Genomic DNA, 57,671 nt, shown 5'->3' on the forward strand with positions numbered 1-57,671 from the left:
CCATTTCTTGCTGACGTAGCGGTGCGAGGCCGGCAGCAATGCCATTTCGAGATCGGGCAGCTCGGGCATCGCGTCCGCCGGACCCATATAGGCCCAGATCATCTCGCCCCATTCGCGCACCGGATAGGATTTGATGCGGATGAGATCCTTGGCGTTGAGATCGGGATAGGAGGTCGGCATGTCGACGCAAGCGCCGTCGGTGTCGAATTTCCAGCCGTGATAGACGCAGCGGATGCCGCATTCCTCGTTTCGTCCGAGCCAGAGATTGGCGCCGCGATGCGGGCAGTATTGGTCGATGACGCCGACCACGCCTCTGCTGTCGCGGAAGGCGAGCAGCTCCTCGCCGAGCACGGTGATCTTCTTCGGCTCGCCGTCGGGCTCGGGGAGCTCTTCGGACAGCAGGACGGGAATCCAGAAGCGGCGCAACAGCTCGCCCATGCCCGTTCCGGGGCCGGACTCGGTCAGAAACGTGTTGTCCTCGGCGCGGAGCATGGACGGTCCTCCGGGGCCTCGTTGTGTTTTTTGGTAAGGTTGACGCAAGGCCCGGACGAGGTCAACGCGGACGGGCGGGGGTTGCCCGATGGATTTAGGTTCCCGCCTTCCCGCACTGCCAAGGGCGTCGCAACACGCTGAAATTGAAAAAGGTTTCGCTTGCAGGTCGCTCAAGAGGTGTGTTCCGGCACGGACGACAGATCAGGCTGATCGATCTGCACGGGAGCATATTGTGTCTGACTGTTGCGCTCGGGTGACGGCATTCAATGCAATCTGCCGCTAAAGTCAGCATCAACCTGTAATTGTTCCAATCGATTCCTCGGGAGGGTTTCATGAAGGCCTTGATCAAGTCGATCGTGACAGCGACCGTAGCTTCTCTTGCGTTCGCCGGCGCCGCCGCTGCGGCCGATCTTGCCGCGCGTCCTTACACCAAGGCTCCGCCGCCGGTGGCTGCCGCAATCTACGATTGGTCCGGTATTTATGTCGGCGGTGCGGCCGGCGGCATCTGGAATACGACCAACGGCGACTTCTATAACTTCCCCGGCTTCGGCTGGCGCACGGACAGCCACAGCGACTGGACCGCGGGCGGCTTTGCCGGCATCCAGAAGCAGTGGAACCACGTCGTGTTCGGCGTCGAGGGCGGCTGGAACGCAGTCGGGAACGGCTGGGGAAGCACCATCGCCAACGGCATCGCCGGTCCCTGCGGTTTCGTGGCCGGAATCCAGTCCTGTCAGGCGCGCATCCGCGACATCGGCTATATCGGTGGCCGGCTCGGCTGGGCCTGGGATCGCTGGATGGTGTACGGCCAGGGCGGCTTCGCCCGCGCCCACATCGAGAGCCAGGGCCTGATCAACGCAACCGGCCTCGCCTTCTCGCCCGCCAGCGCCGATCACAATGGCTGGTACGCCGGCGCCGGCTTCGACTATGCGGTGCTCGACTACCTGATCCTCGGCGTGGACTACAAGCACTACGAGTTCGACACCGTCCAGCATAACTGCGCCGGCTGCTTCGCCGACAACCGCAACGTCAATGCCAAGGCCGACTCCGTGATGGGCCGTATCAGCTTCAAGTTCAATCCGTGGCCGGGGGCGGTGGTCGCCAGGTACTGATCAAAGCTTGAGACTCTGAAAGCTCAAGAGCCCGGGTCCATCCCGGGCTCTTTTGTTTTGCGCCGGCGCCGTTCGGCCGTCACACCGGCCGCTCCCCCTTCACCGTGACGCGCGTGCCGGAGCGCGTGTGGGGCCAGTAGTCCCACATGGCGCGGTGCTGGGTGCAGCGGTTGTCCCAGAAGGCGATGGCGTTCTCGGTCCAGCGGAAGCGGCACTGGAACAGCGGATTCTCGGCGTGCTGGTAGAGATAGGCCAGCATCGCGTCGCTCTCGTCGCGCGGAATGCCGTTGATGTGGCGGGTGAAGCCGCGGTTGACGTAGAGCGCCTTCTTGCCCGTGACCGGATGCGTGCGCACAACGGGGTGCTCGGCATGCGGATAGGACGGACGATCGGCGACGCCGTAGTTCGCGTAAAGGCCGCGATAGATCGGCTCGCCGTCATGCAGCGCGGTGAGGCCGTCGAGATAGATCTTCATGCGATCCGACAGCGCCTCATAAGCCGCGTACATGTTGGCGAACAGCGTGTCGCCGCCGCGCGGCGGGCACTGCTTGATGTAGAGGATCGAGCCCATCGGCGGCTCGAGATCGCAGGAGACGTCGGAATGCCAGCCCTCGCCGTTGGCGCGCGGCGAGTTCTTGTCGGCATAGATCTTCATCAGCGCCGGGTCTTCGTCCTCGTGCGGGGCGGCAGGATGGACATGCAGCTCGCCGAACTTGCGGCCGAAGGCGAGATGCTGTTTTGGCGTGATGTGCTGGTCGAGGAAGAAAATGACGAGATTTTCGGCAAGCGCACGGTGAATCTCGTCCATCTGCCTGTTGGACCGCGCATCGCCATCGACGAGCGCGCCGATGTCGACGCCGGAGATTTCCGCGCCGATGATCGGCGTGAGCTTCTCGACCGCGATGGTTTCGTAAGGCGCGCCGTCGTCCGCCGTGTGGCGATAGCGCGGGCCTTGCTTGCCGGCGAGTGAGCTCATGGATGCGTCTCCCGATCGTTCTTGATTGGGAGCCATCGTACCAATGTAGGGCGGGTTAGCGAAGCGTAACCCGCCGGTTCGCTTCCGCAAAAAATAAGGCGGATTACGCTTGCGCTAATCCGCCCTACGCTTCCGATATGTAAGAAACGCCTACTCCGCCGCGGTCACCGGCACCTTGGCGCCCTGGCCGTAGCGCTGGTCGATGTAGTCGATCACCAGCGCCTTGAAATCGGCAGAGATGGTCGGACCGCGCAATGTGCGGAACTTCTTGCCGTCGACGAAGACGGGCGCGGCCGGCGCTTCGCCGGTGCCGGGCAAGGAGATGCCGATATTGGCGTGCTTGGATTCGCCGGGGCCGTTGACGATGCAGCCCATCACGGCGACGTTGAGCTCCTCGACGCCGGGATATTTGCTCTTCCAGTTCGGCATCTCGTCGCGGATGAAGTCCTGGATCGAGCGCGCCAGCTCCTGGAACGTGGTCGAGGTGGTGCGGCCGCAACCGGGGCACGCTGCAACCAGCGGCACGAAAGTGCGGAAACCCATGGTCTGCAACAGCTCCTGGCCGACCTGCACCTCGCGGGTGCGGTCGCCGCCGGGCTCCGGCGTCAGCGAGATGCGGATGGTGTCGCCGATGCCCTGCTGCAAGAGGATGCCGAGCGCGGCCGAGGACGCCACGATGCCCTTCGAGCCCATGCCGGCCTCGGTGAGGCCGAGATGGATGGCGTAATCGGAACGCGAAGCGAGATCCTGATAGACCGCGATGAGGTCCTGCACCGCCGAGACCTTGGCGGAGAGGATGATGCGGTCCTTGGGCATGCCGAGCTCCTCGGCGCGCGCGGCCGAGAGCAGCGCGGACTGCACCATCGCTTCGCGCGTCACCGCGCGCACGTCGCGCGGATTGGCGGAGGCGGCGTTCTCGTCCATCAGCTTGGTCAAGAGCTCCTGGTCGAGCGAGCCCCAATTGGCACCGATTCGCACCGGCTTGTTGTTCTTGTTCGCGATCTCGATGATGTCGGCGAACTGGGTGTCGCGCTTGTCCTTGAAGCCGACATTGCCGGGATTGATGCGGTACTTGGCGAGCGCCTCGGCACAGGCCGGATAGGCCGCGAGCAGCTTGTGGCCGATATAGTGGAAGTCGCCGATCAGGGGCGTGCTGATGCCGCGCTTGGCGAGGCCGTCGCGGATATGCGGAACGGCGGCAGCGGCCTCCTCGCGGTCCACGGTAATGCGGACCATTTCGGAGCCGGCGCGCGCGAGCGCTGCAACCTGGGCGATGGTGCCGTCGATGTCGGCCGTGTCGGTGTTGGTCATCGACTGCACGACGATCGGCGCGCCGCCACCGACGGCAACGTTGCCCACCTTCACCTGGGTGGTCTTGTGCCGGGGCGCGGGGCCCGCGAGGTCGGAATCGATGGTGTTTTCGAGCTTGTTCATGGGGTCCAAATATCAGGTTTTGGTGACGTTCAGCAATGCATCAGCTGGCGCCGCAGCACTTTGGCTCGGACGGTTAACCAGGAAAAGTCCAGCAATTACAAGGACGGCAGCCGCCCCAAAGGCCAGACTCAGGGTGTCGTGCATGATGAAATAGCTACCCACCACGCCAAACAAAGGGGTGATGAAGGTAAAAGCCGACAATTTGCTGGCCGAGTAGGCCTTCACCAGTGCGAACCAAAGCGTGAACGTGGTTCCAACCACCCAGATCGCCTGGAACGCCAGCAGGCAAATCGTGAGCGGGGACGGCGTATGAGTGATGGATTCCCCCGATAGCAGGGCGGCCGTCCCCAGGATCGGGATCGAGGTCGCGACCTGATAGCCCAGTGCCTTCTCGGGCGCGGCGAAGCGCAGCCGCGTGCCCTTGGCGACTAGCGTGGTCGCGGCCCAGAGCGATGCGCCGCCGACGATCATGAGATCGCCGAGCAGAACGTGGGAATCGACATTGGCCTGGGGAACGCCGATCGCGAGCGCGACCCCCGCAAAGCTCACAGCGAGACCCAGCCATTGCGTGCCGCCAAGGCGCTCGCCCAGCATCTGATAAGAGCCGAGCGCGACGAAGAATGGCGCGGTGTAGAGGAACACGACCGCGCGGGAGGCGGTGGTGAGCCGCAGGCCCTGGAAGATCAGCACGAACTCGATGCCGAACATCAATCCGGCGATCAGGCCGGGTTTCCATGTGCCGTCATTCTCGAAGAATTTGACGCCGCGAAACGTGCCGATGAGGAACAGCACCGGGAGCGCGCCGATCGAACGGATCATCGCCTGGAGCATCGGGGGAACGTCCGGCAGGACCAGCTTCACCGCGATCTGGTTGAAGCCCCAGGTCAGGCACAGCATCAGCATCAGGGCGACGGCGCCGGCACTGAGAGGGCGCGCGGCGGAGGGGATGGTTTGAGGTGCGGACATGTCTTCCTGGGACCGGCGTTAGCGCCGTTGTTGTTTTAAGAGACTTTCTGGCAATGGGTGCAGATGCCCGTGATCTCGACCACGGACAATTTCGGCGCGAAGCCTGACGCACGCGCCGCGGCGTTGAGATCTCCAGCAAAGGACCCGGACGGGATCTCGCCGACCAGGCCGCAGCGCTCGCAGATCAGGAACGCCACCGCCGAGGTCGCGTCGTGGTCGTGGGCGGCGCAGGCGAGATAGGCGTTGCGGCTCTCGATGCGGTGCACGAGACCGTTTGCCATCAAGAAATCGAGGGCACGGTAGACCGTGATCGGCGCCGGGCGTGGCATCGACTTGGCCAGTTCGTCGATCACCTCATAAGCCCCGAGCGGGCGATGGCTGGCGAGCAGCGCCCCCAGCACCTGGCGGCGGATCGGCGTGAATTTCTGCGCGCGAGCCTCGCAAACCGCCTCCGCATGCGTCAGCGCGTCCGCGGTGCAGCGGCCGTGATCATGATCGGGCGTCGGAAATACCGGCTTTGCGAGGGTCATCCGGCCTGCCTTCTAACATTTCGGCCGGGGAACCCAAAGCGCGACCGCCGCCGCGGCGGTCAGCCATGCTTTTGCCGCGGGACAGCGTCGCGGCGCCCCGCCATGAAAAATTCATAAGCTTGCTTATTATATTCCGAGCTTATTGGAGACCAAGCTTATGACCCGCGGGTCTGTCGACCAAAATTTCCTCTTCACGCTCGGCGAGCTCTACCGCCTGTTGCGCGTCTATGCCGACAAGGAGGCCTCGCGCTTCGGCATCACTCGCGCCCAATGGGCGGTGCTGGCCAAGGTCGAGCGCAGCGAGGGCATGAAACAGTCGGAACTCGCCGAATTGCTGGAGATGCAGCCGATCACGCTGACGCGGCTGATCGACAAGCTCTGCCACAACGACTGGATCGAGCGCCGCAGCGACGCCTCGGACCGCCGCGTCAAGCGTCTTTACCTCAAGAAGGCCGGCCGTGCGCTGCTCGGCAAGATGAGCGGCCTCAAATCCGAGCTGACCGCCAACGCGCTCGACGGCATCAGCCCGGCCGATGCCCACCGTCTCCTCACCCAACTCGAAACCATCAAAGAAAACGTGCGGAGCGCGATCCAGGCATCAGGCGCGGAGCAAGCACGTAAGGAGCAGCGCTATGGCTGATCAGGTTCTCAAGTTCCAGCCCGAGCAGAAGCTCGACAGCGGCAAGCCGACCAAGAAGGCCGGCACCGACCCGCGCCGGCGTATCACCGCCGGCCTGCGCCGCTATCGCCGCTTCCTGCTGATGGTGGTGCTTCCCATCGTCGCCGTGATCGCCGGCCTGACCTTCTACCTGAATGGCGGCCGTTATGTCGGCACCGACGATGCCTATGTCGGCGCGCAGAAGGTGCTGGTGACGCCCGATATCTCCGGCAAGATCCAGAAGGTGGTCGTGAAGGAAGGTCAGCTCGTCAAGCAGGGCGACGTGCTGTTCGAGATCGACCCCGTGCCGTTCCAGCTCGCCGTCGACGAGGCCAAGGCGCAGCTGATGCAGGCCAAGACGACCTATGACAATTTGCGCGCCAACATCAAGATCTACGGCGACATGCTCGATCTCGCCCAGAAGGGCGTCGACCTGAAGCAGCGCGACGTCGAACGCAAGCAGGCGCTGGTGAAGAACAGTTTCGGCTCACAACTCGACCTCGACAACGCGTCGAACGCGCTGGTCACCTCGGGCTCGATCGCGCAATATGTCAGGCAGCAGATCTCGACGGCCAAGACCCAGCTGCTCGGCGATCCCGACCTGCCGCTGGAGAAATTCCCGCCCTACGCCCAGGCCAAGTCCAAGCTCGAAAACGCCGAACGCAATCTCGACCACGCCGTGGTGCGCGCCTCGATGGGCGGCATCGCGACTCAGGTCGAGCAGATCCAGCTCGGCCGCTATGTGGCCGCCGGCACGCCGGTGTTCACCATCATCGACGTTGCCCATCCCTGGGTCGATGCCAATCCGAAGGAGAGCGACCTCACCTACGTGACCGAAGGGCAGCCCGTTACGTTGGAAGTCGACGCATTCCCGAACCACGTCTTCAAGGGCAAGATCGGCTCGCTCTCGCCAGGCACGGGCGCGCAATTCGCGATCCTGCCGCCGCAGAACGCCACCGGCAATTTCGTCAAGGTGGTGCAGCGCGTGCCGATCCGCATCTATTTCGACGAGACCGACAAGGACGTGAAGAAGCTGAAAGCCGGCATGAGCGTCTACGCCACCATCGACACCGGGCACAAGCGCTCGCTCGCCGGACTGTTCGGTCTGTCGGCGACCGCGAGCCAAGACAAAGATCAGGATTGATCCGATGTCCGGCCCCAATGCCAACCTGATGGTTCCCGGCCTGCGCCGGAATATGGTGACGATCTGCGCCATGACCGCGACCATCATGCAGGCGCTGGACACCACCATCGCCAACGTCGCCTTGCCCTACATGCAGGGCACGCTGTCGGCCTCGCAGGACCAGATCAACTGGGTGCTGACCTCCTACATCGTCGCGGCTGCGATCATGACCGCGCCGGTCGGCTGGATCGCCAATCGGTTCGGCCGCAAGCGCATCTTCATCATCTGCTCGGCGGGCTTCACCATGGCCTCGGTGCTTTGCGGCCTTGCCCAGGACATCAACCAGATGGTGCTGTTCCGTCTGCTGCAGGGTGTGTTCGGCGCCGCGCTGGTGCCGTTATCGCAATCGGTCATGCTGGACTATTACACGCTGCAGGAACGCGCCAAGGCGATGTCGATCTGGGGCATGGGCGTGATGATGGGCCCGATCATGGGGCCATCGCTGGGCGCGTGGCTGACCGAGACCTATTCCTGGCACTGGGTGTTCTTCGTCAACCTGCCGTTCGGCGCGATCACGGTGATCGGGCTCATCATCTTCATGGACGAGACCAGGAAGGACCTGAGCCTCAGATTCGACTGGTTCGGCTTCGCCGCGCTGGCGGTCGCGATCGGGGCGCTGCAGCTCGCGCTCGACCGCGGCGAGCAATTGGGCTGGCTCGAATCCAACGAGATCATCGCCGAGTTCGTCGTCTCGGCCGTCGCCTTCTATTTCTTCCTCGCGCACTCCTTCACGACCTCGACGCCTTTCATCCGCTTCGCGCTGTTTCGGGATCGCAACTTCGTCACCGGCTGCGTATTCATGATCGTCATGGGGCTCGTGCTGTTCTCGACCATGGCGCTGGCCTCGCCCTACATGCAGAACGTGATCGGCTATCCCATCATCACCGCCGGCCTCTTGCTGGCGAGCCGCGGCTTCGGCACCTTCTTCGCCATGATGCTGGTCGGCCGCATGATGCGTTACTTCGAGGCGCGGACCCTGATCATCTCGGGCCTGACGCTGACCGCGGGCTCGTTGTTCCAGATGACCGGCTGGACCGATTTGACCCAGGTGCCGGAGATCGTGACCGTCAGCGTCATCCAGGGCTTCGGCTTCGGCCTGGTGTTCGTGCCGCTCTCGACCGTGGCGTTCCTAACGCTCTCCAACGATCTTCGCACCGACGGCACCGCGATGCTGACGCTGATGCGCAACGTCGCAAGCTCGGTCGGCATCTCCGTCGTCATCGCCCAGCTGACGCAGGGGACGCGGCGGACCTATGCGATCCTGTCCGAGCACATCAACCCGTTCAACCAGGCGCTGCAGATGCCTGATGTCAGCCGCATGATCGATCTCACCACCAACGCCGGGCGCGCCATGGCGGACAGGATGGTCAGCGTGCAGGCGCAGATCATCGCGTTTTCGCACGACTACCAGCTCGTGATGTTCTTCATCCTCTGCACCATCCCGCTGGCGCTGCTGATCGGTTCGACCAAGGCCACGCTGCGCAAACAGGCGGCGGGGCCGGAACATGCGGTGATGGAGTAGGCCAAGCTCGCACTACCTTCGTCATTGCGAGCGTAGCGAAGCAATCCAGAATCTTTCCGCAGTGACGGTCTGGATTGCTTCGTCGCAAGTGCTCCTCGCAATGACGATGCGGATGCAGGGCGCCAGGCAATCGCAACTCCCCTACAACAACTCCTCGCAGCCGAGATCCTCGACCGCCATCATCACACGCTCCAGATTGTTCCACCAGATCCCCGGTGGGAGGTCGATAGCCCATTGCCAGACCGGTTTGGTGATGTGCCAGAGCACCGACCAGCGATAGTCCTGGTCGAGCGCGCCGCGCGTGTAGCCGGCGACGCCCTGGGCGAGCAGCGTCTCGTAGTAGCGATTAAGGAGCGCCCGCTCGAGCGCCTGCCGGCGCTCCGGATACCATTGGATCGCCATCATGTAGGCGAGATCGTGGGTCGGCACATTGATGCCCCACAGGTCGAAATCGAACATGCGCACGGTACCGGCGACGCCGGCGCGGGGCAGCAGGAAATTCCAGGTATGCGCATCACCGTGGACGATGCTGACGTGGCGGTGCGAATGATAGCGCTGCGACAGCCGGGCCGACTGCTCGATGAGACGGCGATAGAGAATGCGCCGTTCCTCGCTCAGGCGATCGCCGATCTCATCGGCGAAACGATCGTAATGACCGGCGAAGGTCTCCATGCGCGCGGCGCTATCCTCGATGCTCGACCAGGTGCCGACGGTCTCGCCGAGGTCGGGATGATTCCACCATGCCGCGTGCATGCGCGCCAGCGTTGTGACGATCGCCATCGACTGCTCTCGCGATGGTGGCAGCGTCGGTACAGTCGCCAGTTCATGGCTGTCAGTGAGATCTTCGAGCAGGAGATGCCAGCTCCCGCTCTCCGCGTCGAAACGTCCGTCGAAGCAGCGCGGCACGATTCCCGGCGGCATGTTCGGCCCGAGCTGCGTGTAAAAGGCGACTTCGTGCTCGCCGCGATCTGCAAGAGTCCCCACGAAGGCGGCATGCGCCATCTTCAGAATCAGCGATTGCGGGGCGCCGGTGGACTCGCCGACATAGCGCAGGCCGAGGCGGATGATGCGCGACACGACGGTGTCGCGCTGATGCAGCACCTTCACCTCGCGCACGGCGCCGGCGTCCAGCGCGCCGGCCCTGCGCAGCGCGGCCGTCAGTCGGGAGGGCTCGACGACGTCAGGCAATTGTGGAGGTGTCATGAAATTCACGATGCCCCTGTCCCTGGCCATACTGCACGATCGCAGCCCCGCGCGCCAGCGGCCGAACTGACGCCTGATTTCACGCCGCGGCGGTCGAGTCGCGCACGGTGCGGACGACGACCGATCGCAGCGATTCCAGATTGGCCGCCATGCCCGCGATGGCCTGCCTGACCTCCGCGGCACGCTCGTTCACCGAAGCGGCGTCACGGCTGACATTGGCGATCTTGGCCGAGACCTCCTTGGCAGCGGATGCCGATTCGGAGATCGACCGGGCGATCTCCCGCGTCGCGGCGTCCTGCTCTTCCATCGCGGCCGCAACCGAGGTCGCCACGCCGTCGATCTCGGCGATATGGCCGCCCATGGTCTCGACGGCATCGACGGCGGCCTCGGTCGAGGCCTGGATCTCCGCGATCAGGCGTCCAATCTCCTCGGTCGATTTCGCGGTCTGGTCGGACAGGGATTTCACTTCGGCAGCGACGACCGCAAAACCGCGACCGGCCTCGCCGGCGCGCGCCGCCTCGATCGTGGCGTTGAGCGCGAGCAGATTGGTCTGGCCGGCGATGCCGCCGATGAGGTCGGAGACCTCCGCAATCTTCTTCACCGACCCTGCCAGCGCCTGGATGGTCGAACGCGCCTGCTCGCGGCCCGCGACCGCGGACTTGGTGACAGCAGAGGTGCGCCCGACCTGCGTTGCGATCTCCCGGATCGAGGCGCTCAGCTCTTCGGCGGCGGCCGAAACGGTCTGCGAACTGCCGAGCGCCTGGGTGGAGGCTGCGGCGACCGCCTGCGATTCCGAGGACAGGGATCGCGCGATCTCGGACAGGCTCGAGGCAGCGCGCTCGACACCTTGCGTCGCCGCACTGGCGGTGTCGACCGAGCGGCCGGTCTCGCGCTCGACGGTCTCGGCCATCTGGTGCAGCGCACCGCGCTTTGCAAGTGCCGCCTCCTGCTCTTGCCGCAACTGCTCCTCGCGCAGGCGCGAATTCTCGATCGCTCCCTGCTTGAACACCTCTAGCGCGCCAGCCATCGAGCCGACCTCGTCCTGACGATGCGCGAATGGAATATCGGCGGCGAGATCGCCTCTGGCGAGCTTCTGCATCGTGTCCGTCATGCGGACGATCGGGCGCACCACGCCGAGCGCAACGCCGAGCAGGCCCGCGGCAATGAAGGCGAGCACGGCTGCTGAGACGCCGAGCAGAATAAGGAGCATTGCGCTGTCGCGGTCGGCGGCCAGCTTCTCCATATCGGCATTCTGCTTGTTGGCGCTGTCGACGATGCTGTCGATGACGGTGCGATGCGCAGTGTAGGCGTCCTTGAGCTGTGCATAGGCGCGTTCGGCACTGGCCATATCCTTGGCCTTGAGCGCCGGCAGGAGCTGATCGGACAATAGCTTCCAGAACTTCTGCACCTCGGCGTCGGACCTGGACACCAAAGCCGTCTTCAGGTCGGCCGAGAGGCTGGAGGCAGTCCAATAGGCCTTGCGCTCGTCGTAATCCTTGCGGAGCTGGACCAGGCGCTCGCCATGGGCCGCCAACTGGTCCGGCTCGCGCATGGCGAGGGTGGCTTCGAGATAGGCCTCGATGACATATTCCGGAGGCGGCAGGATATCGGCGATGAGGTCATTGCCGAGCTTGATATCGGAATAGAGCGGCCCGCCGACCTTCAGCTCGCGCAGGGCATAGAGGCTGGTCGAGACGACCGCCGTGAAGCCGATGGCCAGAACGATGCCAAACGCTATGATCGCCGATGTCAGCGAAAGACGAATCTTCATGAAACAATCCGATAGCCCGCGCCAAATAAGACGAAGATTATAGGACTGTGGTAAACACGGACTTTATTCGCGCGGAAATTGCATCCCGCGCGCCCCCCCCGGGGAAATACGGGAGCACTGCCGGCGACCTGACGTCGCCGGCATGCCTTGCCTCACACGTCGAAGAACACCGTCTCGCCGTCGCCCTGCAGGCGCAGGTCGAGGCGATAGACCGGCTTGCCGGCCTCGCGCACCGCGATCAGCGTGGCGCGGCGGTCGGCCGGCACCAGCGACAGCACGGGATCGGCGGCATTGCCGGCCTCGTCACTGAAATAGATGCGGGTGTAGAGATGCCGGAGCATGCCGCGCGCGAACACCGCCAGAACGATGTGCGGCGCCTGCGGCTTGCCATCGGGATCGGGAACCGTGCCCGGCTTGATGGTGTCGAAGGAATAATTGCCGTCCTTGTCGGTGCCGCAGCGGGCAAAGCCACGGAAGCTCGCGTTCGGCAGCGCGCGCTTGTCCTGCGGATCGGCGTAGCGGCCCTGCGCATCCGCCTGCCAGATCTCCAGCATGGCGTCGGGCACGACTGCACCGTCGCCGTCGAGCACCCGGCCCTCGATGCGGACGCGGTCGCCGGAGACATCGGGCGTCAGCGTCGAGTTGGTGAAGGCATCATTCCAGGCGTACTCGCCTGTCGGCGTCAGGCCGTATTTGAAGAAAGGGCCGACCGTCTGCGACGGCGTGATCCCCTCGGGCTTCGCAGAATTCTGCACGTTAGTGGGTCTCCATGGGGGTGGCGTTCTTGCCGCGCAGCACGATGTCGAAGCGGTAGCACAGCGCCCATTCGGGCTTGGTATTCTCCAGGTCGAACGAGGAGACCATGCGCATCCGCGCCTTCTCGTCCGGCACCGAGTTGAAGATCGGATCGAACGGGAACAGCGGATCGCCCGGGAAGTACATCTGCGTCACCAGGCGCGAGACGAAGGAATGACCGAACACCGAGAGATGGATGTGGGCGGGACGCCAGGCATTGTGGTGATTGCCCCACGGATAGGCACCGGGCTTGATGCTGACGAAGCGATAATAGCCTGATGCATCGCTCACGGTGCGGCCCGCACCGGTGAAGTTCGGATCGAGCGGCGCCGGATGCTGGTCGCGGACATGGACGTAGCGGCCGCAGGCATTGGCCTGCCAGATCTCGACCAGCGTGTTGGCCACGCCACGGCCGTCCTCGTCACGGACATGGCCGTGCACGATGATGCGCTCGCCGAGCGGCTCGCCCGTGTGCTGGGTGGTGAGGTCGTTGTCGCCCTCGCGCACGGTTTCGTGGCCGTACACGGGCCCGGTGAGTTCCGACAGGGTGTGGCGCATCGGGATCAAGGGCTTGTTCGGCGCGCGCTTGATCGAGCTCTTGTACTCGGGCGACAGCGGCAGCGGATGCGCCTTGTTGCTGTCGGTGGGATAGATGAATGTCATTGGCGAACTCCTCCCCGGCCATTTTCGGTGGCCGGACACCTTTGCGCCAATCATTATAGAATATAACTAATTTAGGGAAGCCGCTTTCGCGCCCTCCCCTCACTGTGGCCGGTCTGTCCTATTTGATGGGCGCGCGCGGCAGCACGGCCTCGCCGGCCTCGAGCCGGTAGGTGTGGTCGAGCGAATACCAGGTCGCCGAAACGTCGCGCGCGGTCGGATGCGGCGTCTCGTGGCGCACGAACTTGCCGATCAGCGCCTGCGTCACGCCGAACTGCACGTCGCTGTCGATATGAGGATCGTTGGGATCGTAGACCTGCGAGATCAGCACCTTGAAGCCGGGCTTGCAGATCAAAGCGTGCAGATGCGCCGGACGATAGGGATGCCGGCCCTGCGCCTCGAGCAGACGGCCGACGACGCCGTCGGTCGGAATCGGATAGCCGATCATCATCACCGAGCGGAAGGAAAAGCGCCCGTCGGCATCGGTGGTGAACTTGCCGCGCAGGTTCATGTTGGCCTGCTCGGGATCCTGGTTCTCGTAAAGCCCGACCGGCGAGGCGTGCCAGACATCGACCTCCGCCCCGACCACCGGACGGCCGTCCTTGTCGACGACGCGGGCGCTGACGAACAGCGGCGCGCCGGGGGTTTCGGAGCGGACGATCGACCCATCGTTCTCCACCCGCGGCGAGTTCAAACGCCAGAACGGGCCGAGCAGCGATTGATCGGTTTCCGTATTGCCCTGGTCGCCGTTGTTGAGCAGGCAGACCAGCGACGAGACGCCGAGCGAGCCCGCCATCAGCACCACTTCGTTATGCGTGTCGGTGGTCAGCTTTCCGAGCTCGGCAATGATAGAGGTGGCGTCGCGGAATTCCTTCTCGGTCAGCCTGACGTCACGGACGAAGCCGTGCAAATGCTTGACCAGCGAGACCATGATCTGCTGCATCCGCGGATCGGACGTCCGCTCCATCACCGCCAGAGCGGCGGCCGTGACGTCCTGCTCGCGCGCGATGATCATGGTGTTCTCCCAACCACCGGACTCTTCGCCTCTCCCCGCAAGCGGGGAGAGGGAGAGAAGAGAACTCAGTTCACCTTCTCGATCGCGACAGCCACGCCCTGGCCGACACCGACGCACATGGTGGCGAGCGCGAGCTTGCCGCCGCGCTTCTCCATGCCGTGCACGGCGGTGAGCGCGAGGCGCGCGCCGCTCATGCCGAGCGGATGGCCGAGCGCGATGGCGCCGCCATGCGGATTGACGAAATCGGCATCGTCGGCGACGCCGAGCTGGCGCATGCAGGCGATGCCCTGCGAGGCGAAGGCTTCGTTCAGCTCGATCAGGTCGAAATCGGTGATCTTCTTGCCGAGCCGCTCCATCAGCTTGCGGGTGGCCGGTACCGGGCCGATGCCCATGATGCGCGGCGGCACGCCGGCCGAAGCGAGACCGAGAATGCGCGCGCGCGGCGTCAGGCCGTGCTTCTTCACAGCGGCTTCGGACGCCAGGATCATCGCGGCCGCGCCGTCATTGACGCCGGAGGCGTTGCCGGCGGTGACCGTGCCGGGGTTGCGCACGATCGGCTTCAACTTGGCGAGACCTTCGAGCGTGGTCTCGGGGCGCGGATGCTCGTCTTTCTCGACCGTGATGGGACCGGCCTTGCCGCCGGGAATGGTGATCGGCGTGATCTCCTCGGCGAAATAGCCCGATGCGATCGCCTTGCCGGCGCGCTGCTGCGAGCGGATGGCGAAGGCATCCTGGTCGGCGCGCGAGACCTGGAATTCCTCGGCGACGTTCTCGCCGGTCTCCGGCATCGCGTCGACGCCATACTGCGCCTTCAGCAGCGGATTGATGAAGCGCCAGCCGATGGTGGTGTCGAAGATCTCGGCGGAGCGCGAGAACGCTTCCTGCGCCTTGCCCATCACGAAGGGCGCGCGGGTCATGGATTCGACGCCGCCGGCAATCGCCAGCTCGACCTCGCCGGAGCGGATGGCGCGGCCCGCAGCGCCGACCGCGTCGAGGCCGGAGGCGCAGAGCCGGTTGAGGGTCTGGCCGGGCACCGAATCCGGCAGGCCTGCGAGCAGCAGGGCCATGCGCGCGACATTGCGATTGTCCTCGCCGGCCTGGTTGGCGCAGCCGAAGAAGACTTCGTCGACCTGCGCCCAGTCCAGATTGGGATGCTTGGCCATCAGCGCCTTGATCGGGGCGGCCGCGAGGTCGTCGGCACGCACCTTGGCGAGCGAGCCGCCGAAACGGCCGATCGGGGTCCGTACGGCATCGCAGATAAAGACGTCACGCATCGTTGTTCTCCCTGGCTGCCGCGGTCCGGCCCAAATTCTTCAATGTCGGCGGAGTTTTAGGAGGGCGTCACCGGCAGGTCAATTGACCGATACACGCGTGTTCCGAGGGGGTGCACGCCGGCCACGCATGCCGCAATGCGGACAACGTGGAAAACCTCGGCGATCAGGCTAAACCGATAGGAGCTGGAGGCGAAATTTTGTAGATTGCGCGGCCCATGACGATGCAACAGCCGATCCCCGCGCCGCCCCCCGACGAGGTCCCCGCTCAGCCCGCGGAAGCCGCTGCGCGCGTCACGCCGATGATGGAACAGTATCTGGAGATCAAGGCGGCACATCAGGGCCTCCTGCTGTTCTACCGGATGGGCGACTTCTACGAGCTGTTCTTCGAGGACGCCGAGATCGCGTCCAAGACGCTCGGCATCGTCCTGACCAAGCGCGGCAAGCATCAGGGTGCCGATATCCCGATGTGCGGCGTGCCGGTCGAGCGCTCCGAGGACTATCTGCACCGCCTGATCAGCGCCGGCCACCGGGTCGCGGTGTGCGAGCAGACCGAGGACCCTGCGGCCGCGAAGGCACGCGGCAACAAGAGCGTCGTGCGCCGCGGCGTGGTGCGGCTGGTCACGCCGGGCACGCTGACCGAGGACACGCTGCTGGATGCGCGCGCCAACAACTATCTGCTGGCGATCGCACGTGCCCGCTCCTCCGCCGGCGGCGACCGTTTCGGGCTTGCCTGGATCGACATCTCCACGGCTGAGTTCACCGTCACCGAAGTTTCGGGTGGCGAGCTCGCCGCAACGCTGGCGCGCATCAACCCGAACGAGGCCATCATCACCGACGCGCTCTATGGCGACAACGAACTCGCGCAGACCTTGCGCGAGCTCCCGGCGGTGACGCCGGTCACCCGCGACGTCTTCGACGGCGCCACCGCGGAGAAGCGGCTCTGCGACTATTTTGCGGTCGCGACCATGGACGGGCTGACGCAGCTGTCGCGGCTGGAGGCCAGTGCTGCAGCCGCCGCCGTCACCTATGTCGACCGCACCCAGGTCGGCAAGCATCCGCCGCTGTCACCGCCCTCGCGCGAAGCCTCCGGCGCGACCATGGCGATCGATCCCGCCACCCGCGCCAATCTGGAGCTGACGCGAACGCTCGCGGGCGAGCGTCGCGGCTCGCTGCTCGATGCGATCGATAGCACGGTAACCTCGGCCGGCTCGCGCCTGCTGGCACAACGGCTCGCCGCGCCTTTGACGGACCCAGCGGCGATCGCGCGGCGGCTCGATGCCGTCAGCGCCTTCGTGGCGGATTCGGCTACGCGCGAAGACATCCGGAGCATTTTGCGCGGCGCGCCCGACATGTCGCGGGCGCTCGCCCGTCTCTCGGTCGGCCGCGGCGGCCCGCGCGACCTCGCGGGCCTGCGCGACGGCATCCTCGCCGCCGACCAGGTGCTGGCGCGGCTCGGCGAACTCGACCAGCCGCCGCAGGAGATCGCCGCGGTGATGGCGGCGCTGAAGCGGCCATCGCGCGAGCTCGCGGCCGAATTCGCCCGCGCGCTCGACGAACAACTGCCGCTGATCAAGCGCGACGGCGGTTTCGTTCGCCAAGGCTACGAGCCGGCGCTCGACGAGGCGCGAAACCTGCGCGACGCCTCGCGCCTGGTCGTGGCCTCAATGCAGGCGCGCTACGCCGACGACACCGGCGTCAAGGCGCTCAAGATCCGGCACAACAACGTGCTCGGCTATTTCGTCGAGGTGACCGCGCAGCACGGCGACAAGCTGATGTCCGCGCCGCTCAACGCGACCTTCATCCACCGCCAGACGCTGGCGGGCCAGGTGCGCTTCACGACTTCGGAGCTCGCCGAGATCGAAGCCAAGATCGCCAATGCCGGCGACCGCGCGCTCAACCTCGAGCTCGAGATCTTCGAGCGGCTCTGTGCCAAAGCGATCGAGATCAGCGATGATCTGCGGGCCGCTGCGCAAGGCTTTGCGCTGCTCGATGTTGCGACCTCGCTGGCCAAGCTCGCGGTCGATGAGAATTATGTCCGCCCGGAGGTCGACGGCTCGCTCGGCTTTGCAATCGAGGCCGGCCGTCATCCCGTGGTCGAGCAGGCCCTGAAGCGCAATGGCGAGCCGTTCATCGCCAATTCCTGCGACCTCTCGCCGAGCCCAGCGCAAAAATCCGGCCAGCTCTGGCTGCTGACCGGCCCGAACATGGCGGGTAAATCGACCTTCCTGCGCCAGAACGCGCTGATTGCCCTGCTCGCGCAGATCGGCAGCTTCGTGCCCGCCGCGCGCGCGCGGATCGGCATCATCGACCGCCTGTTCTCGCGCGTCGGCGCCGCCGACGATCTCGCCCGCGGCCGCTCCACCTTCATGGTGGAGATGGTCGAGACCGCGGCGATCCTGAACCAGGCCGGCGAACGTTCGCTCGTCATCCTGGATGAGATCGGCCGCGGCACCGCGACCTTCGACGGCCTCTCCATTGCCTGGGCCGCGATCGAGCATCTGCACGAGAGCAATCGCTGCCGCACGCTGTTCGCAACGCATTATCACGAGCTCACTGCGCTCTCGGCAAAACTGCCGCGCATGTTCAATGCGACGGTGCGGGTCAAGGAATGGCAGGGCAATGTCGTGTTCTTGCACGAGGTGCTGCCGGGCTCGGCGGACCGTTCCTACGGCATCCAGGTGGCAAAACTCGCCGGCCTGCCGCCGGCCGTGATCACGCGCGCGAAATCGGTGCTGGCAAAACTCGAAGCTCAGGACCGCTGCCAGACCGCGCGTGCGCTGGCCGACGATCTGCCGCTGTTCGCGGTGCCCTCACGCGCCGCCGCCGACGCTGCGCCGCCGAGCGAGGCCGAGCTGCTGATCGAGGCGGTGAAGGCGTTGCATCCCGACGAGATGTCGCCGCGCGAAGCGCTGGATGCGCTCTATGCGCTGAAGGCGAAACTGCCGAAGCAGTGACGGGTGCTGCAGGGTGGGAAGGCGCAAAGCGCCGTGCCCACGATCTCTCTGTAACCGCTGAAGAACGTGGGCACGCTTCGCTTTGCCCACCCTACGATTCCTGCGCGCTTGCTACGCCCTCGCCGCCATAGCCGCTGCTTCCGCGGCAGCGCGCTGCATGCTGGTCGACATCTCGTTCGTCACCGTGCTCTGCTCTTCGATCGCGGCGGCGGTCGAGGTGACATATTCGCTGACGTTGTTGATCGCCTGCTTGATCGAGCTCAGCGCGCTGACGACATCGCCGGAAATGCCGTTGAGGCTGCCGATCTCCTGGCCGATCTTGTCGGTGGCCTGTTTCGCCTGGTTGGCGAGGCTCTTCACTTCGGACGCCACCACGGCAAAACCACGACCGGCTTCACCGGCGCGGGCGGATTCGATCGTGGCGTTCAGCGCCAGCAGGTTGATCTGGCCGGTGATGCTGTTGATCATCTCGACGATCCCGCTCATCGCCTGCGCGGCTTCGGTCAGACGTTGCGCCTGGGCATCGGCGGCGGCGACTTGATCCACGGCGCTCATCGCGGTCTCGCGCGACTTTGTCATTGCCTCGGAGATCTCGCGCACCGAAGCGTTGAGTTCCTCCGAACCGGCCGCGACGGATTCCATCATGCCGCGGACACGCTCGTTGCCCATGCGGACCAGCACCTGCTTGGTGGTGTCGGTGGCATATTTCACGACCTTGAACGGCTTGCCGTTGAGGTCGAAGATCGGATTGTAGGAGGCCTGGATATAGACTTCCTTGCCGCCCTTGCCGATGCGCTTGTATTCCCCGGCCTGATACTGACCGCGGTTGAGCGCGGCCCAGAACTCGCGATAGGCCGCGCCGTCGCGCTCACTGGGCTCCACGAACATGCTGTGATGCTTGCCCTTGATCTCGGCCAGCGAATAGCCGAGCGCGGTCAGGAAGTTGGCATTCGCGGTGTTGACCGTACCGTCCATGTTGAACTCGATCACGGCCTGCGCTTTGTCGATCGCCGCGATCTGACCGGCGAGATCGGCATTCTTCAGCTTCTCCGCAGTGATGTCGGTCGCGAACTTGACGACGCCGTAGGGTTTTCCGCTTTCGTCGAGCAGCGGATTGTAGGAAGCGAGGATCCAGACCTCCTTGCCGCCCTTGCCGATCCGTTTGAACTCTCCCGCCTGGTAGTCGCCGCGGTTGAGCGCGGCCCAGAATTCCCGATAGGCCGCGCCGTTGCGGTCAGCTTCTGCGACGAACAGGCTGTGGTGCTTGCCCTCGATCTCGGCAAGCGAATAGCCGAGCGCGTTGCAGAAATTCTCGTTGGCCGTGACGATGGTGCCATCGAGCTTGAACTCGATGACGGCCTGGGCGCGGCTGATGGCGGCGATCTTCGAAGCATCCGTCATGCTCCGGATTTTCTTCGCAGTGATGTCGGTCGCAATCTTGGCGACCATCACCGTCTTGCCGTCGCCGTCGAGCACCGGATTGTAGGACGCTTCGATCCAGACCTCGCGGCCGCCTTTCGCGATCCGTTTGAACTCCCGCGCCTGATACTCGCCGCGGTTCAATGCAGCCCAGAACGCCTTGTACTCGGCACTGTCGCGCTGGTCGGCCGGCACGAACATGGAATGATGCTTGCCCTGGATTTCGCCAAGCTGATAGCCGAGGGCGTCGAGAAAATTCTTGTTGGCCGTGATGATCGTGCCATCCAGATTGAATTCGATCATCGCCTGAGAGCGGCCGATAGCATCGAGCCGCGCTTGTGCATCAACCTGGGATTTGCGACCGAACATCAAAGAATCTCCATCTCGAAATTAGGTGGACAGCTCGTGGGGGAAGTGAACGTCGCGGCGACACAGCCGTACTCAAATCGACAATTCCCGCGAGTCCCCTGCACTCGGATGCAATCGGGACGGGTTCCGCGCTGACAACAGCGGAAGCGGGTACGCTCGGTTATTCGTAGATGAAAAGCGCGAAGAAAGTTCTAATGGACCTGTCGTAAACAGGCAGGAGCCGGCACCGCGGGACGCCTGCCGAGGGCGGCGCCAATCACGGGCGCAATTTGAAATGACACATGTCATTCAATGGCTTGTTCGAACGCGACACGATCTGCCGGCATCCCGGAACGGACTTTGCGCAGCGCGTTGTCGCGCTGATCCGTAGTCTCACGGTGACCGCGGCTTCATCGCGCGCCGGCCGATCCACCACAGCGTCAGATTCCACACCACGCAGGTTGCAAGCGCAAGACAAAGGCCTACCGGCGATCCAAATTCCACGACCGCAACGTGCATCACCGCGATCGCCATGCCGAATCCGAGTAGCCCCCAGGCTGAGTTGGAGAGCACGGCGGCGGTCGGCGGTCCGCCGATACGCGGATGCAGGATCACCATCATGCTGGAGAACACCACCGGATACAGCGCGATGACGCCGCTGATCCGCGGCCCGACCCAACCCGAGGTCGAGACGACGATGGCGACGAGAGTCGCGACGAGCGAGGCTCGCATCGGAATGTCGTACCAGCGGCGCGTCACCAGCGGCATCTTCACGTGGCGATAGCCTGACAGCAGCGGGATGCAAATACCGAACGCGACGAAATTCGCGGCGAGCCCGGCGATCAGGGTCCAGTCGAACATGCGGATGACCGAGGCCAGCGCGATCCAGAGCGCGACGGCGCTGCCGCAACTCACGACCAGACTATGCCGCTGCGCCAGCACGACATAGGTGAGAGCCATGAAGATCGTCGCGGCGTTGACCGGAAGGCTCGACAATGCGCCCTGGGCGATGAAGGCAGCGTCATGGTCAATGGCGAGGAAGACGTAGGAAGGACCGGCGGAGACCGGCAAGGTCGCGACCAGCGCGCCGATCACGGGGCCCGCGCGCTCGGTGATGAAGGACGCCGACACGACGAACGCCGCGGCGATCGCCATGCGCAGGAGGAGGAAGAGGATGAAGTGGAGATCGAGGGGCATTCTGTCTGTCATTCCGGGGCGCGCAAAGCGCGAGCCCGGAATCCGTAACCCCAGGCCATAGTGGTGAAGAGCTGGAGCAACGGCCGTCGAAATCACGACAGCCTGGGGTTATGGTTCCCGGACTCGCGCCAAGCGGCGCGCACCGGGACGACCCCGAATATCGGGTTACGACCTTCGCCTCACATCCTTTGCATGGACACCGAAACCTTCGGGCCGTTCTTGATGGTCTGGTAGACCACGCAATAGCGTTCGGTGAGCTTGAGCAGGAGGTCGAGCTTGTCCTGCGGTGCGTCGGTATCGACCTCGAAGCGGAGGCGTATCTCGGCGAAGCCGACTGGGGTTTCCTTGTCGATGCCGAGTGTGCCGCGGAAATCGAGATCGCCCTCGGCGTAGACGTTGCCGCTTCTGAGCGGCACCTCGATCGCTGTCGCGACCGATTTCAGCGTGACGCCGGCGCAGGCGACCAGCGCCTCGAGCAGCATGTCGCCGGAGCAGAGTTCGAGACCGGAGCCACCGGTCCCGGGATGCAGCCCGGCCATCGCGATGGCCCGGCCGGTCTCGACCTTGCAGGCGATGCCTTCACTGTCGGTCGAGCCCTTGGCCTTCAGCGTGATCAGCGCGGCCTTTGGATCGGTCTTGTAGCGCTCCTTGATCGGGGCCTGCATCTGGCGCAGCTCTGCGGCATCCATCGTGTTTTCTCCCTGACGTCCCGATGAGCGGTATAGGAGGCGATCGGTTTCGTGTCAGCCCATGATTGGTGGAAGCTGTCATGAGCAGCCGAGGGCGCAAGAGAGAAATTCGAATATATTCAGTATGTTACATCGGTCGATGTGATCGGCATTGGGGCCGACAGGCCTGCGCGGCCGAACTCGCCCCTCGTCCGTCCACGAATGTCTCGTGACAGCGCCTGCCACCTCTTATATCCGGTGAGACATGGACACCGTTGCGACTGAGCACAAACCAGAGGTGGATGATCGCTTCGACACTGCGCGGATCACCGCCGCGGTCGATGCGCTTGCCGAAAAGCATCAGGGACGCGAGGACGCGTTCCGCACCGCCATGGCGCAATTGCTCAAGACCGAGCTGATCGCGGCGCGCGCCGCGGCCCAGGCGATCCTGCTCAAGGACCGCCACGGCCGCCGCTGTGCCGAGCGGCTGTGCCACGTCCAGGACGAGATCATCCGCATCCTCTATTCGGCCGCGACCCGTCATCTCTACCGCTCCCCGATCCCGAGTGGCGCCGAGCGCATGGCGGTGGTGGCGACCGGCGGCTATGGCCGCGGCCTGATGGCCCCGGAGTCCGACATCGATCTCCTGTTCATCCTGCCCTACAAGCAGACCGCCTGGGGCGAGCAGGTCGCCGAGGCCATTCTCTACTGCCTCTGGGACATGGGCCTGAAGGTCGGCCACGCCACCCGCTCGGTCGATGAATCGATCCGCCAGGCGCGCGGCGACATGACCATCCGCACCGCCATCCTGGAGACACGCTTCCTCACCGGCGACAAGCCGCTCTATGACGAGCTGGTCGAGCGCTTCGACAAGGAGGTGGTGCAGGGTACCGCCTCCGAGTTCGTCACGGCCAAGCTCGCCGAACGCGAGGAACGCCACCGCCGCGGCGGGCAGTCGCGCTATCTGGTCGAGCCCAACGTCAAGGACGGCAAGGGCGCGCTGCGCGACCTGCACACGCTGTTCTGGATCGCCAAATACGTCTATCGGGTCCGCGATACCGACGAGCTGGTCGAGCGCGGGGTGTTCGATGCGCAGGAGTACCGCAGCTTCCGGCGCTGCGCCGATTTCCTCTGGTCGGTGCGATGCAATCTGCATTTCTACTGCAATCGCGCCGAAGAGCGTCTCTCCTTCGACCTCCAGCGCGAGATCGCCGTCAGGCTCGGCTATACCTCGCATCCCGGCATGCAGGACGTCGAGCGCTTCATGAAGCACTACTTCCTGGTCGCCAAGGAAGTCGGCAATCTCACAGCGATCCTGTGCGCCAAGCTCGAGGACCAGCAGGCCAAGCCGGCGCCGGTGCTGAGCCGGGTGATGGCACGGCTGCGCCCGACCGCCGCGAAACGGCGCGTCCCCGAGAGCGACGACTTCATCGTCGACAACAACCGCATCAACGTCGCCGCGCCCGACGTCTTCAAGCACGATCCGGTCAATCTGATCCGCATCTTCCGCCTGGCGCAGAAGAACAATCTCGCCTTCCATCCGGATGCGATGCGCGACGTGACGCGCTCGCTCGGCCTGATCAACGCGCAGATGCGCGAAAATCCAGAGGCCAACCGGCTGTTCATGGAGATCCTGACCTCCGACAATGCCGAGATCGTGCTGCGGCGGATGAACGAGACCGGCGTGCTCGGCCATTTCATCCGCGCTTTCGGCAAGATCGTCTCGATGATGCAGTTCAACATGTATCATCACTACACCGTCGACGAGCACCTGATCCGCTGCGTCGGCTTCCTCCAGGACATCGAGCGCGGCGGCATCGAGGAGTTCGCGCTCGCCAGCGACCTGATGCGCAAGATCCGGCCCGAACATCGCGCGGTGATCTACATCACGACGCTGCTGCACGACATCGCCAAGGGGCGGCCGGAGGATCACTCGATCGCAGGCGCCAAGGTCGCGCGACGGCTCTGTCCGCGGCTCGGCTTCAGCGCGGCGGATACCGAGCTCGTGGCCTGGCTGATCGAGGAGCATCTGACGATGTCGACGGTCGCGCAATCGCGCGATCTCTCGGACCGCAAGACCATCGAGAATTTTGCCGCCGTAGTGCAGTCGGTCGAGCAGATGAAGCTGCTGACAATCCTGACCACCGCCGACATCCGCGGCGTCGGCCCGGGCGTGTGGAACGGCTGGAAAGCGCAGCTCCTGCGCTCGCTCTATTATGAGACCGAGCCGGTGCTGACCGGCGGCTTCTCGGAGGTCGACCGGGGAAAACGTCTCACCGCCGCCTACGCCGAATTCCGCAATGCTTTCGCCGAGTGGCCGCCGGACGAGCTCGATGCCTATATCGGCCGGCACTACCCGGCCTACTGGCTCAAGGTCGAGCTGCCGCGAAAGATCCGCCACGCCCGCTTCGTGCGGTCGAGCGAACAGGCCGGCCACAAGCTCGCGATCAATGTCGGATTCGACGAGGTGCGCGGCGTCACCGAGCTGACGATCTTCGCCGCCGACCATCCCTGGCTGCTGTCGATCATCGCGGGTGCCTGCGCTTCGGCGGGCGCCAACATCGTCGACGCCCAGATCTACACCACGACCGACGGGCGCGCGCTGGATACGATCTCGATCTCGCGAGAATACGACCGCGACGAGGACGAGGGAAGGCGCGCCACCCGCATCGGCGAGATGATCGAGGACGTGCTGGAAGGCAAGCTGCGCCTGCCCGAAGTGGTGGCGCGTCGCACGGTGCGCAGCAAGGCAAAGCCGTTCGTGATCGAGCCGGAAGTGACCATCAACAACCAATGGTCCGATCGCTACACCGTGATCGAGGTCTCCGGCCTCGACCGCCCCGGCCTGCTCTACGAGCTGACCACGGCGATCTCCAAGCTCAACCTCAACATCGCTTCGGCCCATGTCGCGACCTTCGGCGAGCGCGCCCGCGACGTGTTCTACGTCACCGATTTGCTCGGCGCGCAGATCAACGCCCCGACCCGTCAGGCTGCGATCAAGAGCGCGCTGACGCATGTGATGGCCGGCGACAAGGCGGTCCAGCCGGCGGCGTAGAGATCCTAAACCTCCACGCCCTCGTGCCTGAGCAGCCAGCGCTTGCGCTCCAGCCCACCACCGTACTTCACCAGCGAGCCATCCGCGCCGATCAGGCGATGGCACGGCAACACCACGCTGATCGGGTTCGAGCCGTTGGCGTGGCCGACCGCCCTGATAGCCTTGGGCATCCCGATCTTTGCGGCGAGCGCGCCGTAGCTCATCGTGGTGCCGGCCGGAATCTTCGCCAGCGCCATCCAGACCTTTTGCTGGAACGGCGTTCCGGCAACGCGCCATTCGATACGCGCGAGCTGGCCGAGATCGCCCTCGAAGTAAGCCGACAGCGCAGCCTTCATCGCCGTCGGCGCAGCCTGATCGATCAGATCCACCGCGCCGTGATGCAGGCGCAGGAGCTCGCGCATGCGGTGCTCGTAGTCGTCCCAATCGAGCGCGCGCAGCGCACCGTCGACATCGGTGACGAGCAGCGCGATCCCGATCGGCGTCGACAGCCGATCGAGGCCGAAGCGTTCAGGCATCCTGGTTGATCGGGCGGGCATTGCGGCACCATCACCTTGAAACACGCCATCGCACTTGCCATGCAGGCCATGCTAACGTCCACCCGAAAGCTGACGCTTTTGGGGGGCTCAACTTGATTCTCATCGCCAATGTCCTGGTGGCGCTGGTCGCCGCGCTGCACACCTATTTCCTGATCCTGGAAATGTTTCTCTGGGACAAGCCGTTGGGCTTGAAGACATTTCGCAATACGCCTGAAAAGGCCGAGATCACCAAGGTGCTTGCCGGCAATCAGGGTCTCTACAATGGCTTCCTCGCCGCCGGCCTCATCTGGGGTCTGGTGCATGGCAATCCGGCCGTCGCGTTTCAGATCAAGGTGTTCTTCCTGCTCTGCGTGGTCGTGGCCGGTGCGTATGGTGCGGCGACCGTCAGCACGCGCATCCTGATCGTGCAGGCGCTGCCGGCCGCGGTCGCACTGGCCGCCTTGTTCCTGGCCTGAGACCTTGGTCTGAAACGCCACGGCGCCGCGCCGCGATCCTTGCGCGGCGGCGGACGTTCCTCCACAATCTTCGACAGCGATGGCGACCGTTGCAATCAACGGAAAAAGACCATCGACTGATAATTCCGTCAGGAGGAACAACCCAATATGACCAATCGCAGAGCCTTCCTAGCTGCCACGACGGCGCTCGCCGTCACCTTCTCCGCCGGCCAGGCCCTCGCACAGAAGAAATACGACACAGGTGCGAGCGACACCGAGATCAAGATCGGCCAGACCGTGCCGTTCTCCGGCCCCTATTCGGTCTACGCCAACATCGGCAAGACCCAGGCCGCCTATTTCAAGATGATCAACGACCAGGGCGGCATCAACGGCCGCAAGATCAACCTGATCCAGTATGACGACGCGTATTCGCCGCCGAAGACGGTCGAGCAGGTGCGCAAGCTGGTCGAAGGCGATGAGGTCCTCTTCACCTTCCAGCTGATCGGCACGGCCGCGAACGCCGCCGTGCAAAAATATCTCAACGGCAAGAAGGTGCCGCAGCTGCTCGCCTCGACCGGTGCCGAGCGCTTCAACGATCCGAAGAACTATCCCTGGAGCATGGCGTACAATCCCAACTACGTATCCGAGGGACGGATCTACGCGAAGTACATTCTCAAGGAGCATCCGAACGCCAAGATCGGCGTGCTCTACCAGAACGACGACATGGGCCGCGACTATCTCGCCGGCCTCAAGAGCGGCCTCGGCGACAAGGCCGCCAACATGATCGTCGGCGAGGTGTCCTACGAGGTCACCGATCCGACAGTGGATTCACAGGTGGTCAAGCTGAAGTCGATGGGTGTCGACGTGTTCTTCGATGCCTCGACGCCGAAATTCGCGGCACAGGCGATCAAGAAGCTCGCCGACCTCGGCTGGACGCCGGTGCACATCCTCGACATCAATGCGAGCCCGATCTCGGCCACGCTGAAGCCGGCCGGCCTCGACATTTCCAAGGGCATCATCTCGACCCAGTATGGCAAGGAGCCCGGCGACCCGCAGTGGAAGGACGATCCCGGCGTAAAGGCATTCTTCGCGTTCATGGACAAATATTTCCCCGAAGGCGACAAGCTCAACACCGTCAACACCTACGCGTATTCGGTGGCGGAGTTGCTGGTTCAGGTGCTGAAACAGTGCGGCGACGACCTGACGCGCGAGAACGTCATGAAGCAGGCCGCCAGCATCAAGAACTTCACTCCCAGCCTGGCGCTGCCTGGCATCAAGATCAACACCGGCGCCGACGACTACCGCGTCAACAAGCAGATGCAGATGATGAAGTTCAACGGCGAGCGCTGGGAACTGTTCGGCCCCATCATCGAGGGCTCGAGCCCGGCGGGTTAGTCGAACAGCTCTGAAATGCCATCGGCGGCCTGCGGGCCGCCGATTTGTCTGAGACGTCTATTTCGGCACCTCGCCGAAATTCTTGCCCACCGGCAGCACCGCGTGGCGGATCAGGCGGGAATCCTCCACCGCGGCCTGGCGATGCTTCACCGCCTCGCGATAGACGGGATCGCGGATCATCTCGACGAAGGCGGCGACATCAGGATATTCGGCGATGAAGCAGTGGTCCCAGCGCTCGTCCTGCGGACCGATCAGCATCAGCTCGAACCGGCCCTGCCAGATGATGCGGCCGCCGAGGCGCTCGAACACCGGCCCGCTCTCGCGACCGTAGGCCGCATAGGCTTCGGCGCCGCTGGCCTTGCGGCCGTCGGGATAGGCCGCCTCCTTTCGCAAGCGCACCAGATTGAGCATGTGAATCGGACCCGGGCGATCGTTCTCCCGGAATTGCGCGAAGATCTCCTTGGTCGGATCGATGTGGCCCATGCGAACTCCCTTTGTTTTATGGCCGCGATCCTAGCGCTGCCGCCCCATGAGCGGAACTGCGGCCTCGGAATGCCGCATCTCCTAATCAGACGTTAAGCACGGGGTAACCGGGCCTTAAACAGCGACCGCTAGCGTGCGGCGGGGCGGGTGACCGGGCGTTTTGCGTATGGGGTCGGCAAAGAAAAAGGGTGGGCGGAAGGAGCCGCTGTTCGGCTTGCCCGCGGCGCTCGCCGATCTGCGCCTGACAGCGGCAGACCGCATTCCCGGCGGCGGCGACGACAAGCCGAAAAAGTCCTCCGGTAAGCGCAAGAGCGATCCGCCCGACGACGAGCCGCCGCGCGAGCGCAAGGCGCCGGCAAGCCGCAGCGGTGCCAAGCGCCGGTCGAAATCATCCATCGGCGCCGGCCTCGGCCGCCTCGTCTATTGGGGCGCGGTGCTGAGCTTGTGGGGCGTCATCGCCGTGATCGGCGTCGTGATCTGGGTCGGCGCCCATCTGCCGCCGATCCAGTCGCTGGAGATTCCCAAACGCCCGCCGACGATCCAGATCGTCGGCATCGACGGCACCCTGCTGGCGCAGCGCGGCGAGATGGCCGGCGCCAACGTGTCACTGAAGGATTTGCCGCCCTATCTGCCCAAGGCCTTCATTGCGATCGAAGACCGCCGCTTCTATTCGCATTTCGGCATCGACCCGGTCGGCATCCTGCGCGCCCTCGTCACCAACGTGCTTCACCGCGGCGTCTCGCAGGGCGGCTCGACCTTGACGCAGCAGCTTGCGAAAAACCTGTTCCTGACCCAGGAGCGCACCATGCAGCGCAAGCTGCAGGAGGCGGAGCTCGCGATCTGGCTCGAACGCAAGCACTCCAAGAACGAGATCCTGGAGCTCTATCTCAACCGCGTCTATTTCGGCTCCGGCGCCTACGGCGTGGAAGCGGCTGCGCAGAAATATTTTGGCAAGTCGGCGAAGAACGTAACCATCGCGGAAGCCGCGATGCTGGCCGGCCTCGTCAAATCGCCCTCGCGGCTCGCGCCGAACCGCAATCCGGAAGGCGCGGAGGCGCGGGCGCAGGTCGTGCTCGCGGCGATGGCGGACGCCAAATTCATCACCGAGGCACAGGCGCAGGCCTCGATCGGCCATCCATCCTATGTCGTGAAGCCGGTCGGCGCCGGCACCGTCAACTACGTCGCCGACTGGATCGGCGAGGTGCTGGACGATCTGGTGGGACAGATCGACGACAGCATCAAGGTCGAGACCACGATCGATCCGAAACTCCAGGCCGTGGCGGAAACCGCCGTGATCGACGAGCTCGCGGCCAAGAGCGTGAAGTTCAATGTCAGCCAGGGCGCGCTGGTGGCGATGACGCCCGACGGCGCCGTGCGCGCCATGGTGGGCGGGCGGAACTATTCCGAGAGCCAGTACAACCGCGCGGTCACGGCCAAGCGCCAGCCGGGCTCCTCGTTCAAGCCGTTCGTCTATCTGACGGCGATGGAGCAAGGCCTCACCCCCGACACCGTCCGGCAGGACGCGCCGATCGAGGTCAAGGGCTGGAAGCCTGAGAACTACACGCATGAATATTTCGGCCCCGTGACGCTGACGCAGGCGCTGGCGATGTCGCTCAACACCGTCGCCATCCGCCTCGGCCTCGAGGTCGGACCGAAGAACGTGGTTCGCACCGCGCACAGGCTCGGCATCTCCTCGAAGCTCGAGCCCAACGCCTCGATCGCGCTCGGCACCTCGGAAGTCTCGGTGGTCGAGCTGGTCGGTGCCTATGCGCCGTTCGCCAATGGCGGCTTCGCAGCGACCCCGCATGTGGTGACGCGGATCAAGACGCTCGACGGCAAGCTGCTCTACATGCGTCAACCGGACGAGCATAATCAGGTGGTCGAACCGCGCTATGTCGGCATGATGAACACGATGATGCGCGAGACGCTGATCTCGGGCACCGCCAAGAAGGCCGAGATTCCCGGCTGGCAGGCGGCCGGCAAGACCGGCACCAGCCAGGATTATCGCGACGCCTGGTTCATCGGCTACACCTCCAACCTCGTCACCGGCGTCTGGCTCGGCAATGACGACAACTCGCCGACCAGGAAGGCGACCGGCGGCGGCCTGCCGGTGGAGGTCTGGACCCGCTTCATGCGCGCGGCGCACGAAGGCGTGCAGGTCGCCGCCTTGCCGAACCTGCAGAGCAATTGGGGACCATCGAACCTGGCGCAGATCTCATCGCAGATCTCGCCGCCGACGCAGCTGGCGCCCACGCCTGGCTATGCGCCCGGCCCCGCTCCTGCGCCGGTCAGCAATGGCGGCTATCGTGCGCCACCGCCGACACGCGCCAATGTACGGCCGGAAGCAGCTGCGGGACTTGATGGCTGGCTGATGGACCGGTTGTTCGGCGGGAATCGTTAGGCGTCAGAATAAGAACGCGAAAACAACCCCATGCACAGTAGCCGGAGGTTGCGGCGGGATGCGCGGTGGACGTTTGGAGGTCGTTGATCTGGCTGACGGATCGGCGGCCGTGACGCAAAGCGCGCCATGCTTGCCTCAAACTCCGCTGTCATTGCCCGCGAAAGCGGGCAATTCAGTACGCCGCGGCGTCTCGGATTAACGACAACTGTCTCTGGAATACCGGGTCGCCCGGTCAAGCCGGGCGACGACACTGTGTGTTGGGCGAGCAGCGCGCCCTAATCCTCGACCCCATAGCGGTGCAGATCATTGCCGCAGGTGTCGAGCCACTTCTTGGCGCGCTCCATCGAGGGGCAGATCTTGCCGCAGACGCGCCAGAACCGGGCCGAGTGGTTCATCTCGACCAGATGCGCCACTTCATGCGCGGCGAGATAGTCGAGCACGAAGGGCGGCGCGAGGATCAGGCGCCAGGAGAACGACAGCGAGCCGGCCGAGGTGCACGAGCCCCAGCGGCTGGACTGATCGCGGATCGAGAGCCGCTTCACCTTGACGCCGAGCTCGGCGGCATGGGTCTCCGCCGAACGCTGCAGGTCGCGGCGCGCTTCGCGCTTGAGGAAGTCGCCGACGCGGCGATCGACATGCTCGAGCCCGCCGGCGACGCAGAGAATTTTCTCGCCGCTATCGCGCGTCTCGGTCCACACCGTGCCGCGCTGTCCGGCGCGATGCACGATGCGATGAGGGACGCCGCGCAGCGGTATCACTGTGCCAGGCTGGAACGGCGCGGCCTTCGGCAAACGACCAAGACGCGCGGCAATCCACGCGCCGTGACGCTGCGCGAAGTCCTTGGCGTCGGCGAGCGTGCCGCGCGGCGGCATGGTGAGGATGGCTTCGCGGTCGCTTGGATGAATTCTGAGCGTGTATCGGCGCGCGCGTCTGTGCCGGCGCAATCGGATGGCAAAAAACTGCGATCCGTGGGTGATGACGAGGGTCTTCGGTTCGTGGGGCCGACGATAAAGGAGTGCGCGAGTGGCCATGTCTGTCAGTCCGGGGGGCAGGAGAGCGCCCGGATTCTGCCATAACCGCCGCCATGGAAAGCGCTCGGCGCAAAAACAAATCATTTGCCCAATATACAGCGGTCAGGCGTCCGGGAGACCCTACAGACTGGGGTTGGAACCGGCTTTTTTCGCCCCCGCTGGACGCATGCGACACCCCCAAGGGGTGAGGATAGACTCACTCCTAGAGAGCTACCTAAATACCGCGAATCTGGAGGGAACTCCCCCTGCCGAAGGCTCCGCCCGGGGGCGAAATCTTCGACGGGAAAGCCGAAATGCGAGCACTATTCAGCCGCGCGCGCCTGCAGTGAGCTCGGATTGGCCGCCGAAACCATGAAGTCATGGATGCGTGGCACGATCTCCGACTTGAAGCGCGAGCCGTTGAACACGCCGTAATGTCCAACGCCCTTCTGCACGTAATGAACGCGGCGATGATCGGGGATTGCACTGCATAGCGCGTGCGTCGCTTCGGTCTGACCGAGCCCCGAGATGTCGTCGTTCTCGCCTTCCACCGTCATCAAGGCAACGCGCGTCACCTTGCTGGGATCGACGCGTGTTCCGCGATGGGTCATCTCGCCCTTCGGAAGCGAGTGCTTCACGAATACCGTATCGACCGTCTGCAGGTAATATTCGGCCGAGAGATCCATCACCGCGAGATATTCATCGTAGAATTCGCGATGCTTGTCGACGAGGTCACCGTCGCCCTTCACCAGATTGGCGAACAGCTGCTTGTGAGCATCCATGTGCCGGTCCAGGTTCATGCTGATGAACCCGTTGAGCTGCAGGAAGCCCGGATAGACGTCGCGCATCATGCCCGGATGCGGGAAGGGCACCTTGGTAATGACGTGATTGCGGAACCAGTCGATGCCGCGCTCCTGCGCGAGGTTGTTCACCGCAGTCGGATTGCGGCGCGTGTCGATCGGACCGCCCATCAGCGTCATCGAGGTCGGCACGAAGGGATCGCGCCGCGCTTCCATGACCGAGACGGCCGCGACGACGGGCACGGAGGGTTGGCACACCGCCATCACGTGGGTGTTGCCGCCGAGGACATGCAGCATCTCGATGACGTAATCGATGTAATCGTCGAGATCGAAGCGGCCTTCGCTCAAAGGCACCATCCGGGCATCGGCCCAATCGGTGATGTAGACCTCGTGCGCCGGCAGGAACGCTTCGACCGTGCCGCGCAGCAGCGTCGCGTAGTGGCCGGACATCGGCGCGACGATCAGCACACGCGGCTGCGGGCTGCGCAACGGGCGCGCGAACTTGCGATCGAAATAGAGCAGCCGGCAGAACGGCTTTTCCCACACCGAACGAACCTCGACGGGAACCCGGATGCCGTTGACCTCGGTATCGTCGAGGCCCCATTCCGGCTTGCCGTAGCGGCGCGTGGTGCGCTCGAACAATTCGCAGGCCGCGGCGACCGACTTGCCGACCTCGGTGCGCGCCCAGGGATTGAGGGGATTCTGAAACAGGAGCTTGGTCGCGTCGGTGACCGCGCGTGCCGGATTGAGAGAGGCGTGCGCCATCTCGTACATCCAGTACATCGGCGTGGTCAGAACCGGGCTGCCTTCTGCTGCCAGGGGCGGTGCGCCGCCAAACTCACCAATAGGCATCGCTATATTCCTCTTCGCATCGCAGCATACTGCCGAATGCGTAATATTGCGTCAATGCATGGTTCCGTACATCTACGTAGCCAGGACGGCCAAATCAGCGGGAATCCACGAGAAAGTGACGTTATTCGCCGCTCGACAGCAGCGAGCCGTGCATCTTGGCGCTGCGCAACAGGGCAAGGAATGCCCAAAACGAAGCAGCCAGGAGGCAGGCGTTGATCGCCAACGCCTCCAGCATGAGATCGGTCCTGAAGCTGTTCTCGATCAGCAGCGCGCGCATCCCCTCGAACACGTAAGTCGGCGGCAGCGCCCAGGCGACGTATTGCAGCCAGCCCGGCAGCACGCTGACCGGATAGTAGATGCAGGCAAGCGGCATGATCGCGAACATCAACGTCCAGACGATGCTCTCGGCGCCAAGGCCGTTTCGCAACACCAGGCCCGAGACGAAGATGCCGACCGACCAGCTGGTGAAGATCAGGTTGCAGAAGAACGCGATCAGCGGCAGGCCGAGGCTGTAGACATTGAAATGAAAGAAGATCAGCGCAAGCAGCGTCATCGGGATGATACCGATCGCGAGCCGGATCAGGCTCATGACGGTCAGCGAGAGCAGAAACTCGATCGGCTTCAACGGGCTCATCATGAGGTTGCCGAGATTGCGCGCCCACATCTCCTCCAGGAAGGAGATGGAGAAGCCGAGCTGGCCGCGAAACAGGATGTCCCAGAGGATGACGGCGCCGATCAACGTGCCGCCGGCGCGCGCAAAGAAGCTGGCGTTTTGCGCGATGTAGTACTGGATGAAGCCCCAGGTGATGACCTGGAGCGCCGGCCAGTACAACAGCTCGAGCAGCCGCGGCCAGGACGACAACAGCAGGTACCAGTAGCGCAGGATCATCGCGCCAATGCGGTGGCCGGAGATGCCGCCAGTTAAAGAGATCTCAGTCATGATCGCTCCGCTGGCTGCCCAAGCCGTCATTGCGAAGAGCTCTTGCGACGAAGCAATCCAGAATCTTTCCGCGGGCAGACTCTGAATTGCTTCGCTGCGCTCGCAATGACGAGGGAAGCATCACGAGTCCTCTCATCTTGCCCCCTCCTTCGCCCCATTGCTCCGCCCGCGCGCGACATCGAGGAACACTTCTTCCAGCGTGGTGCGGTTGTAGCGGGCCATGATGGCGTCGGGCGTGTCGTCGTCCTCGACGCGGCCACGCTTCATGATGATGACGCGGTCGCACAGACGTTCGACCTCGAGCATGTTGTGCGAGGCCAGGAGGATGGTGGCGTTGTTGTCCTTGCGGTAGCGCTCCAGATGCGCCCGCACCCAGTCGGCCGTATCGGGATCGAGCGAGGCGGTCGGCTCGTCCAGCAAGAGCAGCTCGGGTTGGTTGATCAGCGCCTTCGCCAGCGCGACGCGGGTCTTCTGGCCGGCGGAGAGCTTGCCGTTGGCACGGTCGATGAAATCGTTCAGATCAAGCTCGGCAGCCAGTTTTGAGATGCGGTCGGCAAGGTCCTTCACGGCGTAGAGCTTGCCGAAAATGGTGAGGTTCTGCCGCACCGTGAGCCGCATCGGCATGTCGACATAGGGGCTCTCGAAATTCATCCGCCCCAGCACCTCGGCGCTTTGCTCCGGCATGGCGTGGCCGAGCACGCGGACGCGGCCGGAGGTCGGCAGCACCAAGCCCATGATCATCGCGATGGTGGTGGTCTTGCCAGCGCCGTTGCCGCCCAAGAGTCCGGTGATGCTGCCGCGCGGAAGCGAAAAGGAGATGCCGTCCACCGCACGGGTCTGCTTGTAGACCTTGACGAGGCGATCGACCGCGATGGCCGCGGACGAAATGCCATCCGCGACAGTCGGCCGGCTTGAAGCATTGTCATTCCCGGTCATGCTAGAGGCGTTCTTCTGCCATTGCGCGGTGGAGCGCAAGACTTGATTGACTTGAAGCCGACAGCTCGCAACCAGACCGGATGCGGGCCCGCGTGTTTGTGATCGGACACGCGCACCGCTAGATTGGCCTGCCATGACCGAGACCTCAGCCTCCGACTTCCGCCCGTCGCAACGACACATCCGCCTGGATACGATCCTGCGGCTGCGCTGGCTCGCGGTGCTGGGCCAGTTAGCTGCGATCTTCGTCGTGGCGCAGGGGCTCGAATTCGACGTCGAGATCGTGCCTTGCGTCAGCATCATCGGCCTATCGGCCGTGCTCAACCTTGTGCTCCAGACCGCGGTGAACCCGATGCGGCGGCTGGAGCCGATCCAGGCGGCCGGACTGCTGGCGCTGAACATCGTGGAACTGGCCGCGCTGCTGTTCTTCACTGGCGGATTGCAGAACCCGTTCTCGTTCCTGTTCCTGGCGCCGGTCCTGATCGCCGCGACCGCGTTGCCGGCGCGGCTGACCTTCGGCCTCGGCATCCTGGCCGTGGCCTGCGCCTCGATCCTGTTCTTCGTTCATTTCCCGCTGCCGTGGGATGCGGAAGATCCCGTCGTGCTGCCGCCGATCTATCTGGTCGGCGTCTGGCTTTCGATCGTGCTCGCGATCGGCGTCACCAGCCTCTATTCGTTCCAGGTGACCGAGGAGGCGCGCAAGCTTGCCGACGCGCTCGCGGCCACCGAGCTGGTGCTGACGCGCGAGCAGCACCTGACCCAGATCGACGGCCTCGCCGCGGCCGCCGCGCACGAGCTCGGCACGCCGCTCGCCACCATCTTCCTGATCGCGCGCGAGCTGGAGAAGACGGTGAAGGACCCGAGTTTCGCCGGCGACCTCAAGACCTTGCGCGAACAGACGCAGCGTTGCCGCGACATATTGAGCAAGATCACCCAGCTCTCCTCGACGGGCGCGCCATTCGACCGCATGAAGCTGTCCGAGCTGATCGAGGAGGTGGTGGCGCCGCACCGCGATTTCGGCGTCGAGATCAAGGTGCGGATCGCGGTGACCGCCGCAGCCGAGCCGGTCGGCTCGCGCAATCCGGCGGTGCTCTACGGGGTCGGCAACATCGTCGAGAATGCCGTCGACTTCGCGCGCACTACCGTGGAAGTGAATGCATGGTGGAACAACGACACCATCGAGATCGTGATCTCCGACGACGGCCCCGGCATACCGCCCGACCTCATGAAACGGATCGGCGAGCCTTATCTGTCGCGGCGACGAACCCAGGATTCCGGCGGAGGCCTGGGGCTCGGGGTGTTCATCGCCCGAACGCTTCTCGAACGCACCGGCGCCAAGGTCTCGTTTACCAACAGGACGTTTCCGGAACACGGCGCCGTGGTGCAGATCGCGTGGCCGCGCGAGCGATTTGAGGCTATCGAGAGCCTCGAGGAAACAATAGGATAGGCGCGACCTTGCGTCGCACGTGAGGCCCGATCGACTATTGGCGGCCTTGGCACCGCCGGATTGCGACGCCATATATAGATGTGCTGGAGAGAGGACAAAACCTTGAACGCCATCGCTGAGCTGAACGAACAGACCGACCGCTCGCTTCTCATCGTGGAAGACGACAAGCCGTTTCTGGAGCGCCTGTCGCGCGCGATGGAGACACGCGGCTTTGCGGTGACGTCCTGTGACACGGTTTCGGATGGCCTTGCGCAAATCGGCAAGTCAGCGCCTGCTTTCGCCGTGGTCGATCTCAGGCTCGGTGACGGCAACGGTCTCGACGTCGTCTCCGCGCTGAAGAAGAAGCGCCCCGAAGCGCGCGCGATCGTGCTCACTGGCTATGGCAACATCGCCACCGCCGTCACGGCGGTGAAGATGGGCGCGGTCGATTATCTCTCGAAGCCCGCGGATGCCGACGACGTCGTCGCCGCGCTGCTGTCGACCAATGCTGAAAAATCCGAGTTGCCGGCGAACCCGATGTCCGCCGACCGCGTGCGCTGGGAACACATCCAGCGAATCTACGAAATGTGCAACCGCAACGTCTCGGAAACGGCGCGAAGGCTCAACATGCACCGCCGCACGCTGCAGCGGATTCTCGCCAAGCGCGCGCCGCGGTAGTTTCGGCAATCCACTATTTCTCACCGTTACAGTGGCCGCTTCTTCAGCGGCCCTCGACGGGCGACGGCCCGGCTGCATCGCGGCCGTGCATCCTTCGCGGCTCGTTGCGCGAGCACCTCAGATGACATGATACAGATCACGTAGGGCGGGCAAAGGCGCGCAGCGCCGTGCCCACCTCGTCATTGCGAGCGTAGCGAAGCAATCCAGAATCTCTCCGCGGAGGCAGTCTGGATTGCTTCGTCGCAAGGGCTCCTCGCAATGACGGTTGAGCAAAGCGACCGCCGCTAATCCCAAAAATCCGCGTGCCCTTGCGGGTCGACCAGGCGGTTGATGCGCAGCGCTGCGGCCATCGCAAACCGCACCGTCATCTGCTTGCGCGTCGCCGCAGCGATCTTGTGCTCGGGCGCTTCGCAATGCATGTGCGCACCATAGGCGTCTGCGATGATCAGGCCGGTATCTTCAGGAAAGATCTCGCAGGGCAGGTCCTGTGTGAAGGCGAAGAACAGCCGGTCGCAATGGGCGCGGTATTCGTGCCATTTCTGGTCGGCGCGCAGATCTTCCACCGATGATTTGATCTCGACGATCCAGATTTCGCCGCGCTCGTTCAACGCCACGAGATCGGCACGCCGGCCCGACGGCAGCGGCAATTCGCTGAGGCAGGAAAAGCCGAGCGAACGCAACAGCCGCGCCGTACCGCGCGCGACCGCGAGCGCCGTTTCGGATTGGCGGCGGTCGGGTGGTGGAACGAGGGTGATGCGGGCGGTGTTGTCCATGACGGGAGATTAGCCGATTCCATCCACTCCGTCATTCCGGGGCACGCCACTTGGCGCGAGCCCGGAATCCATAGCCACAGGGAGGGGTGTGGGACGAAGCGGGTAACTCCGAGTCATCGTCAAACCTGATCCTGTGGTTATGGGTCCGGGGCTCGCGACTTCGTCGCGCCCCGGGACGACAGCCAGGAGGCGGAACCTCCCCTTCCCCAATCACTTATCACGCAGCCGCCGCACCCCTCGGCGGGAGCATCGAGGCTGCGCGCGCATGATCGACGATCTCTGGTACAAGAACGCCATCATCTATTGCCTGTCGGTCGGCACCTATATGGATGCCAACGGCGACGGAATCGGCGATTTCAAGGGGCTGCAACGTCGGCTCGACTATCTGCACGGTCTCGGCATCACCACGATCTGGCTGATGCCGTTCCAGACCTCGCCGGGCCGCGACGACGGTTACGACGTCGCCGATTACTACAGCGTCGACCCCCGTTACGGCACGCTCGGCGATTTCGTCGAGTTCACCCATGGCTGCAAGCAGCGCGGCATCCGCGTCATCATCGACCTCGTCGTCAACCACACCTCCGACCAGCATCCCTGGTTCAAGGAGGCTCGCCGCGACAAGAACTCACCCTATCGCGACTGGTATGTCTGGTCGGACAAGAAGCCTGCCAACGCCAACAAGGGCATGGTGTTTCCCGGCGTGCAGAAATCGACCTGGACGCGCGACAAGGAAGCCGGCGCCTACTACTTCCACCGCTTTTACGATTTCCAGCCCGACCTCAACACGTCCAATCCGCGCGTGCAGGCCGAGATCCTGAAGATCATGGGCTTCTGGATCCAGCTCGGCGTCTCCGGCTTCCGCATGGACGCTGTACCCTTCGTGATTGCGACCAAGGGCGCGAAGGTGAAAAAGCCGGTCGAGCAGTACGACATGCTGCGCACCTTCCGCGAATTCCTGCAATGGCGGGAAGGCGATGCCATCATCCTTGCCGAAGCCAATGTGCTGCCCGACACCGACATGGAATATTTCGGCAAGGACGCCGACCGCATGCACATGATGTTCAACTTCCAGGCCAACCAGCATCTGTTCTATGCGCTGGCGTCGAGCGACTCGCGCCCGCTGGCGAAGGCGCTGAAGGCAACCAAGCCGCGCCCGGCCTCGGCGCAATGGGGCCTGTTCCTGCGCAATCATGACGAGCTGGACCTCGGACGACTCACCAAGGCGCAGCGCGACACCGTGTTCAAATGCTTCGGTCCCGACAAGGACATGCAGCTCTACGATCGTGGCATCCGCCGCCGCCTTGCACCGATGCTCGGTGGCGACCGCCGGCGGCTCGAGCTCGCCTACAGCCTGATGTGCACGCTGCCGGGGACGCCTGTGATCCGCTATGGTGACGAGATCGCGATGGGCGACGATCTCTCGCTGCCCGAACGCAACTGCGCACGGACGCCGATGCAATGGTCGACCGAGCCGCATGGCGGCTTCACCAAGAGCGACAGGCCGGCGATCCCCGTGATTGACGAGGGGCCCTACGGCTATCCGCACGTCAACGTCGCCAAGCAGCGGCGCGATCCCAACTCCATGCTGAACTGGACCGAACGCATCATCCGCATGCGCAAGGAGGTGCCGGAAGTCGGCTGGGGCGACTTCACCGTGATCCCGACGCGCGATCCCGCCGTGTTCATCATCCGCTATGACTGGCGCAACAATTCGGTGCTGTTCGTGCATAATCTCGACGAGAAGCCGCGCGAGATCGCGTTCTCGGCGGGCCTGCCGGGCGACGCCGGCGCGCATCTGATCAATCTGCTCGCGGAAGACCACAGCCACGCCGACAAACGCGGTCAGCACCGCGTGGTGATGGAGCCGTACGGGTACCGGTGGTACCGGGTGGGAGGGCTGGATTATCTGCTGAAGCGGAGTGATGTGGATGGGGCGAGGGTGAAGGGAAAGAAGCATCCGGGATGACTGCCGAGACGCTCTCCTTCACTCCGCTGCTTCAGCGATCGTCATTGCGAGCGCAGCCAAGTGGCGGCAGTCTGGATTGCTTCGCTGCGCTCGCAATGACGGGGGAACAGTGTCGGCCACCTCTTCGCCCTTGCAGGGAGGGCGGCTAGGCAGGCACCACCACCACGCCCTCGTTGCCGCGCAGATCCAGCACGCCCTCCAGCCGCTCGCCCTCGCGATCCAGAAAGGTCGACAGCAGGATCTCGCTGCCGAAACGGATCGCGCTGGTGGTCACCGCAATCGGCTCGGGACCGAGATTGAGTACGATGACGACCGCCCTGCCCTGGGCTTCGCGGCGATAGACCAGCAGATCGCCCTGCGCGGCGACCGGATGATAGTCGCCTGACACCAGCGGCGGACAGGTCTTGCGCAACGCGATCAGGCGCTTGTAGAGGCTCAGGATCGAGCGCATGTCGGCGTTGAGATTGACGACGTTCTCGCGGACATGATCTTCCGGCAGCGGCAACCACGGCTTGGCCTCCGAGAAGCCGGCGAACCGCGAGCCGTCCCACTGCATCGGCGTGCGGCAGCCGTCACGCCCGACGCCGATGCCGGGCACGTTCTTCTCGAAGGGATCGCGGACATCGTCCGGCGCGATCGCGAGCTGATGCATGCCGATCTCGTCGCCGTAATAGAGCGTCGGCGTGCCGCGCAAGGTCAGCAGCAGCATGGCGGCGACTCGGGCCTGCTCGGGCCCGACGCGGCTCGCCACGCGCGGGCGATCGTGATTGCCGAGCACCCAGTTCGGCCAGGCGCCCCTGGGGAGCGCCTTTTCGTAGTCCTCGATGATCTTCTCGATCGAACGCGCGCTCCAGAATGTCGAGAGCAGCGCGAAATTGAACGGCATCTGCGCGCCGGTGAGATCGTTGCCGTAATAGGCCATCAGGCGATGCAGCGGCAGATAGATCTCCCCGATCAGCACGCGCGCATCGTAGGAATCCGTGACGCGCCGCATCTCGGCGATGACATCGTGCACTTCGGGTTGGTCGGTGGAATATTGAGTGAGGATCTTTTCGTTCGGCGGCCGGCCCTCGACGTAATGCGGATTGGGCGGGTTGTCGCGGAATTCGGCATCCTTGATCAGGTGCCAGATCACGTCGACGCGAAAGCCGTCGACGCCCTTCTCCAGCCAGAACCGCATCACGTCGTAGATCGCGGCGCGCACCTGCGGATTGCGCCAGTTGAGGTCCGGCTGCTGGGTGAGAAAGGCGTGATAATAATACTGCCCGGTGGCCTCGTCGAAAGCCCACGCGCTGCCGCCAAATTCGGACAGCCAGTTGTTCGGCACACCGCCGCCGGGCGCGGGATCGCGCCAGATGTACCAGTCGCGTTTGGCATTGTCGCGCGAGGAGCGGCTCTCGATGAACCAGGGGTGCTGGTCGGAGGTGTGGTTGGGCACCAGATCGAGGATCAGCTTCAATCCGTTTTCATGCGCCGCCGCCAGCAGCGCATCGAAATCCGCCATGGTGCCGAACAGCGGCTCGATGCCTGTATAGTCGGAGATGTCGTAGCCGAAATCGGCCATCGGCGAAGGGAAGATGGGTGACAGCCAGATCGCATCGACGCCGAGCGATTTCACATAAGGCAGCCGTCTAAGGATGCCGGCGAGATCGCCGACGCCGTCGCCGTTCGAGTCCTGAAAGGAGCGTGGATAGATCTGGTAGAAGATTCCGTCGCGCCACCAGTTTTCGCCGCTCTGAGCCATGCCGGACACCTTCCAAAGACTGCCTCTCGCGCGGGAGAACGCAGAAGCACCGCCCCGGTTCAGATTGGCGAGCCAATTGGGACGGCCGTGTGACCTGTTCCCCGGCCTCTCGCGCGAATCTTTTGCTTGGCGACATGGCAAAAATCGGCATTGTGGCGCCCATGACCGAGCAAAATGAAACTCAAGCCAAGGCCGGCGCGATCATCGTCCCGGTGACGCTGTTCGAGCAGAACTGCACCATCATCTGGGACGAGCCTTCGAAGAAGGCCGTGGTGATCGATCCCGGCGGGGACGTGCCGAAAATCCTGGAGGCCATCAAGCAGACCGGCGTCACCGTGGAGAAGATCTGGCTGACCCACGGCCACATCGACCACGTCGGTGGCGCGGCCGATCTGCGCGACGCGCTGAAGGTGCCGATCGAGGGCCCGCACCTCGCCGACAAATTCCTGCTCGACGCCGTCGTGGAGAGCGGCGCGCGCTTCGGCATGACGGGGTTGCGCAATTTCGCGCCCGACCGCTGGCTCGAGGAAGGCGACAGCGTGTCGATCGGCGGATTGACCTTCGACATCCTGCATTGCCCCGGTCACTCGCCGGGCAGCGTGGTGTTCTTCAACGGCGATTTGCGCTTTGCCCATGTCGGCGACGTGCTGTTCGCGGGCTCGGTCGGGCGCACCGACCTGCCCGGCGGCAGTCACGCCACGCTGATCAACTCGATCAAGACCAAGCTGCTGCCGCTCGGCGACGATGTCGGCTTCATCTGCGGCCACGGCGCCGGCTCGAGCATCGGCCAGGAGCGGATGACCAACCCGTTCATCACCGGCGAGATGTGAGGGTTTATTCGGCGGCGTCTGCCAGCGCCGCCGTCTCGCTCAGGTTACGCTCGCCCCATTCGCGGATGGCCGCCACCACAGGCACGAAACTCTTGCCCTTGCGGGTGAGGCGATATTCGACCTTGGGCGGGACCTCGCCGAAATCCTTGCGATCGATCAGACCGCTCGCGGTCAGCGCCTTCAACTCGCGGCTGAGCACGCGCGGGGTGATCTCGGCGCTGCCGGTCGCGCCGCGCAATAGGCCGCTGCGGATCTCGCCATAGCGGCGCGGGCCGTCCTTCAAGTCCCAGACGATGCGCAGCTTGTACTTGCCGCTGATCATCTTCTGGAACGCTGCGACCGGGCAGGCACGTGCGGAAGCTCTTGCCATGTCGTCTCCTCCCGGGAAGGAAGGATAGGAGCAGCGTTGAAAAAGTCCATACTATCAATTTTGTCCGTACTTGCAGGACGGCGCACAGGCCGCAGATGATGGTGCACATGACGAACAGGGAGCGTCACATGAAGCACTTCATGATCAAGTACCAGTTCAAGAACGGCGCGGCGGAAGAGTGGCACCGCGAGATCGGCCGCTTCATCAAGGCGATCGACGCCGATCCGGAATTGAAGGGGCGGATCGGCTATCGCGTCCTGAAGAACCGCGACGACAAAAACTATTTCCACCTCGCCAGCGTCGCCGACGAGGACGCGCAGAAGACGCTGCAATCCCGCGACTTCTTCAAGCACTATTCCGCGATGACCCGGCAAGTCTCCGGCGGCGAAGTCACGGCGACGCCGATCGAGATGATCGACACGACGGCTTGAACCTACTTCATCAAGCCGGCGGCGGTCAGCGCGCGGGTGATGATCTGGCCGAGATCGAAGCCGCGAGGCTCGCGGTTCGGCTCGGCCTTGTCTTCTGCGACCTTCGTCCGGATCGTGCGGGCGAGATGCGGCGCGGGCGTCGGCTTTGCCTCCGCCTTCTTCGCATCCTGGATCCACCCCGTGAGGCCGAAGAACTTCGCGATGTGGTAGGACGACGAAATGCCGGCCTCGATCAGAAACGCGCCTTCGACGCCGTAGCGCTGGTCATTGTCGGCAAGTCCAAGCGGCGTGCCATGGGCCATGCCTGTGATGGCGTAGGACTCGACCAGCGTCTCGCCGTCCTTGTTCCACCAGGCCTGGCGCGGATAGCCGTCGACATTGGTCTCGGCCATCGGCGTCGCCGGCAGATCATGCAGATCGAGCCACTGCTTGACGATCTCGTTAGCGTTGCCGGGGTTGACGGTGCGATCGGCGCTGCCGTGCCACACCGAAATCTTCGGCCAGGGCCCGCGATGGTTCGAGGCCCGCCGCACGAAATCGCCGAGCTCGCGCTCGGGCCTCTCAGGGGAATGGAACATGCCGTCCAGCGCTTCACGCAGGTTCGAGGCGATGCCGTAGGGCAATCCGGCAATCACCGCACCGGCCGCGAACACTTCGGGATAGGTCGCGAGCATCACCGAGGTCATGCCGCCGCCGGCGGAGAGGCCGGTGATGAAGATGCGCCTGGGATCGATGCGATGCGCCTCGACCATATGCGTGATCATCTCGCGGATCGATCGCGCCTCGCCGCTGTCGCGCGCGGTGTCCTCGGGGTTGAACCAGTTGAAGCAGGTGTTGGCGTTGTTGATGCGCTGCTGCTCGGGCATGAGAAGCGCAAAACCGTAGTGGCGTGCCAGCGTCGACCAGCCCGCGCCGAGATCGTACGTCGCGGCGGTCTGGCCGCAGCCATGCAGCACGACCACGAGCGCGTGCGGCTTCTGCATTTGCGCCGGCACGAACGCGAACATGCGCAAGGCTCCTGGATTGTCGCCGAAGCCGGTGACCTCCTGCAGCGGGCTGGAGGCACCGGCGCTCGCGCCGAAGTCGGGCAGGCGCAGGCCATCCAGCTTTGGCAAGCGTCTCAAGAGATCGACATTACGGGCAAGCGACACGGCAAATTCCTGGGTGGGCGGCTTTCAACGTTTACCCAGACCAGATAGTTGCTGCAGTGCAAAATGAAAAGACCGTGTGCTGCCGATCAGCTCGAAAGCGCGCAGGATCCCGCAGGAATCCGCACGTATTAACCGCACTGCCTCAACTTCGCGCAGATACGCGACGCATCCATGACAGGAATGCGGCGCAGATCATGATTAACGCCGCAAACAGCGCGAGCGAGACGAGGAATCCTGCGCGCGCTGATTGCAGCGATTCGACAGCGAAGAACACCGCGCCGATTGCGGCCACTCCGGCCGCATTTCCGATCTGCGCAATGGTGCCATACATGCCGGAGGCCGAACCGGCCGCGACCGGCTTCACGGTCGAGAGCACCGCCGCCGACAGCGGCGCCATCACGAGGCCCTGGCCGTAGCCGAAGATGATCATGACAAGGGCGAGCATGAGCGGCGTCGGCGCATCGACGTCAATTGCAGCAACCGCAAGCGCGGCGAGGCCCGCGATCTGCAGCGCGCAGCCTTCGATCAACACCTTGGTGCCGCGATGCTTCGCGCGCGCGGCGCTGTGGCGCGAGGCCACGACGAAAGCGAGCGCGAGCGGAACGAAGGCGAGTCCCGCGGCGAGCGGCGCAATCTTCAAGCCGCGCTGCATGAACAGCGTCATCACCAGGTAGAACGAGAGATTGGCGACGAAGAAAAAGAAGGCGGCGCCGAGCCCGCGCAGGAACGCGGCATCCGAGAGCAGCGTCAGATCGATCAGCGGCATGCCGCCGATGCGCGCCACGGCGCGTTCGAGCCGCAGGAATGCGAACAGGATCGCACCGCCGCCTGCCATCACGGCCCACAGCGACGGCGCCCAGCCGAAATCGTGGCCGAACAGCAGCGGACCGATCAGGCACAACAAGCCGGCGAACAGAACCAGGCTGCCCTTGATGTCGAGCTTGGTGGCCGGTCGCCGCGGCACCGTCGGCATGATGCGCCAGGCCGCCATCGCAATGACGAGGCCGCAGGGCACGTTGACGAAGAACACCGCGCGCCAGCCGGTGTGGGCGAGGTCGATCGTGACCAAGAGACCGCCGAGCAGAAAGCCCGCGGCGCCCGCAAGCCCCAGCACGATGCCGTAGATGCCGAAGGCGCGGCTGCGCGCTTCGTCGGTGAAAAGCAGGTGCAGCGTCGCCAGCACCTGCGGCACCATCAGCGCCGCGGTCGCGCCCTGCGCCAGACGGGCAACGATCAACTCGGTCCCGGATTGCGCGAGACCGCACCACAGCGACGTCACTGCAAAGCCGACCACGCCGGCGAGAAACACGTTCTTGGTGCCGTGGATGTCGCCGAGACGGCCGCCGGTGACGACCAGTGTGGCATACGCGATCAGATAGATCGCGATGACGGACTCGATCTGCGCAGGCGTCGCCTTCAGCTCGATCGCGATGGTGGGAATGGCGACGTTGACGACGAACGCGTCGACGCCGAACATGAACTGCGCGGCGACAACGATCGCCAGCACCCACCAGCGGCGGGTCGAATCGACAGGTTTTGTGACGATTTGATGCATCGGCGCGGTCCCCGGGATAATCCCAGCCCGACGATTTCAGACCGCGCGCCGCGGCGCGATTACCTCCAAGGTCAGATTCGGGCGCCATTCGCCTCTTTCCGCGTACGGGGAGAGGGAGAAAGCGCGCATGCTTGCATTCCGCCGTGCGGGACATCGCGCGATTGCGTTCGCGTCGGGCAGCACGTAGCCTCACCCTCTCAACAAACAAAAAGACAGCCGGAGAGAACGCCATGGCGCGCCTGAAATTCGGAGCCTTCCTTGCCCCGCATCACCCGATCGGGGAGCATCCGATGCTCCAGTTCCGGCGCGATCTCGACCTGGTCGAGCAGCTCGATGCGCTCGGCTATGACGAGTTCTGGTGCGGCGAGCATCATTCGTCCGGCTGGGAGATGATCGCTTCGCCCGAGATGTTCCTGGCCGCCGCCGGCGAGCGCACCAAGCGGATCAAGCTCGGCACCGGCGTGGTGTCGCTCCCTTATCACCATCCCTTCAACGTTGCCCAGCGCATGGTGCAGCTCGACCACATGACCGGCGGCCGTGCCATCTTCGGCTCCGGCCCCGGCGCGCTGGCCTCCGACGCGCACACGCTCGGCATCGACCCGATGACGCAGCGCGATCGCCAGGACGAGGCGATCGCCGTGATCCGCCGCCTCTTCAACGGCGAGCGTGTCACCGCAAAGAGCGACTGGTTCACCATGAATGACGCGGCGCTGCAGATCCTGCCGCTGCAGGAGGAGATGCCGTTCGTGGTGGCCTCGCAGATCTCGCCATCGGGCATGACGCTCGCGGGCAAATACGGCATCGGCATCATCTCGCTGGGCTCGATGACGACGCAGGGCTTGATGTCGCTGCGGCAGCAATGGCAGTTCGCGGAAGATGCCGCCAAGAAGCACGGCACGAGGGTCGACCGCGCCGACTGGCGCGTGCTCCTGACCTTCCACATCGCCGAGACCCGCGAGCAGGCCCGCAAGGAAGCGGGCGCCGGACTGATGCGCTGGCACAACGAGTATAATGTCGGCACGCTGCAGCGTCCGGGCCTGACCGCATTCTCCTCGCCGGACGAAGCCGTCGACAAGACGGCCTTCGTCGAAGGTGCCGCATCCACCATCGGCACACCCGACGATCTCGTCAAAACCATCAAGAACGTCATGGAGGTGTCCGGCGGCGTCGGGGCCATCATCGGCTTCGTGCACGACTGGGCCAATCCGGAAGCGACCCGCCGGAGCTGGGACATGGTGGCACGCTACGTCGTGCCTGAAATCAACGGCTACATTGACGGCCTGCGCAGGTCGCAGAAATTCGTGATCGAGAACCGCGCGATCTTCGAGCGTGCGGGCCAGGCCGTGATGGCCAAGATCATGGAGAACGAGAAAGCCGCCGAGGCGCTGAAGGTGACCGGCCCCGGCCGCGTCGCCATTCCCGCCGTGAACGCGCCGGATCTGCAGAAGGAAGCGGCGAAGCAGCGGGGATAGCGGGCAAGCCGGATCTCACGCGCGTCGTCCCGGACCAGCGCACCAAAAGCGCCCGTAGGTCCGGGACGACAACGGGATGCGCGACGCTTCGCGCGCAAGACAACCGCCGCACGACCGTGCCGGGATTGTGCTATATCGGAAGCCACAGCCAATCGGAGCAACCCCATGTCGATGCAGGCTGGGCCGACGCCGCCCAAGCGCAATCAGCTGAAGCACATTCCGGGAGACGAGGGCTGGCCGATCATCGGCAAGACCCTGCAGGTGCTGGCCGATCCCAAGGGCCATATCGAGGCGAACGGGCGGAAATACGGGCCGGTGTATCGCACCCATGTATTCGGCGAGACCAGCGTCGTGCTGCTCGGGCCCGAGGCCAACGAACTCGTGATGTTCGACCAGCAGAAGCAGTTCTCGTCCGAGCATGGCTGGAACCCGGTGCTCGGACGCCTATTCCCGCGCGGCCTGATGCTGCTCGATTTCGACGAGCACCGGCTGCATCGCAAGGCGCTGTCGGTCGCGTTCAAGTCCGGGCCGATGAAATCCTATCTCAGCAATCTCGATCGCGGCATCTCAGCGCGCGTCGCGCAGTGGAAGGCGAACCCCGGCGAGATGCAGCTTTACCCGGCGATGAAGCAGCTCACGCTCGATCTCGCCGCGACGTCCTTTCTCGGCGCCGACATCGGGCCGGAGGTCGATGAGATCAACCGCGCCTTCGTCGACATGGTGGCGGCCGCGGTCGCCCCGATCCGCCGCCCGCTACCCGGCACGCAGATGGCCAGAGGGGTGAAGGGACGCAAACGCATTATCGCATACTTCCGCGAGCAGATACCGTTGCGGCGCGGCAACCACGGCGGCGACGATCTGTTTTCGCATCTCTGCCGCGCCACCCATGAGAACGGTGCGCCCTTGTCCGACCAGGACATCATCGACCACATGAGCTTCCTGATGATGGCCGCACACGACACGCTGACCTCGTCGCTGACGTCCTTCGTCGGCGAGCTCGCGGCGCATCCCGACTGGCAGCAGAAGCTGCGCGACGAAGTCTCTGCGCTTGGCCTTTCGGCCGATGCGCCGACGAGCTTCGACGATCTCGACAAGCTGCCGATGACGGAGATGGCTTTCAAGGAGGCGCTGCGGATCAAGCCGCCGGTGCCATCCATGCCGCGTCGCGCGGTGCGCGACTTCTCCTTCAGGGGATTCGACATTCCGGCCGGCACCTCGGTCGGGGTCAATCCGCTTTACACGCACCATATGAAAGACATCTGGCCGGAACCGGATCGCTTCGATCCCCTGCGCTTCACCGAAGAGGCCCAGCGCAATCGGCATCGCTTCGCCTGGGTCCCGTTCGGCGGCGGGGCGCATATGTGCCTCGGACTGCATTTCGCCTACATGCAGGCGAAATGTTTCGCGCGGCACTTCCTGCAGAACGTCGAGGTGTCGCTGGAGCCTGGCTATAAGCCGGACTGGCAGATGTGGCCGATCCCGAAGCCGAAGGATGGGTTGCGGGTGCGTGTGAAAGCGATCTCGTAGGGTGGGTTGGCACGCGGCTGCGCGGAACGCAGCCCGCTGGCGTAACCCACCCCTTTCGTGTCCGCGGTGACAGAAGTGGTGGGGTTACGCCAGCGCCTGCGCTTTGCGCAGACGCCGTCTAATCCACCCTACGACATCCTTGCTCGCGGCTGCACTCTCGCCTTCCCGCATGCTCTGCCCCGCGATCACAATTTTGGCACCTTCCGCAACGAAGACTGCCACAGTCCGCGATCCGATCCCGCTGGTCGCCGCCGCGACCACCGCAACCTTGCCATCCAGCCTCCCGGTGGAATGTCCCTGTTTTCGAATGATTCGATGCCAAATGGCGGAGGCCGATCGGTGACGTTGCCGCAACAATCGGCGCCGCGGCCATCACTATTTCTGCCGGCTTCCGACAAGGCAAGCTATGCTTGGCCGTGTGAGATGCGTAACATCCTCGACAGCCGATCGATTTTCGAACGCATATCGTCACCGGACTGCGCATGGGGAAGCTGATCGAGCAATTCCGCAAGGGCTGGCAGGGCGTGGCGCCGCCATCGTTCGGCCTGAGCATTACGTTTGCGGTCGCCTGCCTGCTGGTCGCGACCCTGGCTCGCTGGGGCCTCGCGCATGTGCGCCCCGACGTCTACTTCACGCCGTACTTTCCGGCCGTATTCTTTGCCGCCGCCTTCGGGGGTGCTCGGGTCGGCGTGGTGACCGCACTCGTCGGCGGCGTGCTCGGCGTGATCGTGAATTTCAGCGATTTCTCCGCCGATCGCGCCCGATTCGTCCTGCTGACACTGTATTGGGCCGTCTCGGCGCTCACCATTTGGGGGGTCGAGCACTACCGCACCATGCTGGCCGAGCAGCGGCGGATCTCCCGCCGTCTGATCGAGGAAGAGGATTATCGCAAGGTTCTGGTCGACGAGTTGCAGCACCGGCTGAAGAACAAGCTGTCGACCGTGCATGCCGTGCTGCACCAGGTACTGCACGACGAGCCGCAGGTCTGGGCCCGGATCGACCCGCGGTTGCGATCGCTGGCCGCAACCGACGATCTGATCTCGCGGATCGACAAGGCCGGCTGCGACATCCGCGACCTGCTGATCTCCGAGCTCGGCCCCTACGGCCATGTCCGCTTCACCCTCAACGGCGAGCGGCTGTTCCTGCCGCCGAAGCTGGCGGTCACGCTGTCGTTGATGTTTCACGAGCTCGCCACCAATGCCGGCAAATACGGCGCATTCTCCTCGCCGCGCGGACTGTTGCAGGTGTCATGGACGGTCAGCGACGATCGCCTCACCATCACCTGGGACGAAACCGAGGGACCGACCATCGGCGAAATCTCTGCGCCCGGCTTCGGCACCAAGCTGCTGAAATCGGCACTCTCCGCCTTCGACGGCAAGACCGAGACCTCCTATTTGAAGACCGGCCTGCATTGCATCATGCAATGTCGCATTCCCAAAAGCGAATAGCCAAGAGGTAAGTAAGCTCGATCGGCTTGGTTCACCTCTCCCCAGCGGGGAGAGGTCGAATTACTCAGGCGTGCAATTGCGCGCCTGAGTAATTCGGGTGAGGGGCCGCGGCATCCAGTGAAACCAGATCCCCTCACCCGGATCGCATCTCGCGATGCGATCCGACCTCTCCCTACGGGAGAGGTGACCGCCCCCCGGAGCTCATACCCTTTCCATCAATGAACATGATGCCGTTCGCTTCGCCACAAACGAAAGCGAACCGCGCGCTACGCTTCCCGCTTTCGCAGGCGCTGTTGACGTCCTGTTAATGACGATCGATGGCGCGCCTCGCATCGTCGCAACTTTCTCGCAAAACACCCCCGTATTTCTTCGGACCCCTTAACCAAACCTAAGAGGGAACTGCGCATGATCGCGCCCATTGCAAAGGCGCGCTGAAACAACAAGATTCATGAATTCTATGAACGACAACGCATATAACGGCGCGAACGAAGCCGAACTCGGATTTCTCAAGGAAATCGTTAGAATGCTTCCTGCCGGCCTGACCGTGCAGGACGCGCAGGGCACGCTTCTGCTGGTTAACGATGTCGCGGCGTCGCAGCTCGGCATGGACGGCAGCCGTCCCTCGCCCGATCTCGCGCCGCGTCGCGAGGCCTGCCAGCAGGCCCTCAGATCCGGCCAACCCGTCACCTCCGAGGAAGCGCTCCACCACGGAGCCGTACGCCGCGTGCTGCTGACCACCCATCGCCCTATCAGCTTCGCCGGACGCGAGCTGTTGATCTCGGCCTCCTCCGACATCACCGAACAGAAGAATTTTGAGGACCAGCTGTTCCGCTCGGCCTATTTCGACGAGCTGACCGGCCTGCCCTCGCGGCGCGTGATCGAGCATCGCGCCAACAGCCTCTTGGCGCGCGGCGAGGCTAACGATCGTTTCGCGCTGGCCTTTCTCGACGTCGACAATTTCAAGCACATCAACGACTATTACGGCCACGCCGTCGGCGATGCGCTGCTGGTGGAACTGGCCAAGCGGCTCGGTCGCGACTTGCGCGACTCCGACATGCTGTCGCGAATCTCAGGCGACGAGTTCCTGCTGCTGCTGTCGCCGGTCCAGAGCCAGGAGGAAGTCGCCGAATTCATGCAGTCGATGCTGGAGCGCCTCACGGCGCCGTTCTTCATCGACAATTCGGAGGTGTTCGCCTCGACCTCGGTCGGCATCAGCCTCTATCCCGATCACGGCCGCAGCTTCGAGACGCTGCGTCAAAACGCCGACATCGCGATGTACCGGATCAAGAACGACGGCAAGGGCTCGGCGGCGTTCTTCAATTCCAGCATGGAGCGCGAAGCGCTGGCGCGGATGAAGATCGAGCAGTCGCTGCGTCTCGCCATCCTCGAGAAGCGCTTCTGCTGCGCGTTCCAGTCAAAGGTCGATATCCGCACCCAAGCCGTGAAGGGCATCGAGGCCCTGGTGCGTCTGCGCGACGACGAAGGCGTGATCCAGGCGCCCGGCTCGTTCATCGATCTTGCCAGCGAACTCGGGCTGATCGACGAGCTCACGCATCTGGTGCTCGCCGAGATCGTCAAGTCGATCGACCCGATCAACGACACGTTCGGCGCGGACGCGACCATCAGCATCAATGTCGCCGCCAAGCAGGCCGGCAACCCCGAGTTCATGCGCAGCTTTGCGCAGGCGCTGCAGGACACCGGCTTTCCGCAGCGTTTCATGATCGAGGTGACGGAAGACGCCTTCGTCGCCAAGAATCACTTCCAGGCCGAGATCCTGCCGATGTTCCGCAAGCTCGGCGTCGGCATCTCCATCGACGATTTCGGCATCGGCTATTCCTCGCTCTCGGCGCTCGCCGACATCACCGCCGACGAGATCAAGATCGACCGCTCCTTCATCACGGACATCCATAAACGTCCGCGCAGCCAGGGCATCCTGCGCGCGATCGAATCCTTGAGCGAGGCGCTCGGCATGACCGTGATCGCCGAAGGTCTCGAATCCTTCGAGGAACTCGCCTATCTCCAGGCCGCCACCAAGATCCGCTACGCGCAAGGCTATTATTTCGCGCGACCGATCTTCCTGGAGGAGCTGAAGCTCGCCACTCCCGCCTCGAGCGAGTCCCGCGGCAGCGTGTCCGCCCGCCCGATGCAGCAAAACCGCCAGGGCTATTCGCGCGCGAGCGGCTATCGGCGGTAGGCTACTCACCGCTTACGCAACGAGCTGACCGTTCCATCATCCTGGGGTGCGAGCGGCGCGATGCAGCAGCAGCGCGCCGCAAGCCTCGAAGGATAGACGGCCGGGCTGCCAGCCGGGCCGTCACCCTTCGAGGGCCGCTGAAGAAGCGGCCACCTCAGGGTGACGGGAGATGGGGTTTCGCAAGGACGCCGTCTCGCCATTAACCCCGCCTCACCGAATTCCCTTTGAAATCGCTGCCCTTTTGGTAATAACGGGCGGACCTCCCCGAGGCGCGCCATGCCCAGCACTTCTCCTGATGTCAGCGATCCCGCCTATGTCCGCGCGCGGGCGATGGTGACGCTGTTCGAGCGGCTGGAGCATCTGTGCGAAGGCGCGATTGCGATCGACCGTCGCGGACGGGTCATCTACGTCAACGAGAAGTACCTCACCTCGCTCGGTCTCAAGCACACATCCGAGGCGATGGGACGGCCGATCGAGGAGGTGATTCCGAACAGCCTGATGCGGAAGGTGGTCGAAACAGGCGAGCCGATCCTGCTCGACATCATGGAGCTCGGCGGCGAGCAGCTCGTGGTGACGCGCATGCCGATCGAGGACGAGCAGCGCAACGTCATCGGCGCGATCGGCTTCGTGCTCTATGATCATCTGGAGAGTCTCAAGCCGCTGCTTGCCCGGGTCGCCCAGCTCGAGAGCGATCTGCGGCTGGCGCGGCGGCAATTGTCGAACGCTCGCGCGGCACGCTTCACCTTTGCCGACTTCGTCGGCAAGACTTCAGGGATCGCGCAGGCCAAGGAGCTCGCCGGCCGCGCCGCCCGGCAGAACGTCACCGTCCTGCTCACAGGCGAGACAGGAACGGGCAAGGAGATGCTGGCGCAGGCCATCCACAACGCTTCCTCCCGCGCCGACAAACCGTTCGTCAGCGTCAACGTCGCGGCGATCCCGGACACGCTGATCGAATCGGAATTTTTCGGCACCGCGCCCGGCGCCTATACCGGCGCCGATCGCAAGGGTCGCGAGGGAAAGTTCCGGGTCGCCGACGGCGGCACGCTGTTTCTCGACGAGATCGGCGAGATGCCGCTGCAATTGCAGGCCAAGCTGCTGCGCGTGCTGCAGGAGCGCGAGATCGAGCCGCTCGGATCGGACAAGATCTCGAAAGTGGACGTGCGCGTGGTCGCCGCCACCAACGTGGACTTGCGCAAGCGCGTCAGCGACGGTGCGTTCCGGCCCGACCTCTATTACCGCCTCAACGTGCTCTCGATCGACCTGCCGCCGCTGCGCGACTGCCTCGACGATCTCCCCGAGATCAGCGCCCGGCTGCTCGAGGACATCAGCGCCACCGGCGATTATCTCAGCGCCAAGATCACGCCGAGCGCGCTGTCGGCGCTCGCCCGCTACGACTGGCCGGGCAATGTCCGCGAGCTTCGCAACGTCCTGGAGCGCGCGCTGATCCTGAGCGATTCCGGGCGGCTCACCGGCAACGACTTCGCCCGCATCCTCCCCGTCGGCACGGATGCGAGGCCCGCGGCGACGATGCGGACCGCCGGCATTGTGGTGCCCTATGCCGAGGCCGAGGCCGAGTTCGAGAAGCACACGCTCGAGCAGGCGCTCGCCGCCAGCAACGGGCAGATCTCCGAAGCCGCCAAGATGCTGCGCATCTCGCGCGCGACGTTCTACAAGAAGCTCGCCAAATTCGGCCTCGCCTCAGGACCGGCCTCCGTCTGAGTTTCGAGATTCATCTTGTCTGGAGTCTCGGATTCCTGACACGGCACCGGGCGCCGCTTTTGCCGCCTTGGTTCGAAATTGTCGGGTTTTCAGCCATTTTGCGCAAGGCGCACGCATCTGGCGCGGACCTTGCTCTTCGCTTTTGCACAATGACGCATGCTGCACATGCGCATTCGCAAACCAGGGAGGACGCAAGATGAGTGAAGCGATCTCGGTCCATCAGCTTCAGGCGAGACAGCCCTCGCACGTCACGGTCGCCACCGCGAGCCTGATCGGCACGGCCATCGAGTGGTACGATTTCTTCCTCTACGGCACCGCCGCGGCGCTGATCTTCAACAAGCTGTTCTTTCCGACGTTCGACCCGATGATGGGCACGCTGCTGGCGTTCGCGACCTATGCGCTCGGCTTCATCGCGCGCCCGCTCGGCGGGGTCGTGTTCGGCCATTACGGCGACAAGATCGGCCGCAAGACCATGCTGTACCTGACGCTGCTGATCATGGGGGCGGCGACCGCGGCGATCGGCTTCCTGCCGACCTACGAGACCGCCGGCATCGGCGCTGCGATCCTGCTCGTCACCTGCCGCCTGGTGCAGGGTTTTGGCTTGGGCGGCGAATGGGGCGGCGCCGTGCTGATGGCCGTCGAGCACGCGCCGGAGGACAAGAAAGGCTTCTATGGCAGCTGGCCGCAGCTTGGCGCGCCGCTCGGCCTCGTGCTCGGCACGCTGGTGTTCTCGGTGGTCTCGGCACTGCTGACCGACGCGCAGCTCTATGCCTGGGGCTGGCGCATTCCGTTCCTGTTCTCGATCGCGCTGGTGCTGGTCGGCCTGTGGATCCGCTTCACCATCGCGGAATCGCCCGAGTTCCAGAAGGTCAAGGACACCAAGCAGGAGGTGAAGATGCCGATCCTCGAGGCGATCAGGATGTACCCGAAGAACATCCTGCTGGCGATGGGCGCGCGCTTTGCCGAGAACGGCTTCTTCTACATCTACGCGACCTTCGTGCTCGCCTTTGCGACGCAATCGCTCGGCATGAACAGGCAGGACATGCTGAACGGCGTCTTGATCGCCGCCGCGATCGAGACCTTCACCATCCCCGCCTTCGGCGCGCTGTCCGACAAGGTCGGGCGGCGACCGATCTACATCTTCGGCGCGGTGTTCTCGGCGCTGATGTCGTTCCCGCTGTTCATGCTGCTGTCGACCAAGAACCCGCAGCTCGCCTGGATCGCGATCGTGCTGGGCCTCGCCATCGGCCATGCCGCGATGTACGGCCCGCAGGCGAGCTTCCTGTCGGAGCTGTTCGGCACCAAGGTGCGCTATAGCGGCGTCTCGCTCGGCTACAACCTCGCCTCGATCTTCGCCGGCGCGTTGTCGCCGTTGATCGCGACGGGCCTGATGACGGCCTATGCGCCGGCGACCTGGCCGATCTCGCTCTACATGATCGCGCTCGCGATCATCACGGTGGTGTCGGTCTATTTCGCCACGGAAACGCGCAAGATAGTTCAGGCCTGAACTCGGCGCTTGCGGCGGGGCGGCCTGTTCCGGGGCCGCCCCGCGCGCTAGACTTCGTTCAAAGCAACAACGATGGCGTGCGATCCACAGAGATCGGGAGGAATGCCGTGAGCCAGCATCCCGCGTTGCCCTATTTGCCGCACTCTGAGAAAGGCAAGGTCGTCACGGCGGCCGAAGCGGTCATGCTGATCCGCGACGGCGACACGGTGGCAACCGGCGGCTTCGTCGGCATCGGCTTCGCCGAGGAGATCGCGATCGCGCTGGAGGAGCTCTATCTCTCCCATGAGGGCGATGCGCCCTACACGCAAGGCAAGCCGCGCAATCTGACGCTGGTCTATGCCGCTGGCCAGGGCGACGGCAAGCACAAAGGGCTCAACCATTTCGCGCATGAAGGCCTGGTCCGTCGCGTGATCGGCGGGCATTGGGGGCTTGCTCCGAAACTGCAGCAGCTCGCGATCGCAAATCAGATCGAGGCCTACAATCTGCCGCAGGGCGTGATCACGCATCTGTTCCGCGACATCGCGGCGCACCGGCCCGGCCATATCACGCGCGTCGGCATGGGCACTTTCGTCGATCCACGACGCGGCGGCGGCAAGCTCAATGCACGCACCACCGAGGACATGGTGGAGCTGATCACGCTGCGTGGCGAAGAATGCCTGCTCTATCGGACGTTCCCGATCAATGTCGGAATCATCCGCGCCACGACAGGCGATCCCGACGGCAACCTCACCATGGAGAAGGAGGCGCTGACGCTGGAGGCGCTGGCGATTGCCATGGCCGCGCACAATTCCGGCGGCATCGTCATCGCCCAGGTCGAGCGTGTCGCCGAGAGCGGCAGCCTCAATCCGCGCCAGGTCAAAATCCCAGGAATTCTGGTCGACTGCGTCGTTGTCGCCAAACCCGAGCACCATTGGCAGACGTTCGGCACGCAATACAATCCGGCCTTCGCGAGCGAGATCCGGGTGCGCGCGGCATCGCTCCCCGAGATGCCGATGAGCGAGCGCAAGATCATCGCCCGCCGCGCGGCCTTCGAGCTGAAGGCCAACAGCGTCGTCAACCTCGGCATCGGCATGCCCGAAGGGATCGCCTCCGTCGCCAACGAAGAGCGAATCATCGACCTGATCACGCTGACGGCCGAGCCCGGCGTGATCGGCGGCATTCCCGCCAGCGGCATCGATTTCGGGGCGGCGATCAATACGCAAGCCGTGATCGACCAGCCCTACCAGTTCGACTTCTACGACGGCGGCGGACTGGACGCCGCCTTCCTCGGGCTCGCGCAGGTCGACCGCGCTGGCAATCTCAATGTCAGCAAGTTCGGCCCGAAGCTCGCCGGCGCCGGCGGCTTCATCAATATTAGCCAGAACGCCAAGGAGGTGGTCTTCGTCGGCACCTTTGCCGCGGGCAAGCAGCGGGTCGCGGTCAGCGACGGCAGGCTATCCGTCCACGAGGAGGCGAAGTCCCGCAAATTCGTCGATCATGTCGAGCACGTCACCTTCAGCGGCCCGTTCGCGGCCGCGCGCGGACAGCGCGTGCTGTATGTCACCGAGCGCTGCGTCTTCGTGTTGCGCCCCGACGGGCTCGAGCTCACGGAAGTCGCGCCCGGCATCGACATCGAACGCGACATCCTGCGCCTGATGGATTTCAAGCCGCTGATCCCGCGCGATCCCGCGCTGATGGATGCACGCATCTTCCGCGACGGTCCGATGGAGCTGCGCGAAAGGCTGCTGACCATCCCGCTCGACCAGCGCTTCACCCTCGACGAGCAGCAGAACCTGTTCTTCGTCAACCTCGAACGCTATCCCCTGCGCAGCAAGGCCGAGATCGACGAGATCGCGCGGATTGTCGCGGCGCGGCTCACCCCGCTTGG

Annotated in this window: 46 protein-coding genes (2 of these 46 running past the window's edge); 21 read left to right on the forward strand and 25 right to left on the reverse strand. The window is 64.3% G+C overall.

What is annotated here, in order from left to right; translation table 11 throughout:
* Positions 1-492, reverse strand: partial view of a Rieske 2Fe-2S domain-containing protein gene (locus X265_RS35215; protein ID WP_128969005.1) — the start only. Its footprint begins 846 nt before the window's first position; 492 of the gene's 1,338 nt are visible here — the first part of the coding sequence; it begins with the start codon at positions 490-492; its stop codon lies off the left edge, out of view.
* Positions 493-824: 332 nt separating this feature from the next.
* On the opposite strand from X265_RS35215, the gene X265_RS35220 reads away from it, so the two are divergent.
* Complete coding sequence (locus tag X265_RS35220) at positions 825-1,601, forward strand: outer membrane protein (RefSeq protein ID WP_128969006.1); 777 nt, start codon at positions 825-827, stop codon at positions 1,599-1,601.
* Positions 1,602-1,680: 79 nt separating this feature from the next.
* Here the strand turns inward: X265_RS35220 and X265_RS35225 are convergent, their stop codons facing one another.
* The 4 genes from X265_RS35225 to X265_RS35240 all read right to left on the reverse strand — a co-directional run bounded on the left by X265_RS35225 (position 1,681) and on the right by X265_RS35240 (position 5,507).
* On the reverse strand, positions 1,681-2,577 hold the full coding sequence (locus X265_RS35225; RefSeq protein ID WP_128969007.1) for a TauD/TfdA dioxygenase family protein: 897 nt from the start codon (positions 2,575-2,577) through the stop codon (positions 1,681-1,683).
* Between the two features lie 150 nt (positions 2,578-2,727).
* Positions 2,728-4,011, reverse strand: a complete 1,284-nt coding sequence (gene ispG, locus X265_RS35230) for a flavodoxin-dependent (E)-4-hydroxy-3-methylbut-2-enyl-diphosphate synthase (protein WP_128969008.1) — start codon at positions 4,009-4,011, stop codon at positions 2,728-2,730.
* Between the two features lie 12 nt (positions 4,012-4,023).
* Positions 4,024-4,977, reverse strand: a complete 954-nt coding sequence (locus tag X265_RS35235) for a DMT family transporter (protein WP_128969009.1) — start codon at positions 4,975-4,977, stop codon at positions 4,024-4,026.
* 35 nt (positions 4,978-5,012) lie between these two features.
* Positions 5,013-5,507, reverse strand: coding sequence for a Fur family transcriptional regulator (locus X265_RS35240; protein ID WP_128969010.1), 495 nt, complete (start codon positions 5,505-5,507; stop codon positions 5,013-5,015).
* Between the two features lie 157 nt (positions 5,508-5,664).
* Here X265_RS35240 and X265_RS35245 point away from each other — a divergent pair, with 157 nt between their 5' ends.
* Genes X265_RS35245 through X265_RS35255 form a run of 3 tightly spaced genes read left to right on the forward strand, consistent with a single transcriptional unit; the run spans position 5,665 to position 8,870 of the window.
* Positions 5,665-6,147, forward strand: a complete 483-nt coding sequence (locus X265_RS35245; protein ID WP_128969011.1) for a MarR family winged helix-turn-helix transcriptional regulator — start codon at positions 5,665-5,667, stop codon at positions 6,145-6,147.
* Entirely contained in the window at positions 6,140-7,309 is a 1,170-nt protein-coding gene (locus X265_RS35250; RefSeq protein ID WP_128969012.1) for an HlyD family secretion protein, read from the forward strand. The genes X265_RS35245 and X265_RS35250 overlap by 8 nt, the downstream gene beginning before the upstream one ends.
* A 4-nt stretch (positions 7,310-7,313) precedes the next feature.
* Positions 7,314-8,870 carry an MDR family MFS transporter gene (locus tag X265_RS35255; RefSeq protein WP_128969013.1) on the forward strand — a complete coding sequence of 519 codons (1,557 nt, stop codon included), beginning with the start codon at positions 7,314-7,316 and terminating at the stop codon, positions 8,868-8,870.
* Between the two features lie 141 nt (positions 8,871-9,011).
* On the opposite strand, the gene X265_RS35265 is transcribed toward X265_RS35255, so the two are convergent.
* The 6 genes from X265_RS35265 to pcaF form a co-directional block, all read right to left on the reverse strand.
* A complete protein-coding gene (locus tag X265_RS35265) occupies positions 9,012-10,103 on the reverse strand; it encodes an aminoglycoside phosphotransferase family protein (protein ID WP_128969015.1) in 1,092 nt (363 codons plus the stop codon).
* Between the two features lie 49 nt (positions 10,104-10,152).
* Positions 10,153-11,844: a methyl-accepting chemotaxis protein gene (locus X265_RS35270; RefSeq protein ID WP_128969016.1), complete on the reverse strand. Its 1,692-nt coding sequence runs from the start codon at positions 11,842-11,844 to the stop codon at positions 10,153-10,155.
* Between the two features lie 152 nt (positions 11,845-11,996).
* Positions 11,997-12,599 (reverse strand): protocatechuate 3,4-dioxygenase subunit alpha, encoded by a 603-nt coding sequence (gene pcaG, locus X265_RS35275; RefSeq protein WP_128969017.1) that lies wholly within the window; start codon positions 12,597-12,599, stop codon positions 11,997-11,999.
* Between the two features lies 1 nt (position 12,600).
* Positions 12,601-13,302, reverse strand: a complete 702-nt coding sequence (gene pcaH, locus X265_RS35280) for a protocatechuate 3,4-dioxygenase subunit beta (RefSeq protein WP_128969018.1) — start codon at positions 13,300-13,302, stop codon at positions 12,601-12,603.
* Between the two features lie 118 nt (positions 13,303-13,420).
* Positions 13,421-14,314, reverse strand: a complete 894-nt coding sequence (locus X265_RS35285; protein ID WP_128969019.1) for a dioxygenase family protein — start codon at positions 14,312-14,314, stop codon at positions 13,421-13,423.
* Between the two features lie 65 nt (positions 14,315-14,379).
* Positions 14,380-15,588: a 3-oxoadipyl-CoA thiolase gene (gene pcaF / locus X265_RS35290; protein ID WP_128969020.1), complete on the reverse strand. Its 1,209-nt coding sequence runs from the start codon at positions 15,586-15,588 to the stop codon at positions 14,380-14,382.
* A gap of 215 nt (positions 15,589-15,803) precedes the next feature.
* On the opposite strand from pcaF, the gene mutS reads away from it, so the two are divergent.
* Complete coding sequence (gene mutS / locus X265_RS35295) at positions 15,804-18,542, forward strand: DNA mismatch repair protein MutS (RefSeq protein WP_128969021.1); 2,739 nt, start codon at positions 15,804-15,806, stop codon at positions 18,540-18,542.
* 111 nt (positions 18,543-18,653) lie between these two features.
* On the opposite strand, the gene X265_RS35300 is transcribed toward mutS, so the two are convergent.
* From X265_RS35300 to X265_RS35310, 3 genes are all read right to left on the reverse strand, one after another.
* Positions 18,654-20,330, reverse strand: coding sequence for a methyl-accepting chemotaxis protein (locus X265_RS35300; RefSeq protein ID WP_128969022.1), 1,677 nt, complete (start codon positions 20,328-20,330; stop codon positions 18,654-18,656).
* 372 nt (positions 20,331-20,702) lie between these two features.
* On the reverse strand, positions 20,703-21,506 hold the full coding sequence (locus tag X265_RS35305) for a hypothetical protein (protein WP_128969023.1): 804 nt from the start codon (positions 21,504-21,506) through the stop codon (positions 20,703-20,705).
* A 179-nt stretch (positions 21,507-21,685) separates the two neighbouring features.
* Complete coding sequence (locus X265_RS35310; protein WP_128969024.1) at positions 21,686-22,195, reverse strand: OsmC family protein; 510 nt, start codon at positions 22,193-22,195, stop codon at positions 21,686-21,688.
* Positions 22,196-22,439: 244 nt separating this feature from the next.
* On the opposite strand from X265_RS35310, the gene X265_RS35315 reads away from it, so the two are divergent.
* Positions 22,440-25,229, forward strand: a complete 2,790-nt coding sequence (locus X265_RS35315; RefSeq protein ID WP_128969025.1) for a [protein-PII] uridylyltransferase — start codon at positions 22,440-22,442, stop codon at positions 25,227-25,229.
* 5 nt (positions 25,230-25,234) lie between these two features.
* Here X265_RS35315 and X265_RS35320 read toward each other — a convergent pair whose 3' ends face one another.
* Positions 25,235-25,765: a methylated-DNA--[protein]-cysteine S-methyltransferase gene (locus X265_RS35320; RefSeq protein ID WP_128969026.1), complete on the reverse strand. Its 531-nt coding sequence runs from the start codon at positions 25,763-25,765 to the stop codon at positions 25,235-25,237.
* A 92-nt stretch (positions 25,766-25,857) separates the two neighbouring features.
* Here X265_RS35320 and X265_RS35325 point away from each other — a divergent pair, with 92 nt between their 5' ends.
* Positions 25,858-26,220 (forward strand): DUF1304 domain-containing protein, encoded by a 363-nt coding sequence (locus X265_RS35325; RefSeq protein WP_164938952.1) that lies wholly within the window; start codon positions 25,858-25,860, stop codon positions 26,218-26,220.
* Positions 26,221-26,367: 147 nt separating this feature from the next.
* Positions 26,368-27,594, forward strand: a complete 1,227-nt coding sequence (locus X265_RS35330; RefSeq protein WP_128969027.1) for an ABC transporter substrate-binding protein — start codon at positions 26,368-26,370, stop codon at positions 27,592-27,594.
* Between the two features lie 57 nt (positions 27,595-27,651).
* Here X265_RS35330 and X265_RS35335 read toward each other — a convergent pair whose 3' ends face one another.
* Positions 27,652-28,077: a DUF1330 domain-containing protein gene (locus tag X265_RS35335; protein ID WP_128969028.1), complete on the reverse strand. Its 426-nt coding sequence runs from the start codon at positions 28,075-28,077 to the stop codon at positions 27,652-27,654.
* A gap of 166 nt (positions 28,078-28,243) precedes the next feature.
* Between X265_RS35335 and X265_RS35340 the strand changes: the two genes are divergently transcribed.
* On the forward strand, positions 28,244-30,478 hold the full coding sequence (locus X265_RS35340; protein ID WP_128969029.1) for a transglycosylase domain-containing protein: 2,235 nt from the start codon (positions 28,244-28,246) through the stop codon (positions 30,476-30,478).
* Between the two features lie 275 nt (positions 30,479-30,753).
* On the opposite strand, the gene X265_RS35345 is transcribed toward X265_RS35340, so the two are convergent.
* From X265_RS35345 to X265_RS35360, 4 genes are all read right to left on the reverse strand, one after another.
* Positions 30,754-31,593 (reverse strand): M48 family metallopeptidase, encoded by an 840-nt coding sequence (locus X265_RS35345; protein ID WP_128969030.1) that lies wholly within the window; start codon positions 31,591-31,593, stop codon positions 30,754-30,756.
* 218 nt (positions 31,594-31,811) lie between these two features.
* Positions 31,812-33,140 (reverse strand): polyhydroxyalkanoate depolymerase, encoded by a 1,329-nt coding sequence (locus tag X265_RS35350; RefSeq protein ID WP_128969031.1) that lies wholly within the window; start codon positions 33,138-33,140, stop codon positions 31,812-31,814.
* Positions 33,141-33,261: 121 nt separating this feature from the next.
* Positions 33,262-34,080, reverse strand: coding sequence for an ABC transporter permease (locus X265_RS35355; RefSeq protein WP_128969032.1), 819 nt, complete (start codon positions 34,078-34,080; stop codon positions 33,262-33,264).
* 132 nt (positions 34,081-34,212) lie between these two features.
* A complete protein-coding gene (locus tag X265_RS35360) occupies positions 34,213-35,016 on the reverse strand; it encodes an ABC transporter ATP-binding protein (RefSeq protein WP_128969033.1) in 804 nt (267 codons plus the stop codon).
* Positions 35,017-35,149: 133 nt separating this feature from the next.
* On the opposite strand from X265_RS35360, the gene X265_RS35365 reads away from it, so the two are divergent.
* Positions 35,150-36,460 (forward strand): ActS/PrrB/RegB family redox-sensitive histidine kinase, encoded by a 1,311-nt coding sequence (locus tag X265_RS35365; RefSeq protein ID WP_128969034.1) that lies wholly within the window; start codon positions 35,150-35,152, stop codon positions 36,458-36,460.
* 102 nt (positions 36,461-36,562) lie between these two features.
* Entirely contained in the window at positions 36,563-37,117 is a 555-nt protein-coding gene (locus X265_RS35370; RefSeq protein ID WP_128969035.1) for an ActR/PrrA/RegA family redox response regulator transcription factor, read from the forward strand.
* A gap of 284 nt (positions 37,118-37,401) precedes the next feature.
* Here X265_RS35370 and X265_RS35375 read toward each other — a convergent pair whose 3' ends face one another.
* Positions 37,402-37,890 (reverse strand): MmcB family DNA repair protein, encoded by a 489-nt coding sequence (locus X265_RS35375; RefSeq protein ID WP_128969036.1) that lies wholly within the window; start codon positions 37,888-37,890, stop codon positions 37,402-37,404.
* 265 nt (positions 37,891-38,155) lie between these two features.
* Here X265_RS35375 and X265_RS35380 point away from each other — a divergent pair, with 265 nt between their 5' ends.
* Positions 38,156-39,856, forward strand: a complete 1,701-nt coding sequence (locus X265_RS35380) for an alpha-amylase family protein (RefSeq protein ID WP_128969037.1) — start codon at positions 38,156-38,158, stop codon at positions 39,854-39,856.
* Between the two features lie 145 nt (positions 39,857-40,001).
* Here X265_RS35380 and X265_RS35385 read toward each other — a convergent pair whose 3' ends face one another.
* Positions 40,002-41,600 (reverse strand): alpha-amylase family glycosyl hydrolase, encoded by a 1,599-nt coding sequence (locus X265_RS35385; RefSeq protein ID WP_128969038.1) that lies wholly within the window; start codon positions 41,598-41,600, stop codon positions 40,002-40,004.
* A gap of 161 nt (positions 41,601-41,761) precedes the next feature.
* Here X265_RS35385 and X265_RS35390 point away from each other — a divergent pair, with 161 nt between their 5' ends.
* Complete coding sequence (locus tag X265_RS35390; RefSeq protein ID WP_128969039.1) at positions 41,762-42,430, forward strand: MBL fold metallo-hydrolase; 669 nt, start codon at positions 41,762-41,764, stop codon at positions 42,428-42,430.
* Positions 42,431-42,434: 4 nt separating this feature from the next.
* Here X265_RS35390 and X265_RS35395 read toward each other — a convergent pair whose 3' ends face one another.
* The gene (locus X265_RS35395) at positions 42,435-42,800 is read right to left on the reverse strand and encodes a winged helix-turn-helix transcriptional regulator (protein WP_128969040.1); all 366 of its coding nucleotides are present in this window, start codon (positions 42,798-42,800) and stop codon (positions 42,435-42,437) included.
* 128 nt (positions 42,801-42,928) lie between these two features.
* On the opposite strand from X265_RS35395, the gene X265_RS35400 reads away from it, so the two are divergent.
* Positions 42,929-43,231, forward strand: coding sequence for a hypothetical protein (locus X265_RS35400; RefSeq protein WP_244659401.1), 303 nt, complete (start codon positions 42,929-42,931; stop codon positions 43,229-43,231).
* Between the two features lie 2 nt (positions 43,232-43,233).
* On the opposite strand, the gene X265_RS35405 is transcribed toward X265_RS35400, so the two are convergent.
* Both X265_RS35405 and X265_RS35410 read right to left on the reverse strand, forming a co-directional pair.
* Positions 43,234-44,382: an extracellular catalytic domain type 1 short-chain-length polyhydroxyalkanoate depolymerase gene (locus X265_RS35405; protein ID WP_128969042.1), complete on the reverse strand. Its 1,149-nt coding sequence runs from the start codon at positions 44,380-44,382 to the stop codon at positions 43,234-43,236.
* Between the two features lie 142 nt (positions 44,383-44,524).
* Positions 44,525-45,937, reverse strand: coding sequence for an MFS transporter (locus tag X265_RS35410; RefSeq protein WP_128969043.1), 1,413 nt, complete (start codon positions 45,935-45,937; stop codon positions 44,525-44,527).
* Positions 45,938-46,167: 230 nt separating this feature from the next.
* Between X265_RS35410 and X265_RS35415 the strand changes: the two genes are divergently transcribed.
* The 7 genes from X265_RS35415 to X265_RS35450 all read left to right on the forward strand — a co-directional run.
* The gene (locus tag X265_RS35415; protein ID WP_128969044.1) at positions 46,168-47,409 is read left to right on the forward strand and encodes an LLM class flavin-dependent oxidoreductase; all 1,242 of its coding nucleotides are present in this window, start codon (positions 46,168-46,170) and stop codon (positions 47,407-47,409) included.
* A gap of 165 nt (positions 47,410-47,574) precedes the next feature.
* Positions 47,575-48,936: a cytochrome P450 gene (locus X265_RS35420; protein WP_128969045.1), complete on the forward strand. Its 1,362-nt coding sequence runs from the start codon at positions 47,575-47,577 to the stop codon at positions 48,934-48,936.
* A 482-nt stretch (positions 48,937-49,418) separates the two neighbouring features.
* The gene (locus tag X265_RS35430; protein WP_128969047.1) at positions 49,419-50,384 is read left to right on the forward strand and encodes a sensor histidine kinase; all 966 of its coding nucleotides are present in this window, start codon (positions 49,419-49,421) and stop codon (positions 50,382-50,384) included.
* A gap of 457 nt (positions 50,385-50,841) precedes the next feature.
* The gene (locus tag X265_RS35435; RefSeq protein ID WP_164938953.1) at positions 50,842-52,578 is read left to right on the forward strand and encodes a putative bifunctional diguanylate cyclase/phosphodiesterase; all 1,737 of its coding nucleotides are present in this window, start codon (positions 50,842-50,844) and stop codon (positions 52,576-52,578) included.
* 276 nt (positions 52,579-52,854) lie between these two features.
* Positions 52,855-54,297, forward strand: a complete 1,443-nt coding sequence (locus tag X265_RS35440; protein WP_128969049.1) for a sigma-54 interaction domain-containing protein — start codon at positions 52,855-52,857, stop codon at positions 54,295-54,297.
* 196 nt (positions 54,298-54,493) lie between these two features.
* Complete coding sequence (locus X265_RS35445; RefSeq protein WP_128969050.1) at positions 54,494-55,804, forward strand: MFS transporter; 1,311 nt, start codon at positions 54,494-54,496, stop codon at positions 55,802-55,804.
* A 107-nt stretch (positions 55,805-55,911) separates the two neighbouring features.
* Positions 55,912-57,671, forward strand: the 5' portion of a protein-coding gene (locus tag X265_RS35450; RefSeq protein WP_128969051.1) for an acyl CoA:acetate/3-ketoacid CoA transferase. The gene runs 283 nt beyond the window's last position; the window shows 1,760 of its 2,043 coding nt (coding positions 1-1,760); it begins with the start codon at positions 55,912-55,914; its stop codon lies beyond the right edge, outside the window.

The sequence above is a fragment of the Bradyrhizobium guangdongense genome, from assembly GCF_004114975.1.
GTDB lineage: Bacteria > Pseudomonadota > Alphaproteobacteria > Rhizobiales > Xanthobacteraceae > Bradyrhizobium > Bradyrhizobium guangdongense.

Bases quoted from the DNA above. Each gene is read 5' to 3' on its own strand.
- X265_RS35220 (WP_128969006.1), top strand. From the start codon at position 825: ATGAAGGCCTTGATCAAGTCGATCGTGACAGCGACCGTAGCTTCTCTT.
- X265_RS35225 (WP_128969007.1), bottom strand. From the start codon at position 2,577: ATGAGCTCACTCGCCGGCAAGCAAGGCCCGCGCTATCGCCACACGGCG.
- ispG (WP_128969008.1), bottom strand. From the start codon at position 4,011: ATGAACAAGCTCGAAAACACCATCGATTCCGACCTCGCGGGCCCCGCG.
- X265_RS35235 (WP_128969009.1), bottom strand. From the start codon at position 4,977: ATGTCCGCACCTCAAACCATCCCCTCCGCCGCGCGCCCTCTCAGTGCC.
- X265_RS35240 (WP_128969010.1), bottom strand. From the start codon at position 5,507: ATGACCCTCGCAAAGCCGGTATTTCCGACGCCCGATCATGATCACGGC.
- X265_RS35245 (WP_128969011.1), top strand. From the start codon at position 5,665: ATGACCCGCGGGTCTGTCGACCAAAATTTCCTCTTCACGCTCGGCGAG.
- X265_RS35250 (WP_128969012.1), top strand. From the start codon at position 6,140: ATGGCTGATCAGGTTCTCAAGTTCCAGCCCGAGCAGAAGCTCGACAGC.
- X265_RS35255 (WP_128969013.1), top strand. From the start codon at position 7,314: ATGTCCGGCCCCAATGCCAACCTGATGGTTCCCGGCCTGCGCCGGAAT.
- X265_RS35265 (WP_128969015.1), bottom strand. From the start codon at position 10,103: ATGGCCAGGGACAGGGGCATCGTGAATTTCATGACACCTCCACAATTG.
- X265_RS35270 (WP_128969016.1), bottom strand. From the start codon at position 11,844: ATGAAGATTCGTCTTTCGCTGACATCGGCGATCATAGCGTTTGGCATC.
- pcaH (WP_128969018.1), bottom strand. From the start codon at position 13,302: ATGACATTCATCTATCCCACCGACAGCAACAAGGCGCATCCGCTGCCG.
- X265_RS35285 (WP_128969019.1), bottom strand. From the start codon at position 14,314: ATGATCATCGCGCGCGAGCAGGACGTCACGGCCGCCGCTCTGGCGGTG.
- pcaF (WP_128969020.1), bottom strand. From the start codon at position 15,588: ATGCGTGACGTCTTTATCTGCGATGCCGTACGGACCCCGATCGGCCGT.
- mutS (WP_128969021.1), top strand. From the start codon at position 15,804: ATGACGATGCAACAGCCGATCCCCGCGCCGCCCCCCGACGAGGTCCCC.
- X265_RS35300 (WP_128969022.1), bottom strand. From the start codon at position 20,330: ATGTTCGGTCGCAAATCCCAGGTTGATGCACAAGCGCGGCTCGATGCT.
- X265_RS35305 (WP_128969023.1), bottom strand. From the start codon at position 21,506: ATGCCCCTCGATCTCCACTTCATCCTCTTCCTCCTCCTGCGCATGGCG.
- X265_RS35310 (WP_128969024.1), bottom strand. From the start codon at position 22,195: ATGGATGCCGCAGAGCTGCGCCAGATGCAGGCCCCGATCAAGGAGCGC.
- X265_RS35315 (WP_128969025.1), top strand. From the start codon at position 22,440: ATGGACACCGTTGCGACTGAGCACAAACCAGAGGTGGATGATCGCTTC.
- X265_RS35320 (WP_128969026.1), bottom strand. From the start codon at position 25,765: ATGCCCGCCCGATCAACCAGGATGCCTGAACGCTTCGGCCTCGATCGG.
- X265_RS35330 (WP_128969027.1), top strand. From the start codon at position 26,368: ATGACCAATCGCAGAGCCTTCCTAGCTGCCACGACGGCGCTCGCCGTC.
- X265_RS35335 (WP_128969028.1), bottom strand. From the start codon at position 28,077: ATGGGCCACATCGATCCGACCAAGGAGATCTTCGCGCAATTCCGGGAG.
- X265_RS35340 (WP_128969029.1), top strand. From the start codon at position 28,244: ATGGGGTCGGCAAAGAAAAAGGGTGGGCGGAAGGAGCCGCTGTTCGGC.
- X265_RS35345 (WP_128969030.1), bottom strand. From the start codon at position 31,593: ATGATTTGTTTTTGCGCCGAGCGCTTTCCATGGCGGCGGTTATGGCAG.
- X265_RS35350 (WP_128969031.1), bottom strand. From the start codon at position 33,140: ATGCCTATTGGTGAGTTTGGCGGCGCACCGCCCCTGGCAGCAGAAGGC.
- X265_RS35355 (WP_128969032.1), bottom strand. From the start codon at position 34,080: ATGACTGAGATCTCTTTAACTGGCGGCATCTCCGGCCACCGCATTGGC.
- X265_RS35360 (WP_128969033.1), bottom strand. From the start codon at position 35,016: ATGACCGGGAATGACAATGCTTCAAGCCGGCCGACTGTCGCGGATGGC.
- X265_RS35365 (WP_128969034.1), top strand. From the start codon at position 35,150: ATGACCGAGACCTCAGCCTCCGACTTCCGCCCGTCGCAACGACACATC.
- X265_RS35375 (WP_128969036.1), bottom strand. From the start codon at position 37,890: ATGGACAACACCGCCCGCATCACCCTCGTTCCACCACCCGACCGCCGC.
- X265_RS35380 (WP_128969037.1), top strand. From the start codon at position 38,156: ATGATCGACGATCTCTGGTACAAGAACGCCATCATCTATTGCCTGTCG.
- X265_RS35385 (WP_128969038.1), bottom strand. From the start codon at position 41,600: ATGGCTCAGAGCGGCGAAAACTGGTGGCGCGACGGAATCTTCTACCAG.
- X265_RS35390 (WP_128969039.1), top strand. From the start codon at position 41,762: ATGACCGAGCAAAATGAAACTCAAGCCAAGGCCGGCGCGATCATCGTC.
- X265_RS35395 (WP_128969040.1), bottom strand. From the start codon at position 42,800: ATGGCAAGAGCTTCCGCACGTGCCTGCCCGGTCGCAGCGTTCCAGAAG.
- X265_RS35400 (WP_244659401.1), top strand. From the start codon at position 42,929: ATGAAGCACTTCATGATCAAGTACCAGTTCAAGAACGGCGCGGCGGAA.
- X265_RS35410 (WP_128969043.1), bottom strand. From the start codon at position 45,937: ATGCATCAAATCGTCACAAAACCTGTCGATTCGACCCGCCGCTGGTGG.
- X265_RS35415 (WP_128969044.1), top strand. From the start codon at position 46,168: ATGGCGCGCCTGAAATTCGGAGCCTTCCTTGCCCCGCATCACCCGATC.
- X265_RS35420 (WP_128969045.1), top strand. From the start codon at position 47,575: ATGTCGATGCAGGCTGGGCCGACGCCGCCCAAGCGCAATCAGCTGAAG.
- X265_RS35430 (WP_128969047.1), top strand. From the start codon at position 49,419: ATGGGGAAGCTGATCGAGCAATTCCGCAAGGGCTGGCAGGGCGTGGCG.
- X265_RS35435 (WP_164938953.1), top strand. From the start codon at position 50,842: ATGAACGACAACGCATATAACGGCGCGAACGAAGCCGAACTCGGATTT.
- X265_RS35440 (WP_128969049.1), top strand. From the start codon at position 52,855: ATGCCCAGCACTTCTCCTGATGTCAGCGATCCCGCCTATGTCCGCGCG.
- X265_RS35445 (WP_128969050.1), top strand. From the start codon at position 54,494: ATGAGTGAAGCGATCTCGGTCCATCAGCTTCAGGCGAGACAGCCCTCG.